Origin of the sequence: Streptomyces sp. 796.1, assembly GCF_047525675.1 — a bacterium.
Lineage (GTDB): Bacteria > Actinomycetota > Actinomycetes > Streptomycetales > Streptomycetaceae > Streptomyces.
Map to the genome: position 1 here is coordinate 1 of NZ_JBLIWA010000001.1, position 57671 is coordinate 57671.

A 57671-nucleotide genomic window follows, 5' to 3' on the forward strand; every position below is an offset into this window, starting at 1 on the left:
GTGCCGGGCGGCCCGGTGGCAGCCGCGGCCGGTCCGCGCCCGCCCGCCCGCGCGAGCTGGACGCGCAGATCGAGGAGCGCAACCGGGCCCGGCACGACAAGCCGCGGCTGAACCTCCCCAAGACCTTCGGCGACCAGGAGGGCGAGCGGCTCCAGAAGGTGCTGGCCCGGGCCGGCATGGGCTCGCGGCGCGCCTGCGAGGAGCTGATCGACCAGGCCAGGGTCGAGGTGAACGGGCAGATCGTCACCGAGCAGGGGCTGCGCGTCGACCCGGAGAAGGACGAGATCAAGGTGGACGGCCTGACCGTCGCCACCCAGTCGTACCTCTTCTTCGCGCTCAACAAGCCCGCCGGCGTCGTCTCCACCATGGAGGACCCGGACGGGCGCCAGTGCCTGGGCGACTACGTGACCAACCGCGAGACGCGGCTGTTCCACGTCGGACGCCTGGACACCGAGACCGAGGGCATCATCCTGCTCACCAACCACGGCGAGTTGGCCCACCGCCTCACCCACCCCAGGTACGGCGTCAAGAAGACCTACCTGGCCGCGATCCAGGGCCCGATCCCGCGCGACCTCGGCAAGCAGCTCAAGAACGGCATCGAGCTTGAGGACGGCTACGCCCGCGCGGACCAGTTCAAGGTCGTCGAGAACGTCGGCAAGAACTACCTGGTCGAGGTCTCGCTGCACGAGGGCCGCAAGCACATCGTGCGGCGCATGTTGGCCGAGGCGGGTTTTCCGGTCGACAAGCTGGTCCGGACGGGCTTCGGCCCCATCCCGCTCGGCGACCAGAAGTCGGGCTGGCTGCGCCGCCTGACCAACACCGAGGTCGGGATGCTGATGCGCGAGGTCGACCTCTAGGGGCAGCGGCTCTCCGGGGCACCGGCGGGCCGGTCGCCGCCGGGACGGGCCGTGTGCCCGCCCCGGCCACTGGTCGACGGGTCGCGACGCGGACCGGCCGCGGCGTCGTGATGACGTCGCGGCGGGCCACAGCGCCCACGGCGCCGGCCGGCCGGACGCCCCGCCCGGTCACGACCAGGGGCCGAGCCCGACGGCCCGGCCGTCCGCATCGCGCTCGACCTCCATCATGCCGGCCACCGCGCCCCGGTTGACGTGCCCGTACACGTGCGGGAAGCGGGTCGTCTCGGGCACGCCGGGCGGCGGCTCGGGGTCGGCGGCCTCCCAGCGGACCATCGGGTCCAGCTTCTCCTCGTCGATGAGCAGCACCATCAGCGGCCCTACGGTGTCCCGGAAGTACGCGGTGGCCACCGCCAGCGTCGTGGCCTCGTCGGGGGAACAGTGCACGAACCCGTCGTCGGCCAGCGAGCTCGGGGCGTACGGCCGGTCCGGCGCGGTCAGCCAGTCGTCCAGGGGAACCACGTGGAAGATCATGCGGAACGTTCTACCGGAATCCGGGCGCCGCGTACCCCCTGCGACCCCACGGACGTGCCCGCACACCCACCCCTCGGCCGCACCCAGCCCTGGCACCCACCCTCGGCCGCGCCCGCTTCCGGCCCGTACCCCCACGCTCCCCCGCTCGGCCCGCAAGCCCGCCGGTCGGGGCGTGCCGTGGCCGGACCCGGGCATTCCGTCTCGGCTGGTGGGCGGCGGGCCGGTCGGCGTGCCGGGGCTGGTTAGGGTGGCGGGGAAGCGGTACGTGACCATGCCCAGCCGCAGCGCGTAGAAGGACAGCACTCAGTGAGAACCGCTCTCGTCATCGGCACCGGCCTCATCGGCACCTCAGCCGCGCTCGCGCTGACCGGCCGGGGCGTCCACGTGCACCTCGCCGACCACGACCCGGGGCAGGCCCGCACCGCAGCCGCGCTGGGCGCCGGCAGCGACACCGAGCCCGAAGGCCCGGTCGACCTGGCCATCGTCGCCGTACCACCGGCGCACGTCGCCGACACCCTCGCCGACGCGATGCGCCGCGGCCTGGCCCGCGGCTACCTGGACGTCGCCAGCGTCAAGGGCGGCCCGCGCCGGGAGCTTGAGGCCAAGGACTGCGACCTGACCCACTACCTGGGCACGCACCCGATGTCCGGCCGCGAGCGGTCCGGGCCGCTGGCCGCCAGTGCCGACCTCTTCGAGGGCCGCCCCTGGGTGCTCACCCCGAGCCGGGACACCGACACCGAGGTGCTGAACCTGGCACTCGAACTGGTCGCGCTCTGCCAGGCCGTGCCCGTCGTGATGGACGCCGACGCGCACGACCGCGCGGTGGCCCTGGTCTCGCACACCCCGCAACTGATCTCCAGCATGGTCGCGGCCAGGCTCCAGCACGCCGACGAGACCGCGGTGCGCCTCTGCGGCCAGGGCATCCGCGACGTCACCCGGATCGCTGCCTCCGACCCGGGGATGTGGATCGACATCCTGTCCGCCAACCCGGGACCGGTCGCCGACGTGCTCGCCGACCTCGCCGCCGACCTGGACGAGACGGTACGGGCGCTGCGCGCGCTGGAGTCCGCACAGGAGGCCGAGCGCGACGACGGGGCGGCCGGCATCGCCGACGTGCTGCGCCGCGGCAACGCCGGCCGGGTCCGGGTGCCGGGCAAGCACGGGGCCGCGCCCGCCGCGTACGACACGGTGACGGTGCTCATCGGCGACCAGCCGGGCGAGTTGGCGAGGATCTTCGCCGACATCGACCGGGCCGGCGTCAACATCGAGGACGTCCGCATCGAGCACGCCACCGGCCAGCAGGCGGGCCGCATCCAGCTCGTCGTCGAGCCGGGCGCGGTGCAGCCGCTGACCACCACCTTGCGCGACCAGGGCTGGCCCATCCGGCACTGAGCCGCCGGGCGACCGCGGGCGACCACCGGCACGCGCGCCGGCGGTGACCGGCGGGGCGGGGCCTGGCGGCGGCGGTGAGCCGTCGGGCCGGCCGGTACGGAGCACGGGGCGTGGCCCGGTGCCCGCCGGGCCCCCCGCCCGGGGCGCTCGCCGCGGACCCCGGGCGGTTCCGGGCCGCGGCCAGGGGCCGGGGACTGCACGGGATGGTCATTCCAACAAGTAACCTTGTCGGTGACTTCTCCATTCGTGAACACTCCGTGTCCGCCCCGTAGTAACGCCCCGTGCATGAGGAAGGTGTCTGCCACCGTGGAAACCGCCGCCAGGACCGTACCGGCAGCAGTGATTGTCGGCATCGACGGCCCCTCCGGCACGGGCAAGTCCAGCACCTCCAAGGCCGTAGCGGCCAAGCTCGGCCTGCGCTACCTGGACACCGGCGCCCAGTACCGGGCGATCACCTGGTGGATGCTGAGCAACGGCATCGACGTGAACGACGCCGCGGCCGTCGCCGAGGCCGCGGCCAAGCCCGCCCTCGTCTCCGGTACGGACCCGGCGGCGCCGACCATCACCGTGGACGGCGCGGACGCCGCGGGCCCCATCCGCACCCCCGAGGTCACCGCCGCGGTCAGCGCGGTCAGCGCCGTTCCCGAGGTGCGCGCCCGGCTGACCGAACTCCAGCGCACCATCGCCGCCGAGGCGCCGCGCGGCATCGTGGTCGAGGGCCGGGACATCGGCACCACCGTGCTGCCGGATGCGCACCTCAAGATCTTCCTCACCGCATCGGAGGCCGCTCGGGCCGCCCGGCGCAGCGGTGAGCTCGGCGTCAAGAGCGCGTCGGAGGTCGCCGCGACGCAGGCGGCGCTCGCCAAGCGGGACGCGGCCGACTCCGGCCGCAAGACCTCACCGCTCGCCAAGGCCGCCGACGCGGTCGAGGTGGACACCACGGAGCTGACCTTGGACCAGGTCATCGAGTGCGTCGTCACCCTCATCGAAGACAAGCAGCAGGGCGCGTGAGCACGGCCGCGGCGGAGTGTACCCGGGAGCAGCCGGGGCCGAGCGGGCCGGGCGCCGCCGTCGGTCGCCGGATCGGCATCGGCCTGATGTACTCGCTGTGGCGCCCGCGGGTGCTGGGCGCCTGGCGGGTGCCGGCCGCCGGCCCGGTCATCCTCGCGGTCAACCACGCGCACGGGCTCGACGGGCCGATGCTGATGGGCACCGCGCCGCGGCCGGTGCACTTCCTGATCAAGAAGGAGGCGTTCGTCGGGCCGCTCGACCCGTTCCTGCGCTCCATCGGCCAGCTCAAGGTGGACCGGCAGAGCGTGGACCGGGCGGCGATCACCGACGCGCTCGGCGTACTGCGCCGCGGCGGCGTGCTCGGGATCTTCCCCGAGGGCACCCGCGGCGAGGGCGACTTCGCCTCGCTCCGTGCGGGCCTGGCCTACTTCGCGGTGCGCGGCGACGCTCCCATCGTGCCGGTGGCGGTGCTCGGCACCAGCGACCGGCGCGGCCGGGCCATAGCGGCGCTGCCGCCGCTGCGCCACCGGGTGGACGTGGTCTTCGGACCGGCGTTCTCCGCCACCGGCGACACCCCGGGGCAGGGCTCCGGCGGCCGGGCGACCCGGGCGGCCCTGGACGCGGCGACCGTACGCATCCAGGCGCGGCTGAGCGAGCACCTGGCCGACGCCAGGCGCCTCACCGGCCGCTAGACAGACGTGAGCGGCGGGCCGTCAGGGCCCGCCGCCGAGGGACGACGAGGAACAGACTTCATGAACGACCAGATCCCCGCCGGCGACGAGCACGGTGAGCTTGGCGACGCCGAGTACACGGAGTTCATGGAGCTCGCCCGGCAGGAGGGGTTCGACCTCGACGAGGTGGAGAGCGACATCGCCGCGGCCGGCCACGGCCCGCTGCCGGTGCTCGCCGTCGTCGGCCGCCCCAATGTCGGCAAGTCGACCCTGGTGAACCGCATCCTCGGGCGCCGTGAGGCCGTCGTCGAGGACCGGCCCGGTGTCACCCGCGACCGGGTGACGTACGAGGCGGAGTGGGCCGGCCGGCGCTTCAAGGTGGTGGACACCGGCGGCTGGGAGCAGGACGTGCTCGGCATCGACGCCTCCGTAGCCGCACAGGCCGAGTTCGCGATGGAGGCCGCCGACGCGGTGATCTTCGTCGTGGACGCCACCGTGGGCGCGACCGACACCGACGAGGCCGTGGTCAAGCTGCTGCGCCGGGCCGGCAAGCCGGTCGTGCTCTGCGCCAACAAGGTCGACGGCCCCTCCAGCGAGGCCGACGCCGCCGCCCTGTGGTCGCTCGGGCTCGGCGAGCCGCACCCGGTCTCCGCGCTGCACGGCCGCGGCACCGGCGACATGCTCGACGCCGCCCTGGACGCGCTGCCCGAGGCGCCCGCGCAGACCTTCGGCACCGCGCTCGGCGGCCCGCGCCGGGTGGCGCTCATCGGCCGGCCCAACGTCGGCAAGTCCTCGCTGCTCAACAAGGTCGCCGGCGAGGAGCGGGTGGTCGTCAACGAGCAGGCCGGCACCACCCGCGACCCGGTCGACGAGCTGATCGAACTCGGCGGCAAGACCTGGAAGTTCGTGGACACCGCCGGCATCCGGCGCCGGGTCCACCTCCAGGAGGGCGCCGACTACTACGCCTCGCTGCGCACCGCAGCCGCCCTGGAGAAGGCGGAGGTCGCGGTGGTGCTGATCGACGCCAGCGAGTCGATCAGCGTGCAGGACCAGCGGATCATCACCATGGCCGTGGACGCGGGCCGTGCATTGGTCATCGCGTACAACAAGTGGGACACCCTCGACGAGGAGCGCCGCTACTACCTGGAGCGCGAGATCGAGCGGGACCTGGTGCAGATCCCGTGGGCGCAGCGGGTCAACGTCTCGGCACGCACCGGGCGGCACATGGAGAAGCTGGTCCCGGCGATCGAGACGGCCATCGTCGGCTGGGAGACCCGGGTGCCCACCGGCCGGCTGAACGCCTTCCTCGGTGAGATCGTCGCCTCCCACCCGCACCCCATCCGCGGCGGCAAGCAGCCGCGCATCCTGTTCGGCACGCAGGCGGGCACCAAGCCCCCGCGCTTCGTGCTCTTCGCCTCCGGCTTCCTGGAGGCCGGCTACCGCCGCTTCGTGGAGCGCCGGCTGCGCGAGGAGTTCGGTTTCGACGGCACGCCGATCCACCTCTCGGTGCGGGTGCGGGAGAAGCGGGGCCGCAAGAAGTAGTTTTCCGGCGCCATCTGCACGACGTTCTACACCACGCATGTGGGTGTGTGCGCGGGCGGCGGGGTGGCTGTACGGCTGCGTGACCGCGGGGCGGCACGGGCGTACGGAGCTTGGAACGCCCCTGCAGGAACCGCAAGCCGTCGTGCGGATCGCATGACGGCACGGGCGCGCCGGGCCCGCGCGCACGGGAACGCGATGCGTACGCCGGAACGGCCGAGCGGCCCCGGGGCAACTGCCCCGGGGCCGCTCGCGTGCCTACGGCCACGCCCCGCGTCGACCCGGTCGACCGACCACCACCGTGGGCGGTGCGACGTACCGCTGCCGCGCCCCGCGGCGAGCTGCCCGTGCCCGCACGGGCCCGGTACGGGCGCCGCACCGGTACGGCTGGTCAGAGGCCGTGCCGCCCGCTGTCCCGCGGTGCCGGTGGCAGGGCCGCCGGCAGTCCCGGGCGCTGGTGGCGGCCGGTGCCCCGCCAGTGGCCGCCGTCCCAGGTGCCGGTGCGCTCCCAGCCACCCTGTCGGTCCCACCCGCCGCGCTGTTCGCGCGGACCGAAGGCGGTGAACTTCAGGTCCTCCTCACCCGTACGGTCCCCCGGCAGGGCCCGGAAGGACCTGCGGTACTCCGCGTACAGGGCATCGAAGATCGGCGTGGCCGAGGCGCCGGCCGGCGGCTGCGGCCTGGGGTGCTCGGTCGCCGCCTCGTGCGAGGGGCGCATGCCGGGGATGGGGGGCGGCTGGTACGGATCGCGGGGGGCGGGCTCGTAAGTGTGCACGTAAGCGCCAACGACCCGGCCGCCCGTCGGATGCGGAAATTGCGGCGAATACGCTGCTCGTGAGGCATATGGGTGAGCGTGGGGACGGGCCTGGCCCCGCGCCGGCACCGGGAACGCCGCGCCGTGCGGGGTCGGGCCGGCCTGTGGGTGCCCCGGGCCGCGGGCCGGCCCGGTCGGTCTCACGTGCCCGCGAGCGGCATCGCGGCGCCCACCAGCGCCCCCCGCTTCGCGGCCCGCTCCAGGGCCTCGCGGAGCAGGTCCTCGCGCGGCTGCTGGCCGATCACCCCGGCCGGGGCGGCGTAGACGAAGACGGTGTTGGACCGGTTCACCGCGGCCCGCCAGCCCTCGGTCACGTGCAGCGGCTGGTGCGCCTGCCACCAGGCGGTGGAGGCGCTGCCGTCGGCACCGGGGGAGAGGATGGCGTGCAGTTGGCCCATGGCGAGCAGGACCGACCAGCCCGCGTTCGCGTCCGGCCGCTGCTCCAGGTTGGTCACCGGGCGGAAGCCCTGCTCGGTCAGGAGGGGCAGGAAGTCGTCGCCCGGGCTGTCGGAGCCGGGGCGCACGATGGGCCCGGTCGGCTCGACCACCAGCGCCGGGTGCACGTCACCGCCGAGCAGGATCAGGCCGCTGGTCACGCCGAGCACCGCTTGGCGGGGATCGCTCTTGGCGATCGTGTCGGCGTCCTGGCCTGCGGTGATCGACCGTACGGCGCCCTGGAGCTGCTCTTCGGAGACCGTGACCACCTGCGAGGGGATGCAGGAGGCGTGGGCGAAGGCGAGGACGGCGGTCTCCTCACCGACGAAGAGCACCGTGCTGGTGGGCTCCTGGGCGGCGTCGCCCGGGGTGCGGCAGGAGGTGCAGTCGTAGTTTCCCGGGGTGTTGTCGCCGACGAGTAGCCGTTCGGCCTCGTCGTCGCCGATCTCGGCGCGTACGTCGTCGCTGACGTCGAGCATGCGCGGCACGGGTGGCTCCTCGAATTTGTCTTCCCTGTGCCGGGTGGGTTCCCCGGCTCGTAAAGAACTCAACGGGAGACGGCGGCGCGGGTCACGCCCGGCGACGGGGCGGAAACGCGTCGTAGCGGGGCACGGGTGGCGGTGTGGTGAAAGCGCTTGCTGGCCCGGTGGGGCCGGTCGCGCCGCTGGCCGGGGCGACGGCGGGGCGGTCGGTGGGGGCCCGGCGGCCGGCGCGGCCCCGGCCGGAATCCGCCCTCGGGGTCGGGCGCGGGCCGTCAGGGAGCCCCGCTCGGCGATCGGTGGCGCGCACCGCCGGGGCCACCGCACGGGGCGCGGACGGGCCGGGCCCGTCGAGCGAGAGGGAGGTGCGCGGGGGTGCGGAGGGCCCGCGGGGCCCGGGCGGCCAGGGGCCGGGCAGGACGCGACCGGACGGCGGCGCCGGTGGGCCGGGGCCGGGATCAGGCCAGGGGCGGCGGGTCGGCGCGGGGTGTCGGGGTTGGCGCCGGCAGGCCCGTACGGGGGCGGAAAACCATCCGGTACGGCCGCCGGGCGGGCCCCGGTGGGGCGCGGCGGATGTCCGGCGGGCGGCGCTCACCAGCCATGATGGTGTCCGACGGGCGAAAGTTCCCCGGGCCGGCTACCGATTTCACATCGCTTGGAGAACAAGATGGTGTGGGCGGCCAACCCGGCAACCGTTTTCCCCGTCTTACCCTGAGCTAGGCGGACGAGGGACCGTCCGTGGGGAACCGTCAGATGTCGGAATTACGGGGCCGGATGCATATCTCATTCCTGATTCACAACGCGTACGGGATCGGCGGGACGATCCGCACCACGTACAACACCGCCCGCACGCTGGCGGAACACCACGACGTGGAGATCGTCTCCGTCTTCCGCCACCGCGACGAGCCGGTCTTCGACCCGGGCTCCAAGGTGACGTTGCGGCATCTGGTCGACATCCGCAAGAGCAGCCCGCACTACGAGGGCGACGACCCGCGGTACACCAAGCCCGCGCGCGTGTTCCCCCGGTCCGAAGGCCGCTACAAGCAGTACAGCGAGCTGACCGACCTGCGCATCGCCGACCACCTGGCCGCCCTGGAGACCGACGTGGTGGTCGGCACCCGGCCCGGCCTCAACTGCCACATCGCGCGCGAGGCGCGGCGCGGCGTGGTGCGGGTCGGTCAGGAGCACCTCACGCTCAGCACGCACTCCCGGTCGCTGAAGGCGACGCTGCGCGGCCTCTACCCGCGGCTGGACGCGGTGACCACGGTGACCGAGGCCGACGCCCGGACCTACCGCCGCCAGATGCGACTGCCCGGCGTCCGCGTGGAAGCCGTGCCCAACAGCGTGCCCGAGCCGCAACTCGCCCCGGCCGACGGCACCGGCAAGTGGGTGGTGGCGGCCGGCCGGCTGGCCCCGGTCAAGCGGTACGACCTGCTGATCAAGGCGTTCGCGAAGGTGACCGAGCAGCGGCCGGACTGGCGGTTGCGGATCTACGGCGGCGGCGCCGAACGCGACAAGCTGCGCGCTCTGATCGACCGCCTCGGCCTCTACAACCACGTCTACCTGATGGGCCCGGCCAACCCGCTCGACCCCGAGTGGGCCAAGGGCTCCATCGCCGCCGTCACCTCAAGCCTCGAATCCTTCGGCATGACCATCGTGGAGGCCATGCGCTGCGGTCTGCCGGTGGTCTCCACCGACTGCCCGCACGGTCCCGGCGAGATCATCGACGACGGTGTGGACGGCCGGCTGGTGCCGCCCGGTGACGTCAACGCCATCGCCGCTGCCCTGCTCGACCTGATCAACGACGACGAACTGCGGCAGCGCATGGGCCGCGCCGCACTGGCCGACTCCGCCCGCTTCGACCCCTCCCAGGTCGCCGGGCGGTACGAGGCGCTCTTCAGTGATCTGCTGTCGCGCGGGGGACTGCGCGGCTCGCTCCACCGCACGCGAGGCGCCCTGCTCAGTGGCGTGTACGCGACCAAGGACGCCGGGCGGCTGGCGTTCAGAAAGGCACGTGCCGCATGACGACCACCTCAGCAGAACTGCCCACGCCCGCCCCCGAGCCGAAGGCCGAGACGAGCGTGCCGCTGCGCGCGGACAGTGTCGCCGACTCCGCCGGCGGCCTCACCTTCGACATCGTCGACCCGCCGGCACCGGACGCCGGCGGGGAGGCCGCCCTGGTGCTGCGGCTGCGCGGGGACGAGCACGGGGCCGAGGAGGTGCGCCTTCCGCTGTCGCCGGCCGGCGAGCGGCGGCTGCGCGCGGTGCTGCCCAGCACCGTCGCCCTGCCCGAGGGCCGGTGGGACGTGTACGTGGCGTGCGGTGAGGCCCCGGCCCGCCGACTGGCGCCCGGGCTGCACGACCTGCGTTCGCTGGTGGACCGCCGCCCGGGCCCCAGCCTGTCGCCGCTGGCCGTCCGCATTCCGTACACCACCAAGCACGGCAACCTCTCGCTGCGCAGTTGGCTGCGGGCGCCGCACGCGGAGGCCGGGGACCTGCGCGTCGCGGACGGCACGCTGAGCGCCCAGGCCCGGCTCTACCGGCTGGAGCGACCGGCGCAGTGGCTGGCCGGCGCGGTGGTGCGGGCCCGGCTGCGCCGCGACCCGTCGGTGGTGCACACCGTGCCGGTCACGGTGGACGACGCGGACTTCGGCTTCACGCTCGGGTACGCCGACCTGGCCGCGCACTGGGAGGGCGGGCAGGACATCTGGGACCTGTGGCTGTCCCGTACGGCCGACGCGCAGGCACCCGGCGACGGCGCGGCGGAGGCGGACGGGGCAGCGGTCGAGGCAGAGCCTGAGACGGAGTCCGGGGCGGCGGCCACCGCGCAGCACGCGGTGCGCATCGCGCGCATCCTGGATGACGTGGTGGACAAGAAGCCCGTCTTCGCCTACCCGGCGCTGACCCTCACCACGGACCGCGGATCGGTGCGCGCCGCCCCTTACTACACGGCCGACAACGACCTGTCGGTGCGCATCGAGGGGGCGTAGCACCGCCGACCGGGACCGGGTTGTGGCATGAACTGCGCCCACCGGGGCACCTGATGGCCCTGGAGGTGTGAAGCATGGTTCCTGTCCTACTCGTTCTGTTGCTGGCGCTGCTGCTTTTCGGCGCCGGCTTCGCGATCAAGGTCCTGTGGTGGATCGCCATCGCCGTGCTGGTCATCTGGCTGCTCGGCTTCCTGCTGCGCTCCACGACGGCCAGTGGGCACCGCTCACGCTGGTACCGGTGGTGAGCGCGGCGGCCCGGGCGTCCGACGGCGCCCGGCAGGCCGGTGCACGCCGCGCCGGCCCCCGCCCCCTACCGGCGCCGCGCGGTCTGGACACCTAGCGGCCCTGCCGCGTGCGGGCGGTCAGCCGTCCCCGTAGCGGCGGTGACCGCGACCGGTGACGGCCCCCGCGGCGGCCTCCGGCGACGCCGGTTCCCCCGGCAGCGCAGACCGCGCCGGCCCGGTGCCCCCGGGACCGTCCCGAACGGGGCCGGACCACCGACCGTTCATCCCACGCCAGCCCTCGCGGACCGAAGCCGTCCGCGAGGGCTGGCACACTGCTGCGCATGCTGGAGACCTCCGCCCGACTGCTGCGCCTGCTCTCCCTGCTCCAGACCCACGGCGGCCTGGCGCCACCGGGGCGCTCCGGTGCCGGTGGTGGGCGGCGCAGTTGGTCGGGCGCGGAGTTGGCCGAGCGGCTGGGCGTGACGCCGCGCACGGTCCGCCGCGACGTGGACCGGCTGCGCGAACTCGGCTACCCGGTGCACTCGGTGTCGGGCACCGCCGGCGGCTACCAACTCGGTGCGGGCGCCGAACTGCCGCCGCTGCTGCTCGACGACGAGGAGGCGGTGGCGGTCGCCCTCGGCCTGCGGATGGCGCCGGTCGGCATCGAGGGCGTCGAGGAGAGTTCGGTACGCGCGCTGGCCAAGCTGGAGCAGGTGCTGCCGGACCGGCTGCGCCGCCGGGTCTCGACCCTGAACGCCTACACGGTGCCGATGACCGGCAACCACGCAGGTCCGGCCATCGATCCGCACGTGCTGACGGAGTTGGCGCACGCCTGCCGGGACCGGCAGCGGGTGCGCTTCGCGTACCGCGCCCACGACGGCGAGGTCAGCCGGCGCAGCGTCGAACCGCTCCGGCTGGTCTGCTCGCGGGCCCGCTGGTACCTGGTCGCCTGGGACCTCGACCGCACGGACTGGCGCACCTTCCGCGCCGACCGGATCACCCCCAAGCCGCCGCACGGCCCGCGCTTCGACCCCCGCGAGCCACCCGCCGACGACCTGGGCGGCTACGTATCCGAGCGGGTGTCGATCGCCGCGTACGCGCAGCGCGCCACGGTGCTCCTCAAGGTGTCGGCCGAGCGCGCGGCCGAGCACATCTCGCCGACGGCCGGGGTGCTTGAGGCGGTGGACGAGGAGTCCTGCCTGCTGCACACCGGCGCGCACACGCTCGACGTGCTGGCCGTGCACGTGCTGCTCGCGGGCTTCGACTTCGAGGTGCGCGAGCCGCCCGAACTGCGCGGGCACCTCAAGACGATGCGTGACCGACTCGATCGGGCGCTGGGCTGAGAACGCCCTCGTCAAGCTGCGCGACCTGCGGGTGGTGCAGGTCGAAGGCGGGTGACTCGGAGCGGATGCGGGGCAGCGCGGTGAAGTTGTGCCGCGGCGGCGGGCAGGAGGTGGCCCACTCCAGGGAGCGGCCGTAGCCCCACGGGTCGTCCAGTGCCACCTGCTCGCCGTACCTGGCGGTCTTCCAGACGTTGTAGAGGAAGGGCAGCGTGGAGCTGCCGAGCAGGAAGGCGCCGATGGTGGAGAGGGTGTTGAGTGCGGTGAACCCGTCGGCGGCCAGGTAGTCCGCGTACCGCCGTGGCATGCCCTCCACGCCCAGCCAGTGATGGACCAGGAACGTGGTGTGGAAGCCCACGAACAGGGTCCAGAAGTGGATGCGGCCCAGCCGCTCGTCGAGCATCTTGCCGGTGAACTTCGGCCACCAGAAGTAGAAGCCGGCGAACATGGCGAAGACGACCGTGCCGAACACCACGTAGTGGAAGTGGCCGACCACGAAGTAGCTGTCGGTGACGTGGAAGTCCAGCGGGGGTGAGGCCAGGATGACCCCAGTCAGGCCGCCGAACAGGAAGCTCACCAGGAAGCCGATCGACCACAGCATGGGCGTCTCGAAGGAGATGGAGCCGTGCCACATGGTCCCGATCCAGTTGAAGAACTTCACCCCGGTGGGCACCGCGATCAGGAAGGACAACAGGGAGAAGAAGGGCAGCAGCACCGCGCCGGTGGCGAACATGTGGTGCGCCCAGACCACCACGGACAGCCCGGTGATGGCCATCGTCGCGCCGACCAGCATCACGTAGCCGAAGACCGGCTTGCGGGCGAAGACCGGGATGATCTCCGTGATGATGCCGAAGAACGGCAGCGCGATGATGTAGACCTCCGGGTGCCCGAAGAACCAGAACAGGTGCTGCCAGAGCACCGCCCCGCCGAACTCCGGCTCGAAGACCAGCGCCCCGAACCGCCGGTCGGCCTCCAGGCACAGCAGGGCGGCGGCCAGCACGGGGAAGGCGATGAGCACCAGGATCGAGGTGAACAGCACGTTCCAGGTGAAGACCGGCATCCGGAACATGGTCATGCCCGGGGCCCGCATCGCGATGATCGTGGTGAGGAAGTTGACCGAGCCCAGGATGGTGCCGAAGCCGGACAGCGCGAGCCCCATGATCCACAGGTCGGCCCCGATGCCGGGGGAGTGGGTGGCGCTGTTCAGCGGCGCGTAGGCGAACCAGCCGAAGTCGGCCGCGCCGTCCGGTACCAGCAAACCGCTCAGTACGAGGAGTCCGCCGAACAGAAACAGCCAGTACGAGAGCATGTTCAGACGCGGGAAGGCGACGTCGGGCGAGCCGATCTGGAGCGGCATGATCTCGTTGGCGAAGCCCGCGAAGGTCGGGGTGGCGAAGAGCAGCAGCATGATCGTGCCGTGCAGCGTGAACGCCTGGTTGAACTGTTCGTTGGAGACCAGTTGCAGCCCCGGCCTGGCCAGCTCGGCCCGCATCACCAGCGCCAGTACCCCGCCGACCAGGAAGAAGGCGAACGAGGTGAGCAGGTACAGATGGCCGATCTTCTTGTGGTCGGTCGTGGTGAGCCAGTCCACGAGCACCCGCCCGTGCCGCCGCTCCGGTACCGCTCCCGCCCCCGCCTGAGCGGTCTCCGTCCCCATGCGTGGCTCCCTCTGGGCGTCGACTGTGCCGGGCTGCGGGCACCCGCCATGATGCGGGGCGCGCACGGCCAGGACTGTGGTGCGACACGCAGGACGCATACCGTTTCGCCCCCTTCTGTCCTGCCTGCGGTTCGCTATCCGGGCACCTTCGCGCGCTCGTTGTCGGTCTTGTCTGGTGTGTCTGTCATGTGGGTGTCAGATAGGAAGTCAAGATGCGCAGCTATGGCCAAACCTGTGTACGGACGGCCAGATCAATGTGGTGGAATTGTGTGCTCCCCGTGTGATGCGGTATGCGTTTTTGGCGACTACCGAATTCCCGCCGCCGAAGATGCGGCGTGATGTGCGGGGAAGCCCTTTCCCGGCGTCATAGCGCGTTATTGCAGAGAACTCCGCAGGGCCTTCCGGCCGAGAACGGAAGGTCCTTACGGGTGACATAGATGACGACAAACCGGGCCCTGTTTTCTGTGACACAAGTGTGACCAGTGACGGTCGGCCGGACGGGGGTTCCGCGCGTAGAGCGGGCCTTCCGTCCCCGGGGAGTGGCGCCTACGGTGGCTGGCATGGCACCTCTACCGATTCCTTCGCCCGAGCCGGCCGATGACCTTGACTCCTATGTCGGCCTCGACGGCGAGACTGCCGAACGACGGGCCAGGGCGCGTGGCTGGACCACCGTCAGGACGCTGCCGCCGGGGGCCGTCATCACTCTGGAGTACCTGGGCGGCCGACTGAATTTCACCGTTGACGACGGCGTCGTCGAGCGCTGCTGGCAGGGCTGAACCGGCCCGCCGCTGTCGTGTGCGACCGCGCCGGGCAAACGGCGAAGGCCCCGAGCTCCAGGGGAGTCTCGGGGCCTTCGGAAGCCGTCTGTGGCCGGCTGGCGGCCCGAGGTGCGCTACGGGGAGGCGGCGGCCCGTACGAGGTCCGGTCAGCCGCCGCTACGGCCGCGCGGGGCGCCGGCCGAGCCCAGCGGGGCGGTGCGCGCCCGGTCCGCGTGCGGCGGGCGGCGGCTGCCGGTCGGGGTGACCGGGGTGCGCTCGGAGCGCGCCGTGTGCGGCCTCGCGGGGTGGTGCGGCCAGCTCTCCGACGGTCGTGCGGCCCCACCGGCCCGGCCGGCCAACGGCAGCCGCTCCCGGGTGTGGTGCTCCTCGTCCGGCGCGCTCCGCAGCGTGCTCACAGCGGGGTTGGCCAGCGCGGACACCGGTTGCGGAGTGAACAGCGAGCCGGCCCGCAGCCGCTTCCAGGCGATGCACAGGACCATCTCGGCCCAGGCCATCGGGGCCTCGAACAGCGGCAGCGCCAGCAGGATCAGCAGCCCGGCCGCCCAGCCGAGCAGAACGTCGCTGACCCAGTGCGTCCCGAGGTAGACGGTCGTCATGCCCACGCCGAAAGTGACGACCGAAGCGGCCACGGAGGCGATCCTGCGCGCCTGTGGAGTGGTCGCCAGATAGGCCAGCACACCCCAGGTGACCACGGCGTTCGCGGTGTGACCCGAGGGAAATATATCGCCGTTCTCCCACATCTCGTTCGAGCCGACCACGGTGGCGTAGTGCGGACCGAGCCGACCCATCCCCAACTTCGCGGCGCCCACGGTGGCGTTCAGCAGCAACAGCGAGGTGCCGAGCAGCAGCAGCGGCCGGGGGGTGCGCTGTCGCCAGCAGCACCAGCCGAGCCAGGCGGTCACCAGGACGGCGGTCGGACCGCGCTGACCGAGCACGACGAAGTAGTCCAGGAAGGTGTGGAATTCCGGCCACTGCTTGTACGGCCGGAACAACATGACTTGCCAGTCGAGCTTCACCAGCCAGGAGGTGGTGAGCACGCCGACCACCGTGGCCACGTAGACCGCGAGAGTGGTCCCCAGCAACCAGCCGCGGGTCCGCGTCATGCGCGGTCGCGCGACTTTGGTCGGGCGCTCCTCCGCCTGAGGAAGCTTGTCATCGGTACGCACTCAATCGAGATTACATTGCGTGACAGGTGACATCGGTCGATCACGTCTCTTTGTGATGACGATGTGATGTGGAGAGGGTCTCGTTCTCGACATTGCCGTTCACGATTTCACGGAATGCCGGGAGTCCTTGTCTATTCCGTTGGTGCTTCTCAAGAGGATCAGCTAGAACCCGTTTATTCTATTAGCGCTCCGCTGTTTATCGCTGATTCGCCCCGGCGTTCCCTGTTGTTTCCCCTGTGGTTGCCGTGGCTCGGGTGTCCGGGCGGCGGCGTGCTGATCATCGCCGCAGGGCGGTTCCGCGCAGGTCACACGCCCGGTGGCGGTCCGGCGCCCGATCGCATCCGGCCATGGTGGGCCCGCCTGGTCCGGCGGCGCCCCGGCGCCTCGCCGGCGGCGTACCCGCCCGCCGTCGGGTTCCCCCCGGCGACCGGCCGGGAACGGCCCGGCCCACCGGCCGCAGGGCGCAGTTCGATCACGGCTGCGCCGCTCGAAGGCCCGTACCCGCTTGCCCCGTGCCCGGTGACGCTGCCGCGCCCGGCCGCCGCCCCATCCGGCGTACGGCTCCGTCAATGCAGGTCAGAGCCTTGCGGGCGGAGACCGGCCGGTCTCCGGCGGCGTGCCGGACGGCAAGTGGAGCACGGTCTTCCGCCCGAGGTGAGGTACGTGGCCCCTGCCGCGATTCGCGTACGCTGACGTCTCACTCGCCCAAGTCGCCGGGTCACCGGGCTGCCTCCTCGACGTCATGTCGACGTCATGCCCCGTGCAGGCCCCACGCCGCGAGCGCACCACAGGGAGGTACCTCTATGACCGGGACGACCACGACCGGCAAGCGGCGGTCAGCGGGCGTTCCCCGGTCCGGGCACGGTGCCCGGGGGCGGCACGCGGCCGAAGGCGGCGACCGCTGGCTGGTGCTCGTGGTGCTCTGCGTCAGCCTGCTCCTGGTCGCCGTGGACGCGACCGTGCTGCACGTCGCGGTGCCTGCGGTCAGTGAGGACCTTCGCCCGGGCGCGATGGAACTGCTGTGGATCGTCGACGTCTACCCCCTGGTGTGCGCCTCGCTGCTGATCCTCTTCGGCACCCTGGGCGACCGGGTCGGCCGCCGTCGCGTCCTGCTCCTCGGCTACGGGATATTCGGCCTCGCCTCCGCGCTCGCCGCCCTGGCCAGCACCCCCCAGGTGCTCATCGTGGCGCGCGCCCTGCTCGGCGTCGGCGGCGCGATGATCATGCCAGCCACGCTCTCGATCCTCCGCCAGGTCTTCCCCGACCGTCGCGAGCGGGCCGTCGCGATCGGCGTCTGGAGCGCGGTCGCGGCCGTCGGCGCGGCGGCCGGCCCGCTGCTCGGCGGCTTCCTGCTGGAGCACTTCTGGTGGGGCTCGGTCTTCCTGATCAACATCCCGCTGATGGTCGTCGCCCTGCCGGTCGGCCGCTGGCTGCTGCCCGAGTCGACCGGCGACCACGAAGGTCCCTGGGACGTACTGGGTGCCCTGCTGGCGGCCTTCGGCCTGTTCGGACTCGTGCTCGGCGTCAAGCGGCTGGGCAACGGGCAGGACCTGATCGACCCGGGCACGCTCGGCGCCCTGCTGCTCGGCGGCGCGCTGCTCACCGTCTTCGTACGCCGGCAGCGCCGCAGGACCCAGCCGCTGGTGGACCTGACGATGTTCGCCAGGCCCGCCTTCGGCACCGCCGTCGGCTGCATCGTGCTCGCGATGCTGGCCCTGGTCGGCCTCGAACTGGTCGCCGCCCAGTACCTGCAACTCGTCCTCGACCTCACCCCGCTCCAGACCGGCCTGCGACTGCTGCCGCTGACCTTCGCGGCCATGGCCGCCGGGCTCGTCGGCTCCCGAATGCTGCACCGGCTCGGCCCCAGGACCATGGTGGCCGCCGGCTTCGTCCTCACCGCGCTCGCCGTCCTGCTGCTGACCGCGATGGGCCAGCAGGACCGCCCCGCCCTGCTGATCCTCGGCTTCGTCCTGCTCGGCTTCGGCCTGGAGACCACCTTGTTCGGTGCGTACGAGTCGATGCTCAGCGAGGCGCCGGCGCGCTGTGCCGGCGGGGCCGCCGCCATCGGCGAGACCTCCTACCAACTCGGCGCCGGCCTCGGCATAGCCCTGCTCGGCAGCGTCATGAACGCCGCCTACGCACCGCGCGTCGCCGAAACCCCCGGCATACCCGAGCCCTCCGCGTCCGCCGCGAGCCACTCGCTCGGCGAGGCGTACCAGGTCTCCGAAGGACTCGGCGGCGCCGCCGGCGAGACGCTGCGGACCTCGGCCCGCGAAGCGTTCGTCATCGGCCTCCACCTGACGCTCGTGGTCAGCGCCGGCCTCCTGCTGCTCGGCGCGCTCGCCGCGCTGCGCCTGCCGCGGACCGCTGAGACCACCGAAGGCGCCGACGGCAGCGAGCACGAGGCACTGCGCGCCCAGGTCCCGCCGCCGGCGACCCCGCCGCACCCGGCCGGGCCCGTCCCGATGCCCGCCGCAGGCCCCGTCGAACTGCCGCGACCGGGCCCGGGTGAGACGCCGCCGCACGGCCAGACCCGCACCGGATCGCCCGCCCACCACTGAGCGGGCCGGCCCCGCGCCGTCCCACGGGCCGCGGCCGGGCCGGCGGAAACGGGGGCTGGACGCCGTCTCCTACCCGGAAGTAGCGTCGGGTGCGACGGGATGATCTCCCCGGTCGTCGAGGCGGTACGGGACCCCGGCCGCCGGGTCCCGGACCCTGACCCGCACCCGAGCCGGAGGCCGTAGCCATGTCCGTGCGCACCTTGCCGCCGTTCGACCCGACCGACCCGTTGGGCATCGACGACCTGCTGTCCCCCGAGGACCTGGCCGTCCGGGACACCGTCCGCCGGTGGGCCGCCGACCGCGTGCTGCCGTACGTCGCCGACTGGTACGAGCGCGGTGAACTGCCCGGCATCCGCGACCTGGCCCGTGAACTCGGCTCCATCGGCGCCCTCGGCATGTCCTTGGAGGGCTACGGCTGCGCGGGCGCCAGCGCGGTCCAGTACGGCCTGGCCTGTCTGGAACTTGAGGCGGCCGACTCCGGCATCCGCTCCCTGGTCTCGGTGCAGGGCTCGCTGGCCATGTACGCGATCCACCGGTACGGCTCCGAGGAGCAGAAGCAGCAGTGGCTGCCGGCGATGGCGGCGGGCGAGGCGATCGGCTGCTTCGGGCTGACCGAACCCGACCACGGCTCGGACCCGGCGGGCATGCGCACCACGGCCAAGCGCGAGGGCTCGGACTGGGTGCTCACCGGCCGCAAGATGTGGATCACCAACGGCTCGGTGGCGGCCGTCGCCGTCGTGTGGGCCCAGACCGACGAGGGCATCCGCGGTTTCGTCGTCCCCACTGACACGCCCGGCTTCGCCGCCCCCGAGATCCACCACAAGTGGTCCCTGCGCGCCTCGGTGACCAGCGAACTCGTCATGGACCAGGTACGACTGCCGGCTACCGCGGCGCTCCCCGAAGTCATCGGCCTGCGTGGCCCGCTGAGCTGCCTCAGCCATGCGCGGTACGGGATCGTCTGGGGCTCGATGGGCGCGGCGCGCTCCTCGTTCGAGACGGCCCTGGAGTACGCGAAGACGCGCGAGCAGTTCGGCAAGCCCATCGGCGGCTTCCAACTCACCCAGGCCAAGCTCGCCGACATGGCGGTCGAACTCCACAAGGGCGTACTGCTCGCGCACCACCTCGGTCGTCGGATGGACGTGGGGCGGCTACGACCGGAGCAGGTGAGCTTCGGCAAGTTGAACAACGTACGGGAAGCGATCGAGATCTGCCGTACGGCCCGGACGATCCTCGGGGCGAACGGCATCTCGCTGGAGTACCCGGTGATGCGGCACGCCACCAACCTGGAGTCCGTGCTCACCTATGAGGGCACCGTGGAGATGCACCAACTGGTCCTGGGCAAGGCCCTGACCGGGCTCGACGCCTTTCGGTGAGGCTCGTTGAAGCCCGCTGAAGCTGGATGAGGTTCGATGAGACCCCGTTGAGGTCTCGGTGCGGAGACGTGGGACCGGGCGGGGGATGCGGGGGCGAGCCGCGGGACTGCCGGGTCCGACCCGGCGGCGTGCGCTGTGTGGCGCACGCCGCCGAGGTCAGCTCTGGTTGAAGAAGCCGGTGTGGCGCCTGCGGGCCTCGCCACTGACGATCTGGTAGTCGGGCGGTGTGAGCAGGAACACCCGGGTGGCGACCCGCTCGATGGAGCCGCGGAGACCGAAGGTGAGCCCGGCCGCGAAGTCGACCACGCGCTTGGCGTCGGCTGATTCCATCGCGGTGAGGTTCACGATCACCGGGATGCCCTCACGGAACAGTTCGCCGATCGCGCGTGCGTCCCGGAACCCGTCGGGGGAGACCGTCGCAATGCGTGATCCCTGATCCTGGGCGGCCTGGTCGGCGACCCGCACCCGCGGGTCGGTCACCCAGGCGTCGCCGGGCTCGGGTCCCTCGGAGTAGTCATCGTCGTAGTAGCGCTCATCATCGCTGTCGTCGACGAGGCCAAGCCAAGCACTCGCCTTGCGCACCGATCCCATGGACGCCTCCTCTCACACGCGGTGGGTACTGTCCGCCCCTCTATGGTCGGCCATGATGTAGATGATGTGCCAAGCGGATTGCCGCCGCACAGGGGATTCGTGACGGTACTGGTGCACAACGCGTGCCCAGAAACCAGAGTTCCTCCCCTGCAAGGGGCCTGACGGCATGGTAGTTAGACTCGCCGGCTAAATGAGTGACGCCACGCGGCGTATGGGGGAACGGGGAAGCTTTGTTTGGGATTGTCCGACCATGTCGGCACCGCTTGTCGGATCGTCTGCGGACCGACTGGATGGCTCATCTGTGCGGGCTGTGCCTGGCGCTGCGCGCCGATCACGGGCAGTTTGCCCGGATAGCGACCAATTACGACGGGCTGATCATCTCGGTCCTGGTGGAGGCCCAGTCGCCGGTCGAGCGCCGGGCCGCCGGCCGCCGCACCGCCGGACCCTGCCCGCTGCGCGGCATGCGCACCGCGCCCGTGGCCCGCGGCGAAGGCGCCAAACTGGCCGCCGCCGTCTCCCTCGTACTCGCCTCGGCCAAGGTCAGGGACCACATCGCGGACGGCGATGGTGCGCTGGCCCGCCGTCCGGTGGCCGCCGCCGCCCGCAAGGTGGCCTCCCGCTGGGACCTGGCCGGCGCGCGCACCGGATCCCACCTGGGGTTCGACACGGCCGTCCTGGTGGACGCGGTGGACCGGCAGTCGGGCATCGAGGCGCTGGCCGGGCGCGGCACCCCGCTGCTGACCATCACCGAGCCGACCGAGACCGCGACCGCCGCGGCCTTCGCGCACACCGCGGTGTTGGCCGACCGGCCGCAGAACCGGGCGCCGCTCGCGGAGGCCGGGCGGCTCTTCGGCCGCCTGGCGCACCTGCTGGACGCGGTCGAGGACCTGGACGAGGACGCGCGGACCGGCGCCTGGAACCCGCTGCTGGCCACCGGCGCCACGCTCGCCGAAGCCCGGCGGCTGTGCGACGACGCGGTGCACGGCGTACGGCTGGCGCTGCGGGACGCGGAGTTCACCGACGGCAAGCTCGCCCACGTACTCCTCGTGCACGAGTTGGGGTACGCCGTGGAGCGGGCGTTCGGCCCCCGCTGTGCGCGCCCGACGGGGCAGTCGACCGGCGCGTTCGGGCCGCCGCCCGGCCAGTCCCCGTACGGCGGTCCGGCGGCGCCGCACCACGGTGGCGCGCCGACGGCTGACGGCGGGTACGCCCCGTACGGCAACGGCCAACTCAACGTGCCGCACGGGGCCGGTGGCGCGCCGCAGCCCTTGCATCCGGGGCCCGGGCACGGCGGTTCGGACGGGGACTGGTTCGGCGGAGGCGGGGGCGGCGGGGACGGGCAGGGTTCGCCGGGGCGCCCGCCGCGCCGGCGCGGGCTGGTGCCCGGCTGTGCGGTCTGGCTCGGCCTGTGCTGCACCTGTCAGATCTGCTGTCGCGAGGAGTACCACGACCCGTGGTCCGGCGAGCAGCGCGGCGGCTGGTGCCACAAGTGCGACTGCGGCGACTGTGGCGATTGCTGTGACTGCTGTGATTGCTGCGATGGTTGCGGCTGCGACTGTAGTTGCTGAGGTGGGCTGAGCCGGGCCGATGTCGGTGGGGTTGCCCCCGGTGGGGTGGGGCTGTGGGTGCGGTGGGTGTGGGTGCTGTGCGTTGCCGGGGCGTCCCGGGGCGGGAAGGGGCTGTTGCGCACGGAAGGGCTGCCGCGTGCGGGGGAGTAGGGCGTCCCGCTCGCGGCAGTTCTATGTGGTGTCCCAACTGCGGCCTTGGGGCGGGGAGTTGGGGGTGCGGTGTGGCGGTGGGGTGCGTTTGGGTGGGAGTGGGAGGTGGCGCGGTGGGTGGGGCTGGGAGGTGAAGCCCCGGGCGTTAGGTGCGTGGGTGGGAGCGCGGCCGGTCGGGTGTCCGGTGGTTGAGACGGGCTGAGACGAGTTGGGGCGGGCCGAGGCGGTCGGTCGGTGGATGGGTGGATGAGGTGTGGTGGGTGTGAAGGGTGGTGGCGAGTGGGGTGGAAGGTTTCTCCGGGCGGAGCTGGAACGACAGCGAGGCGAGGGGAGGCCGAGCGCTAACGGTGTGCGGACGCGTGCTGAAACGCGGATGCGAGAGATGAAACCCGCAGGTGGTGGGGGCCGTGACGGTGGAGTTCACGGGGGCGCGAGCGCGGCCGGCCCGGACGGGGCGGGCGCTCAGCGCGATGGGGCAGCGGTCAGCCCGAACAGGAACACGACCACACCCGACCGAAGTCGATGTGGCCGCGGGTGACCAGACGCTGCCCTGAATGCATGGGCCAAGTGGAGCAGTCTTCCGTTTGCGCGTCAACTGAGATGAGATGCGCTGTTCACAGTATGGACAGCCGCATGGACAGCCTTGACAGCAGGCCGTGGCCACCGCATAGCCTCGAACTCCGGCTGTGCTGAGGGGCGCAGCCGGTGTGCGGCAGGGACGCGTGCTCGAACCGAGCACCCACGGAGTCTTCGCATGTCCGTGTCACCGGCCAGCTCCCCGCTTCCCCGCCGTCCCCGTCCACCGGCCATCGCGATCGTCGGCGCAGGTCCGCGCGGCATCGGCCTGATCGCCCGGATCGCCGCCCGCGCCACCGCGCCGGCGGCCGACGCTCCCGACGTCCCCCGTGCTCCCAGCGGCCCCGACGTCCCCGCCGCGCCGTCCGTACCGCCCGCGCCGTCCATACCGTCCGTACCGCAGCCCGGTGGGCCGCTCCCGCACCGCGTCGGGTCCGCCCCCGCAGGCCGGTTCGCCCCGGCGGCCGGCGGGCGGTCCTTCGTCGCCTCGTCGCGAGCCACCGGCCCGGTGCCGGCCGGGGGCCGTCTCGTCATCCACCTCATCGACCCGCACCCGCCGGGCGGCGGCCGGGTCTGGCGACCGCAGCAGTCGCCGCTGCTCTGGATGAACTCCATGGCCGCCGACGTGTCCGTCTTCGACGACGGCAGCCGCGGCTGGAACGCGGCCGAAGACGGGCCGCCGTACGCCGGGCCCTCGCTCGCCGAGTGGGCGCAGGCCATCCGCGACGGCGACCTCACAGTGCCGCTCGCCCCCGAACTCGCCGCGGAAGTAGCCGCGTTGACCGGCCGCACCTTCGCCACCCGGCGGCTCCAGAGCGCGTATCTGAACTGGGTGTACGAGCGGGTGGTGGCCGCGCTGCCGGCCGGCGTCGAGCTGCGGGTGCACCGCCGGCGCGCGGTGCGGCTCGGCGGCCCCCGCGAGGGCGCGCAGCGGGTGTGGCTCGAAGGGCAGGAGCTGCCCGTGGTCGCCGACGCCGTGGTGCTCGCACTGGGCCACCTCGATGCCGAACCAGGCCAGCAGGAAAGCGAGTTGGAGAGATTCGCGGCCGAACACCGGCTGACCTACCTGCCGCCCGAGTACACCGCCGACAGCGATCTGTCGGCGCTGCGGCCCGGGGAGCCGGTGCTGGTCCGCGGCTTCGGGCTGGCCTTCATCGACCTGATGGTGCTGCTCACCGAGGGGCGCGGCGGCAGCTACGTACCGGCGCCGGGTTCCGACGCGGCGGAGCCGGTCGGGGACGGGCCCGAGCTGGTCTACCGGCCGTCGGGGCGGGAGCCCGTGCTGTACGTGGGATCGCGGCGCGGCGTTCCGTACCACGCCAAGCTCGGCTACGACTGGCACGGCGAACTGCCCCCGCTGCCCCGCTTCTTCGGGCCGGCGCAGGTGGCCGACGTGCTCACCCGGCAGCGGCCGGCGGAGTACGCGCGCGACGTGTGGCCGCTGGTGTGCAGGGAGCTCGGCTACGTGCACTACCACCGGCTGTTCACCGCGCACCCGGAGCGCACGGTCGGGAGCTGGGCCGACTTCGAAGCGGGCTACGCCGCCCACGAACCAGGCAGCGACCAGCTCGCGGCGCTGGTCGCCGCCGCCGTACCGGACCCCGCCGACCGGCTCGACCTGGTCCGGCTCGACCGGCCGCTGGCCGGTGTGACCTTCGCATCGGACGCCGACCTCCAACAGGGCCTGCGGGACTACATCACCGCCGACCTGATACGCCGCCACGACCCCGCACACAGCGCTGACCTGGCCGTCTTCCTCGGACTCCTGGCGCTGTACGGGCAGGTGGCCGCGCTCGGCGACACCGGCCCGAACTGGCACGGCTTCTTCAGCTACCTGGCGTCGGGCCCGCCCGGGCCGCGGCTGCGGCAACTCCTCGCGCTCTCCAGGGCCGGCATCGTGCGCTTCGTCGGGGCCGACATGACCGTCACGGCGGACGCCGACCGCGGCGCCTTCGTCGCCTCCAGCGCGTCCGCGCCGGGGGCCGTCGCCGCCGGCGCACTGGTCGAGGCCAGGCTGCCGGACCCGTCGGTGGCCCGCTCCCGCGACCCGCTGCTGCGCGCCCTGTACGACCACGACCCGGACGGGGTGCGGGAGACCCAGGGCGGGCTGCTCGCGGTCCGCCCGGACGACGGCCGGGTGCTGGACCGGGCCGGCCGGCCCCACCCGCGCCGGTTCGCGATCGGCGCGCCGACCGACGCCCGGGTGGTGGGCGCCTTCGCCAGGCCCGGCACCGGCGCCCCGGCCGTACGGCAGAACGACGCGATCGCCCGCGCCCTGCTCGCCCTGTTGGCCGAGGCCGCCCCCGTGGTGCGGCTGAGCGCCTGACCCGCGGCGGGCGCCGCCCCGTCAGCGCCGCCGCGCCGCCCGCCGCGCTACCGCACCGCACCGCCCGAGCCGACCCGGGCCCACCCGGCCGATGACCCCACGAACCCGAGGAACCCCATGCCCCCCTTGACCCGTCCACTCCGCTTCGCCGTCGACCTCGGCGGCACCGCGCTCTACTCGGCGGCCACCTTCGTCGACCGGGCCAGGCTCGCCGAACGCGGCGCCTTCGACTTCGTCACCCTGGACGACTCGCTCGGCCAACCGGCGCCGGGCGTCGGCCGCCTCGACGCCCTCGCCGTACTGGCCAGGGTGGCGCCGGCCACCGATCGCATCGGCTTACTGCCGACGGTGACCACCACCCACACCGAGCCGTTCCACCTCTCCGCCGCCGTCGCCACCCTGGACTGGGTCAGCCGCGGGCGGGCCGGTTGGATCGCGGACGTCTCCACCACCGAGGCCGACGCCCGACTCATCGGCCGCCGCCCCGCGGCGCCGCTGGCGGAGGTGTGGCGCGAGGCTGGCGAGGTGGTGGACGTCGTCACCCGGCTCTTCGACAGTTGGGAGGACGACGCGGAGATCCGCGACGTGGCCACGGGCCGCTTCATCGACCGGGACAAGCTGCACTACGTCGACTTCGAGGGCGCCACCTTCTCGGTGCGCGGCCCCTCCATCGTGCCGCGGCCCCCGCAGGGCCACCCGGTCACCGCCGTCGACGCCACCGCGCCGGCCGCCCGCGAGACCGCGGCCCGCTCGGCCGACGTCGCCCTGGTACGCACCGACGACCCCGACACGGCCCGTACCGTCCGCGCCGAACTGCGCGAACGCGCCCGCGGCCACGGCCGGGAACCCGACCGGCTGATCGTGCTGGCCTCGCTCACGGTGGACCTGGACGCATCGGCCGACGCGGTCGCGCTGGCCGAACTCGCCGCCGGCTGGCACACCGACGGCGCCGCCGACGGCTTCCACTTCCGACTCACGGACCCCGACCGCGATCTGCGCCTGCTCGTGGACGGCACCGTGCCCGTACTCCAACACCGGGGTCTGGTACGGCACTTCTATCCGGGTGCCACGCTCCGCGAACACCTGGGCCTGCCGCGCCCGGCCAACCGCTACGCCCTCGCCAGGGAGGCGACCGCACGATGACCGCAAGTGCAGGCACCTCAGGTGCTCCCCGCAAGACCATCCACCTCGCCGCCCACTTCCCGGGCGTCAACAACACCACCGTGTGGAGCGAACCGGAGCCGGCCCCCGGCGCCGGCCAGCCGGGCGGGCGGGAAGCCGCCCAGCGGCTGCCGTTCGGCAGCCAGATCGACTTCGCCTCCTTCGAACACCTGGCGCGCACCGCCGAGCGCGGCCTCTTCGACTTCTTCTTCCTCGCCGAGGGGCTGCGGCTGCGCGAGCACAAGGGCCGCATCCACGACCTCGACGTCGTCGGCAGGCCCGAGGCGATCACCGTGCTCAGCGCGCTCGCCGCGGTGACCGAACATCTCGGGCTCGCCGCCACCGTCAACGCCACCTTCAACGAGCCCTACGAACTGGCCCGCCGGCTGGCCACCCTGGACCACCTCAGCGGCGGACGCGCCGCCTGGAACGTGGTCACCTCCTCCGACGCGTTCACCGGCGAGAACTTCCGCCGCGGCGGCTTCCTGGACCGGGCCGACCGGTACACCAGGGCGGCCGAGTTCGTCGCCACCGCGCGCGAGCTGTGGGACTCCTGGCCGGTCGGGGCCGGCCGCGGCCGGGGCGCGGCGCCAGCCGGCGGCTTCGCCCACCGCGGCCAGCACTTCGACGTCGAGGGCCACTTCAGCGTGCCCCGCCCGCCACAGGGCCACCCGGTCGTCATCCAGGCCGGCGACTCCAGCGAGGGTCGCGAGTTCGCCGCATCGACCGCCGACGTGATCTTCACCCGGCACGGCACGCTGGAGGCCGGCCGGACGTTCTACGCCGACGTCAAGGCCCGGCTGGCCGCGTACGGGCGGCGCCCACAGGACCTGAAGATCATGCCGGGCGTCACCTTCGTCCTCGGGGACACCGCGGCCGAGGCACAGGAGCGGGCCGCCGAGATCCGGCGCCAGCAGATCTCCCCGCAGACCGCGCTGCTCACCCTGGAGCAGGTCTGGGGCGTGGACCTATCGCGATATGACCCGGATGGCCCATTGCCCGACATCGAACCCGATTACGACGCGGGGCTCAGCCAGGGCCGAGTGCAGCACGGTGACCCGCGCGCGGTGGTGGCCCGCTGGCGGGCGCTGGCCGAGGAGAAGGGGCTGTCCATCCGGCAGACCGTGATCGAGGCCACCGGCCGGCAGTCCTTCATCGGCACGCCCGCGGCGGTCGCCGACGAGATGGACGCCTTCGTCCAGACGGATGCCGCCGACGGCTTCATCCTGGTACCGCACCTGACCCCGGGAGGGCTCGACGAATTCGTCGAGCGCGTGGTGCCGCTGCTCCAGGAGCGCGGTTCGTTCCGCACCCGGTACACCGGCAGCACCCTGCGCACGCACCTCGGGCTCGCCCAGCCCACACGAAAGGACACAGCAGCATGACGGAGACAGCGGCACAGCGCGACGCGGCGACCGGCGCGGCCCGGCGCCCGGCGACCACCCGGCCGGGGAACGCGGCCGGGCCCAGCGCCGCGCCCAGGACCGCGGCCGTCCGGGCCGACCACGCCCCGCGCACCGAACCCGAGATACCGGCGACCATCGAGGAGGCCGTCACCTCGGCCCTGCCGGCCGGGGCCACCGCCATCTCACAACCCCCGGGCGAATCCGACGAGCTGCACCGATGGCGTAGCTGGCGGCGGGAGCGCACCGATGCGGTCTCCGCACCGTACGGGCCGCTGGCGGTGACCGGCACCCACTGGCTGGCGGATGCGCCCGACGGACGGCTGCCCGGGGTGCCCGGGCGGTGGACCGAGGACGGCGAGGAACTGGTGGTCAGCGCCGTACCCGCGGACCTGATCGCGGTGGACGGCCAGCCGCTGGACGGCGAGGCCAGGCTCGGCCCCGAGCACGGCCCGCTGGACGCCCGGGTCACCAGCGGCGACCGGCACCTGGTGGTGCTGCGCCGGGAGGGACTGTGGGCGGTGCGCGTCTTCGACCCGGACGCGGCGGCGCGGCGCACGTTCGCCGGGATCGACGTGTACGAGCACGCCGAGCGCTGGGTGGTGCCGGCGACCTTCCGCGCCTACCCGGCGGACCGCACCGTGCAGGTGGCCAACGCCGACGGGGTGACCCGGGGCCTGGGCCTCACCGGTGAGGTGGTCTTCACGGTCGACGGCGTCGAGTACGCGCTCGCGGCCGGCGACGAGGGTGACGGCGCGCTGTGGATCGTGCTGGCCGACGCCACCAGCACCCGGCCGGTGGAGGCGGGCGGCAGCTACCCGTTCCGCTTCCTGCGGCCCGGGGCGCCGGCCGCCGACGCCTCGCTGACCTTGGACTTCAACCGCACCCTGCTGCCGCCGTGCGCCTTCACCGACCACTCCCTGTGCCCCTTCCCGCCGCCGGGCAACACCCTGCCGTTCGCGCTCACGGCCGGCGAGCGCACCACGCTCACCACGGACTGACGAACCGGACGCCCGCCGTCCCACCCTGCGCCCCCACCCCGGCCCACCGGCCGCGGTGGGGGCGCGGGTGTGTTGCGGAGCGGGTGTGCGCCGTTGTGTGGGTGTGTGTGGGTTGGGTGGCCCGCGGGTGTGGGGGCGCGGGGGCGCGGGTCGGGCGGGTGTCGGTGGGTGTTCACCCGGGCCGGCGGGGTTGGGCGGGCGGCCGGTGGGTGTTGGCCCTGGCTGACGGGGCGCGGCCGGTGCGGGTGGGTGTCGCTGGGCGGCGGGTGGGTGGCGACGCGGACGGCGGCTGTCGGTGAGGTGGCCTGCCGCTGCCGGTGAGTCGGCCAACTGATAGCCACTTGTGCTCAGTTGACTCCACCGCGAATACTCCTGATTGCACGTGTCAGGGGGGACATCGTGGCGATCACGCACGTCTGCGCCCCCGTGGCCGCGCCACCGGGGCCCGGCCGAACAGCGGGCCCACGATCTCCACGGAGGAAGAGTTGAGAAACCCCCGCACCACACTCCTGCCCCGTCGCCGTAGCCGGAGCCGGCTCGTCGGCGTGGCCGGCGCCCTGACTGCCGTGTCGACGCTGGCCGTGCCGGTCGCCGACGCGGCCGACCAGGCGCCTGCCGGGCAGTCCACCACCCGGGCCGCGGCCCAGGCCACCGAGCGGGCCGTCGCCGCGGGCGATGCGGTGCGCGCGGCCGACGTCGCCGGCACCGCCTGGTACGTCGACCGGGCCACCCACACCCTCGTGGTGACCGCCGACCGCACCGTCAGCGCGGCCGAGCTGGCCCGCGTCAAGCGGGCCGCGGGTTCCCAAGAGGCAACCCTGCGCATCGACCGCGCACCCGGCGCCTTCCGCAAGCTCGCCATAGGTGGCGACGGCATCTACACGAGCGACTGGCGCTGCTCCGCCGGGTTCAACGTACGCAACTCCAAGAACCAGTACTTCATCCTCACCGCAGGTCACTGCACCGACGGCAAGCCGACCTGGTACACCAGCAGCAGCCGCCGCACCAAGATCGGCAAGACCTCGGGCTCCAGCTTCCCCGGCAACGACTTCGGGCTGATCAACTACGACAACCGGAGCCTGAAGCACACCGGGGTGGTCAGCTACGGCAAGGGCGCGACGCGCGACATCAAGAAGGCGGCCAACCCCACCGTCGGGCAGAAGGTGCAGCGCACCGGCGTCACCACCGGGTTGCACAGCGGCAAGGTCACCGCCCTGAACGTCACCGTCAACTACGGCGGCGGTGAGGTGGTCTCCGGCCTCATCAAGACCACCGTCTGCGCCGAACCGGGCGACAGCGGCGGCCCGCTGTTCGCCGGCAACACCGCGCTCGGCCTCACCTCGGGCGGCAACGGCGACTGCTCCGACGGCGGGACGACGTTCTTCCAGCCCGTCAAGGAGGCGCTGCGCCACTACCGGGTCGACGTGTACTGAGCGTAGGAGCGCCGCGCGGGGCTGCGACGTGCCGACCCCCCGCACGGTAGTCGTAACCCATCTGGCAGCCGCCCGTCCTGCTCGGGTCGGCTGCCCACCGCGACCGCTCCCGCGGGCCCCGGCCCAGGTTGCTCCCGCCCGCCCCAGCGCAGATCGCTCCCGCCCGCCCCAGCGCAGATCGCTCCCGCCCGGCCCCAGCGCAGATCGCTCCCGCCCGCCCCAGCCCAGATTGCTCCCGCTGGCTCCCCAGCCGCCCCCGCCGCCCCCGGCCGCAACGCCGCGCCCGGCCGCTCCCGGCGCTCCCCGCCCGCCGATGCCGCCCGGGCCGCCATCCGCCGACCTCCGCCCCGGCCCGCAGCCGGATTATCGTGGACATAAGCCCCCGAACGGGGCAGTGTCCTGCGTGGAGACGGCAGGTGGCCGTGATGATCGAGACCTTGCTGACGGTGGGCGTGGTGTTGCTCTGCTGCGCCATCGGGTACGCCGCGCTGGCGGCCCGGGTGATCAAGCAGTACGAGCGTGGCGTGGTCTTCCGGCTCGGCCGGCTCCAACCGGGGGTGCGGCCACCCGGGCTGACCCTGGTGGTGCCGCTGGTCGACCGGCTGCGCAAGGTGAACATGCAGATCGTCACCCTGCCGGTGCCGGCGCAGGAGGGCATCACGCGGGACAACGTGACCGTACGGGTGGACGCGGTCGTCTACTTCAAGGTGGTGGCCGCCCCGGAGGCGGTGGTCGCGGTGGAGGACTACCGGTTCGCGGTCTCCCAGATGGCGCAGACCTCACTGCGCTCGATCATCGGCAAGAGCGACCTCGACGACCTGCTCTCCAACCGGGAGAAGCTCAACCAGGGCCTTGAACTGATGATCGACAGCCCGGCCGTGGGATGGGGCGTCCACATCGACCGGGTGGAGATCAAGGACGTGTCGCTGCCGGAGACGATGAAGCGCTCGATGGCCCGCCAGGCCGAGGCCGACCGTGAGCGGCGGGCGCGCGTGATCAACGCGGACGCCGAGCTCCAGGCGTCCAAGAAGCTCGCCGAGGCGGCCGGGCAGATGTCCCGGCAGCCGGCCGCGCTCCAGTTGCGGCTGTTGCAGACGGTGGTGGCGGTGGCCGCGGAGAAGAACTCCACCCTGGTGCTGCCGTTCCCGGTGGAGCTGCTGCGCTTCCTGGAACGGGCCCAGCAGCCGGCCCAGGACACCCCAGCGGCGGACACGCCGGAGCCGACGGGCGCTCCCCGAACCCCGACCGCTCCCTGAGCCCCGACCGGCGCTCCCCGAACCCCGACCGCTCCCCGAACCCCGACCGCTCCCTGAGCCCCGATCGGCCCCGCCCGAACCCCGGAGGGCCTTCCGCCGCGCCCACCCCCGGTTCACCTGACTGACCCTCCGGCGCGCGGGCGCGGCGTACCCGCGTTCGCCGTTTCGACGCCCGGCAATACCGGCCAGTCACATCCATCACCGCAGGTGTACGGCCCCACACCGGGGGTGTCCGGGTGCGCCCGTGACGTGGCCGGGGTAGGTGTGGTCTGTGACCGGGACCGCGCGCGGGGCGCACGATGGTGGCGACTTGAACGCGACCTTGTGTGCCGCACGAGCGCCTGGGAATACTCAGCGAAGCAACTTGGCATGGACGCGCCCCGACGGGGCGCGGACGTGCCTCCTCCGGGCCCGAACCCCCACAACGCCGGGCCCATCCCCCCACTGGAGGTTTTGAGTTGAAGCGCGCAAGCGTACGCCGTACGGTCGTCGCCGGTGCCGGCGTGGCGGCCCTGATCAGCACCTTCACCCTACAGAGCGCCCAGGCGGCACCCACCGCCCCGGACCCCCTGACGGCCACCGCCGCCGGCGCCCTGGCCACCGACATCACCGCCGACCTCGGAGCCGATGCGGCCGGTTCGTACTACGACGCTGACGACCGCAAGCTGGTCGTGAACGTCGTGGACGCCGCCGCCGCGGATCGCGTCCGGGCCGCCGGTGCCGAACCCAGGCTCGTCGAGCACTCGCTGGCCGCGCTGAACGAGGCGCGGGCCACCCTCAAGGCCGAGGCCACCATCCCGGGCACGTCCTGGGCGATCAACCCGAAGACCAACAAGGTCGTCGTCACCGCCGACCGCACGGTGCGCGGCGACAAGCTGGCCCGGCTGGGCAAGGTCACCAAGTCGCTCGGTGACCGGGTGGCCGTCAAGCGCACGGCCGGTGAGCTCAAGCCGCTGCTCGCGGGCGGCGACGCGATCTGGGGCAGCGGCTCCCGCTGCTCCCTGGGCTTCAACGTCACCAAGGGCGGTGAGCCGTACTTCCTGACCGCGGGTCACTGCACCAACGCCGTCGCCAGTTGGTCCGACCGGCAGGGCGGGCAGCAGGTCGCCGCGACCCAGGGCGGCAGCTTCCCGGGTGACGACTACGGCATCGCCAAGTACACGGCGGACGTGCCGCACCCGAGCGAGGTCAACCTGTACGGCGGTACGCAGTCGATCTCGCAGGCGGGTGACGCCACCGTCGGCCAGCAGGTCACGCGCAGCGGCAGCACCACCCAGGTGCACGACGGCTCGGTGACCGCGGTCAACGCCACCGTCAACTACCAGGAGGGCACCGTCGAGGGCCTGATCCAGACCACCGTCTGCGCCGAGCCGGGCGACAGCGGCGGTTCGCTCTTCGACGGCTCCACCGCGCTGGGCCTGACCTCGGGCGGCAGCGGCAATTGCAGCTCCGGCGGGGAGACCTTCTTCCAGCCGGTCACCGAGGCGCTCCAGGCCACCGGCACGGAGATCGGCTGACCCCCGACCGCCACCGAGATCGGCTGACCCCGGTCAGCACCGAGATCTGCTGACCCGCGGCCGGCAGGGAGGTCGGCCGGCCTCCGGCGCACCCGCACCGACCTGACCACCTACCGCCCGCACCGCCGGCTGCCGGCAGCGAGCAGCAGGTGGTACGCGGCCCCGCCCCACCGGGGCCGCCCGGTCGGCGCCCCGCATACCGAATGGCTCCCGGACACCCACCGCGTCCGGGAGCCATTCGCCTGCCGGGCCGTCGGGGCTGACGGTCGGAGGCGGATCAGAAGTGGAAGAGCGTGCCCCGCGCCGACTGCTGGAGGCAGGAGTTGGCGAAGGTGTGCGAGAAGGAGACGTTCCGGCCCTCCCACACGCCCTGGGCGACCACCGTGACCGGTGCGTATTCGCGGGTGCAGACCGAGCCGGTGGTCAGGTCGGTCAGCTCGGCGAACGTGCCGCGGGCGGCCTGGAGTTCGGCGCAGGCGGCGCGCGGTGCCGGGTGGTCGCCGCCGGCCGTGGGCCGGCAGGTCAGGGTCACCGCGCGGGTGACGGTGGCCTGCGCGCTGTCCCCGTCGGCGACGGAGAGCACCAGCGATGACGGCGCGTAGAGCGAGGTGGCCTCCGTGGGCGTCGCGTGGGCGGTACCGGCGACGGTGGCCAGCGCACCGAGGCCCGCGACGGCGGCCAGCGCCCATCCCCCCAGGGTCTTCCGCATGTCGAACACTCCCTTGTTCGAGGTGGCAGATACGGTCCGGAGTCTTGCCGATGCGTGGGGTGAGTGCATGCACGGCTAACCACTTCAAGTCACCATCGGTAATCGAACGGTGGCCGACGGTTTCCCTGCGATGGAGTGACGGGTCGTCGCGTCCGGGGCGGGGACCTGGGGCGGCGGGAGGGTGGCGGAGTGTGGTGGTGTTCGGATGGCGTGGCGGCGCCCCGCGGGGTGGTGGGCGGGGTTCGGCCGGATCGCGACGTCGTCACCCGAGGCATCCACTGATGGACAGGCGTGTGCCGCTCGGCATCTACTCAACCAAGGTCGTTTGTTCGTTGAACCTTGGAAGTGAAGGCTCTGTGAGCGGTATCTCAGCATGTCCTTCGCGTGTGACGTACGGGGGGTCTTATGTCCCTTTTGTGGGGAGTTTTGTTTCGTGCATATTGCGGACGTGTGAAATGAAGCGGCCTTCCTGAAATGTTTTCTTCGTCGTTTATTGACTTCTGAAAACGATGATTTGCCTGTGCATCGAGCCATCGCTCTAATGGTCGCGAACCGGCTGCGGGAGACGCCCGCCAAGATTCAGGAGAACGGCAGCGATGGCCGAAGTGATGGCCGAAGTGAAGTCCAGTGCGCCCGCGGGCCCACTCGTCACCGCCGCCCGCGCGCTGCGCCGCGACCGGGTGGGCATGGTCGCCCTGGGCATCGTCGTGCTGTGTGCCGTCCTCGCCGCGTGTGCCCCGCTGATCGCCGCGCTCTACGGCAAGAACCCCACCGAGCACTACGGCCAGAACGCGCCTGACCTGCTCAGTCCCGAGGGACTTCCGGTGCAGCCGAACGGTGGCATCTCCGCCGACTTCTGGTTCGGGCTCGAACCGGGACTCGGTCGGGACGTGTTCACCCAACTCCTGTACGGCATGCGCACCTCGCTGCTCGTCGCCCTCGCCTCGGTCGCCGTCATCGCCGTCATCGGCATCGTCCTCGGGGTGACCGCCGGTTATCTCAGCGGAATGGCCGACCGGGTATTCAGCTTTATCTGCAATGTCCTCCTCGCATTCCCCACGCTGCTCCTCCTGTTGGCCCTCAGCCCCATCATCCAGACCCGGTTCGTCTCGCCCGGAGAAAACGAACCCGCCTGGATGCAGTTCGCCGTACTCATCGCGGTGTTCTCCGCCTTCGGCTGGGTGCCGCTGGCCATGGTGCTGCGGACGACCGTACGGTCGCTGCGCGAGCGGGAGTTCGTGGAGGCGGCCCGCGCGGTGGGCGCCGGGCGCCGGCACATCATCTTCCGGGAGCTGCTGCCCAACGTCTGGGCGCCGGTCCTGGTGCACATCACGCTCGCCGTGCCGGGCATCGTCACCGCCGAGGCCGCGCTGTCCTTCCTCGGCGTCGGCATCAACGAGCCGATCCCCGACTGGGGCCGCATGATCGCCCGCGGCTCCGAGGTCTTCTACGACGACCCCACCTACATGGTCTTCCCCGGCGTCACCATCCTCGTCTTCGTCCTCGCCTTCAACCTGCTCGGGGACGCCGTACGCGACGCCATCGACCCGCGTACGGCTCGCTGAGCCACCCCCAAGAACGCGCGCCGGGTGCGCCCCCACGCCCCGGCGCGTCCAACCCCCCCAGGCCCCACGGGCCCCGCATTCCCCCCACGGTCACCCCCACAACCCAACACCCCTGATATCCGCACCTTCCGCATCGGAGTTCCGCATGCCCAGCAAGCTCAGCCACCGTCCGCGCCTCGTGGCCGTGCCGGCCATCGCCGTCGTTGCCGCCACGCTGCTGTGCTCCTGCTCCGCCGGTGCGGGCAAGGGCGGCAGCAGCGACCCGGCGCCCAAGGAGACCGCCCCGCTGACGGCCTCGCTCGGCACCGCGAAGGACAGCGCGGGACCCGCCCCCAAGGTCGAAGGGGCCCGCGACGGTGGCACCATCCACGTCTCCAACCCCACCGGCTACGCCCACCTGGACCCGCAGAAGATCTACGCCGGCGAGGCGTACAACACCTCGCTGCTGTGGGGTCGTCAGCTCACCCAGTACCAGGTGGTGGACGGCAAGGCCACCCTCGTCGGTGACCTGGCCACCGACACCGGCACCTCAAGCGACGGCGGCAAGACCTGGACGTACCGCCTCAAGGACGGCATCGCCTGGGAAGACGGCAAGCCGATCACCGCGCAGCACGTCAAGTACGGCATCGAGCGCACCTTCGCACCCGGCTTCGAACTCGGCCCGACCTACTGGCCGGAGTGGCTGACCGGCTCGGCCGACCGCACCGCCGCGGTCAAGAAGTACGGCGGCCCGAAGGACGGCGAGCTCGACGCGATCGAGACGCCCGATGACAAGACCATCGTCTTCCACTTCCCGCAGCCGCAGGCCGACGTGCCCTACATGGCCGCCCAGTCCTCCTCCTCCCCGGTCCGCAAGGACAAGGACACCGGCACCGGCTACGACATCAAGCCGCTGGCCAGCGGCCCGTACCGGATCGTCGAGCACAAGCAGAACCAGCACCTCACGCTGGAGCGCAACCCGCACTGGAAGCCGGCGACCGACCCGATCCGGCACCAGTTCGCCGACCGCTTCGAGTTCACCTTCGGCAAGATCGCGCTCAACATCAGCCAGGAGATCCTGGCCGGTCGCGGGAACGGCGCCGCCAGCGTCACCACCAAGGCCGACCTGCCGCCCGAGCTGTTCCGCGAGACCGAGCGCGACAAGGCCAAGGGCAAGCTCGTGGTCAACGGCCGCCAGGGCGCGTACGTCAACGACCTGTACATCAAGAACAGCCGCGTCACCGACCCCGAGGTGCGCAAGGCCATCGCCTACCTGTTCCCGCGCCAGCAGGCCCGCCAGGTGATGGGCGGCCCGCGCACCGGCGAACTCGCCACCACCCTCTCCTCGCCGGCCGTGGTCGGCTGGAAGAAGTACGACCACTTCCCCGCGGCCCCCACCGGCGACATCGCCAAGGCCAAGGAGCACCTGGCCAAGGCCAAGAAGCCGGTGACCAAGCTGACGTACGCGTACGAGAGCGACGCGGTGCAGGACCGGCTCGCGCAGGTGCTCGTGGACGCCTTCGACAAGGTGGGCATCACCCTGGTCACCAAGCCGCTGGACCCGGCCTCCTTCACCAACCAGGTCTTCCGCGGCCCCGCCCCGTACGACCTGTGGCTCTCCACCAACTCGGTGGACTGGCCGACCCCCTCCACGCTGCTGCCCGACGGCTTCCACAGCAAGCTGGACGCGCTGTCCAACGGCATCCGGTACAACAATCCGGCCGTGGACAAGGAGTTGGAGCGCATCGAGAAGATCGGTGACGCCAAGGAGAAGGCCGCGGCCCTCATCGACCTGGAGCAGGTCGTCATGAAGGACGCCCCCGTCGTGCCGTTCATGTACCCGCACGTCTCCCAGGTGCGCGGCAAGGACATCGGCGGCGCGTTCATCCACCCCATCTACGGCGGCATCAGCGCGGCCTGGCTCTACCGCGCCGACTCCTGATCCCGAAAGCCCACACCCCATGCTCAGCTACGTCTTCCGACGGGCCCTCCAAGCGGCGGCGGTACTCCTGGCGATCACCGCCGCCGCCTTCGGGCTCTTCTACGCCGCACCGTCCGACCCGGCCCTGATCGCCTGCGGACCCAAGTGCGACACCGCGCAGGTCGAGGCCGTGCGCCACAGCATGGGCCTGGACCAGCCCATCGCCGCGCAGTACGTCGACTACCTGGGCGGGCTGGTCAGCGGGCGCACCATCAACGACGTCGACGGCACGCCCATCGACTGCGGCGCGCCCTGCCTCGGCTACTCGTACACGCTGCACCAGCCGGTCACCGAGGCCATCGCCGACCACCTGCCGGTCACCCTCTCGCTCGCCGTCGGCGCGCTCGTGGTGATCGTGGTGCTCGGCATCGGCACCGGAATGGTCTCCGCGCTGCGCCGCGGCAGCCGCACCGACCGACTGCTCTCCGGCTTCACGCTGATCGGCGCCAGCGTGCAGATCTACTTCCTCGGCTACGTGCTCCAGTACCTGCTGGTGTACAGCACCGACCTGTTCCCGCTGCCCGGCTACGTGCCGTTCGCCGACGACCCGGGCGGCTGGGCCGCCGGCCTGCTGCTGCCGTGGCTGGTCCTCGGCTTCGTCAACGCCGCGGTCTTCGCCCGGCTCTCGCGCGCCCAACTCCTGGAAGTCATGCACGAGGGGTACGTGCGCACCGCCCGCGGCAAGGGGCTCAGCGCCCGCCGCGCCCACCTGAAGTACACGGCGCGCGGCGCGGCGCCGCCGCTGGTGCAGTTGCTCGGCCTGGAGGCGGGCGCCCTGTTCGGCGGCGCCTTCATCACCGAGACGGTCTTCGGACTCGGCGGCGTCGGCAAGCTCGCGGTGGACGCCGTGGTCGGCAACGACCTGCCGACCGTCGTCGGCACCGTGCTGCTGGCCGCGCTGTGCGTGGTCGTCTTCGTCGCCATCGCCGACCTGGTCGTCGCCTGGCTCGACCCGCGGGTGCGGCTCGCATGACCGCCGTGACCCGGCGCCCCGGCCGCCCGCCCCGAGAGGAAGCCCCCATGGCCGACGCAGGCCACCCCGCGCTGCGGGTCCGCGATCTGTCCGTCTCCTTCACCCGGGCGCACGGCGGCGGCCACGGCGGCACCGAGCAGGTGCCCGCGGTGCGCGACATCTCCTTCGAGGTCGCGCGGGGCGAGGTGCTCGGGCTGATCGGCGAGTCGGGCTCGGGCAAGTCCACCGTCGGCCTGGCCGCGCTCGGGCTGCACGACCCGGCCCGTACGACCATCACCGGCAGCATCGAGATCGGCGGCACCGAGGTCGTGGGCGCTGGCGAGAAGCAGTTGCGCGCGGTGCGCGGGGCCCGGGTGGCGATGGTCTTCCAGGACGCGCTCGCCGCCCTGTCCCCGTTCCACACCGTCGGTGCCCAACTCGCCGAGGCGTACCGGCTGCACCACCCGAAGGCCGGCCGGGCCGCCGCGCGCGAGCGGGCCGCGGAGATGCTGGAGCGGGTGGCCATCCCGGCCGCCAGGGCCCGCGACTACCCGCACCAGTTCTCCGGCGGCATGCGGCAGCGCGTGATGATCGCCATGGCCCTGATCAACTCGCCCGACCTGCTGATCGCCGACGAGCCGACCACCGCGCTCGACGCCCGCGTCCAGCGCCAGGTGCTGCACCTGCTGGACGAGCTGCGCCGCGAGCACGGCACCGCGGTGCTGCTGGTCACCCATGACGTCGGCGTGGTCGCCGAGATGGCCGACCGGATGCTGGTGCTGCGCGGTGGCCGCGAGGTCGAGCAGGGCCCGGCGGCCAAGCTGCTGACCGCGGCGGGCGAGCCGTACACCCGCGCCCTGATCGGCGCCGCGCCCACGCTCAAGACCGTGCCCGGCACCCGGCTGCCCACGGTCGACGACCCGACCCCGGACCCGGGCGCAGCCGCCGCGACCGGGTCCGCCCGCGCCACCGGCCGCGGCGCTTCGGCCGGCCCGGCAGACGCCGCCGGGATGCCGCTGCCGCCGATCGCCGAGGTGCGCAACCTGTCCGTGGAGTTCGCGGCGCGCGGCCCGCGGCTGCCCGGGCTGCGGCGCCCGCCGATCAGGGCGGTGCGCGAGGTGAGCCTGGGCATCGGGCCCGGTGAGACGCTGGGCCTGGTGGGGGAGTCCGGCTCGGGCAAGTCCACCACGGCCCGGGTGCTGGCCGGGCTCCAGCGGCCGACGGCCGGCAGCGTCCGCTTCGACGGGCGCGACATCTCCGACGCGGCCCGGAACACCAAGCTGCGCCGCGAGCTGAGCCGCGAGGTGCAACTCGTCTTCCAGGACCCGTACGCCTCGCTCAACCCGCGGCACACCGTGGAGCAGATCGTCACCATGCCGCTGGTGGTGCACACGCAGCAGCGTGCGGACGAGCGGCGGGAGCGAGCGGTGTGGCTGCTGGAGCGGGTGGGGCTCGGCGCCGAGCACCTCGCGCGCTATCCGCACGAGTTCTCCGGCGGTCAGCGCCAGCGCATCGGCATCGCCCGGGCGCTCGCGCCCCAGCCGCGGCTGCTCATCGCCGACGAGCCGGTCTCCGCGCTGGACGTGTCGGTGCAGGCGCAGGTCCTCAACCTGCTGATGGACCTGCGGGACGAGTTCGGGCTCTCGCTGCTCTTCGTCTCGCACGACCTCGCGGTGGTGCGGCACTTCTGCGACCGGATCGCGGTGCTGCGCGGCGGCGAACTCCTGGAGACCGGAACCCGCGACGAGGTCTTCGACCACCCGACGCACGACTACACCAAGGAGCTGCTGGCCGCGATGTTGTGACGGGTCGGGCCGGCGCGCGTGTCGCCGTCGGCCCGGGCCGCACCGGGGCCGCAGGCCCCAGGAGGGTGTGCCCGCCGCCTCGGGGGTGCGGCGGGCACACTCCGTACCGCGGGTGCGCCGCGCCCGGCGCGCACCCCTATCGCGGACGCGCTCCGTACCGCGGACGCGATTCCCCGCGCGGGCGCACCGCGCCGTCGGCGTGGAGGTCGCGCCGGGATGCGATCAGCCGTTGACGACGGCGAACGCCTCGACCTCAAGCAGCAGGTCGGGCCGGAACAGGGCTGCGACCTGCACGGCGGAGCTCGCCGGCGGGTGCTCGACGTCGATGTACGCGTCCCGGGCGATCCGCACCGCCGGCAGGTGGGCCACGTCCGTCACGTAGAACGTCAGCTTCACCACGTCGGAGAAGGTCGCCCCGGCCACCGCCAGACAGCGGTTGAGGTTCTCGAAGACCTGCTTGGCCTGCGCCTCGGCGTCGCCGGGGCCGACCAACTGGCCGTCCTCGTCCAGGGGGATCTGCCCGGATATCGCCACGAAGGTGCCGGTACCGAGGACGACGTGGCTGTAGCCGTTGCCGGGCGCGACGCCCTGTGGTGCGAGGTGCTTGACGTGCTCTGCCATGGGGTTCCTTACGCGGTGGGCGGCTCGGCCGTGGGGGCCCCGGCCGGTCCCGTTGTTCTACAGCAGGGCCAACTGCGTGCCCGTGGCCGGGTCGGGTGCCCGGGCGTCCGGCGGCGGCAGCGCCCGGGCCGCACCGGGCCCTGCGGGACCGATGCCGTACTCGGCGGCCAACTCGTGCACCTGCCGGGTGATGCGCCGCTGGTACCAGGTGGGCGCGTACGCACCCGCTGCGTACAGCGCGTCGTAGCGCCGCCGCAGCCGCGGGTGGTGGCGGTCGAGCCAGGCGGTGAACCACTCCCGGGCGCCGGGCCGCAGATGGAGCACCAGCGGGGTGACGGAGGTGGCCCCGGCCTCCGCTATCGCCCGCACCGTACTGCGCAACTGCGCGGGGGAGTCGCCCAGATAGGGGATGACCGGCGCCATCAGCACGCCGCAGTCGATGCCGTGCTCGGTCAGCGTCCGCACCGCGGCGAGCCGCCGCTCGGGCGAGGGCGTGCCCGGCTCGACGGTGCGCCACAGCGCCGGGTCGACGAAGCCGACCGACATCGAGACGCCCACCTCCGCCCGCGCCGTAGCCGCCCGCAGCAGCTCAAGATCGCGCAGGATCAGTGTGCCCTTGGTGAGGATGGAGAACGGGTTGGACCGCTCGACCAGCGCGGACAGGATGCCGGGCATGAGCCGATACCGGCCCTCCGCGCGCTGGTAGCAGTCCACGTTGGTGCCCATGGCGATGTGCTCGCCGGTCCAGCTCCGGGCGGCCAGCTCGCGGCGGAGCACGTCGGGCGCGTTGACCTTCACGATGATCTGCGAGTCGAAGCCGATGCCGGTGTCCAGGTCGAGATAGCCGTGCGTCTTGCGCGCGAAGCAGTACACGCAGGCGTGTGAGCAGCCGCGGTACGGGTTGACGGTCCATTCGAACGGCATCCGCGACGCCCCCGGCACCCGGTTGACCAGCGAGCGGGCCCGCACCTCGTGGAAGGTGATGCCGCGGAACTCGGGGGTGTCGAAGGTGCGGGTGACGCTGTCCACGCCGAACAGTGCGGGTGCGGACGGCTCGGCGGCCAGGTTCTCCCAGCGCATGTCCACCTCCTCAGCCGGACCTCTGCGATCCGATCCTCAAGAATAGAACATACGTGCTACTCGATGGGCGTCAACCCCCGATTTGGGCCGATGCGCGGAAGGTGGTTGGCTTTCCGATCAAGCACCACAGCACCCGCGGAAGACCGGAGGAACAGCGATGGCGCAGGTAGAGGCCACGACGGAGCGGATCATCACGGCGAAGGCCGAGGACGTATTCGACACGCTCGCCGACTACAGCGGCGCGCGGCAACGTCTGCTGCCGGAGCACTTCAGCGAGTACGAGGTCCGCGAGGGCGGCGACGGCGAGGGCACCCTGGTGCACTGGAAGCTCCAGGCCACCAGCAAGCGGGTGCGCGACTGTCTCCTTGAGGTGACCGAGCCGACGGACGGGCAGCTCGTCGAGAAGGACCGCAACTCCTCGATGGTGACCACCTGGATCGTCACGCCGGCCGGCGAGGGCAAGTCGCGGGTCCAGGTCACCAGCGTCTGGACCGGCGCCGGCGGCATCGGCGGCTTCTTCGAGCGCACCTTCGCCCCCAAGGGCCTCGGCCGCATCTACGACGCGGTCCTGGAGCGGCTCGCCGCCGAGACGGAGAAGTAGCCTCCGGGGCGTGCGCGGGGCCCGGGCTCCGTGCAGGCCCCGGGCTCCGCGCGGCTGGCGGAGCGCGACTGCGACCCGGCCGCGCGGAGCCTGCGGGCATGGCCCCTCCGCCGCTCTGCCCCTCCGTCTCCACCGCCCCTGAGCCCCCGCGGTTGTGGTCATCCGCTCCTGCTTCCCTCCGCCCGGAGCGGGGCAGGGGCGGGGCGGCGCCGCGGGGTGGCCCCGTTGTCCTGGCGCCGCTGCGCGTCCGCACGTACGGGCATGCGTCCATGCCCCGATCGGGTCGACGGGGGGCGCCGCCGCGCGTCCGCGCACATGCGTGCGCATCGGGCCGTGGTTTCCCCCGTGGTGGGCCGTCGCCGGGGGCCTACCAAGGAGCCGCCCCGCACTCCGCGGCCGGGCCTCTCGTACGGTGCCGACGGCCCCACCGCACCTCGCACCTCGCATCTCGCACCCGCGCCCCGTGTCCCGCGGCCCCACCCGACCCCGCGCCGCCGCCAGGCCGCCCGGCTGCCTGCTGACCGCCTGCCCGTCGGGCCTGCCCAGTCCCGCTGGCCGTCCCCGTCCCACCCCCCGGTGGCCCCGTCGTATCCCCCACCAGCCAGGCAGTCACACTCACCGGATCGAGTGGACTTCCCGGCCGCGCCCGGGACGGCCCACGGTCCCCTGCGGGCGGGGAAAGCCCTGATGGGCGCGGGATCGGCGGGCGGGACACGGGAGTTGACGCGGGCTGGTGCGTTGTTTCGGAGAATGGTCTCGGTTGCTCGCGGTTGTCGCGTAATGCGAGAAATGGTCGCTGATGCAGACGTGACGACGGGAGCGGTACGTGGGCGGGACCACCCTGGCGGACCGGGACGAGCCGAGCGGGGCGCTCGGCTCGGACTCCGGGACGCAAGACCACACGAGGGCGCACCGGGCGGGGGCCGGCGGCGGAGCGCCGGGCACGGTGGTGCGGCCCCACCCCGATCCGACGCCGGGCGCCGGCGACGCGCGGGGGCCGGCGGGCGCACCGCCCGCCGGAACCACGACGGACACGCCACCTGACCGGGCCGGTGGCGACCGCTCCGAAGGGGCCGATCCGTACGACGAGTTCGGCCCGTACGAAGCGTTCGCGCCCCGCGAGGCGGCGTCCGGCTCACGCGAGGAGCCCGGCGCGCTCGACGGCTTCGGCCCGTACGACGTGTTCGGCACGCACGACGCGTCCGCCCCGTACGACCAGTTGGGACCGTACGACGCGTTCGCGCAGGACGGGCGGCTCACGCCCGGGCGCGCCCGCGAGGAGCGCGGGGCGGACCTCCCGCTCGGCCCGGGTCGGGTGCGGCTGGCCGGTGCCGGGCTGCTGCTGGCGCTGGTGGTGGTGGCCTTCGCGCTGACCGGCCCGATCGCCGCGCTGCCCGCCATCGCCGCCGACCTGCACGGCGCGGACCGCACGACCTGGCCCGTCATCTCGGCCCTGTTGGCCGCCGCGGTGGCGCTGCCGGTCTGCGACAAGCTCGGCGAACTCCTCGGCCGCAGGGGAGTGTTCTGCTTCGCCGCCCTCGTCTTCGCCGGCGGCTCCGCGCTGGCGGGCTGGTCCCGCACGATGGGGGAGCTGATCGTCTTCCGCGCCGTGCAGGGCGTGGGCGCCGGCGGCGTGCTGATCGGCGCGCTGGCGATCACGGCTGCGGTGCTGCCGCGCCGCCGCCGTGCCACCGCCCTGCTCGGCGCCGCCTGCGGCCTCGCCGCCGCCGCGGGCCCGCTGCTCGGCGGCTACCTCGCCGACCACACCTCCTGGCGCTGGTGCTGCTACCTGACCGTGCCGCTCGGTCTGCTGGCCCTCGCCCTCGTCCTGCCCGCGCTGCGGCTGCCGCGGCCGACGCGCCGCGGTCGGTTCGAGGTCTTCGGTGCGCTGTTCACCGCCGCCGCAGCGCTCGCCCTGGTGCTGTTGACCAGTTGGGGCGGTACGGAGCGGACCTGGGAGGGGCGGATCGCGCTCGGCCTCGGCCTCGGCGCGCTGGGCACCGTCATCGTGGGCGTGGCGGTGGCGTACTTCGCCCGCGAGCCGGTCACACCGCTGCGGCTGGCCCGTGAGTCGCTGTGCACCGTCGACACCCTGGTCGGCGCCGTCCTGGGCGTCGCGCTGTTCGGCGCGGCCAGTTGTCTGCCGGCCCACCTGCACCGCTTGGACGGCGCGTCCGCCGCCTCGGTCGGGCTGTGGCTGCTGCCGCTGCTGGGCGGCCTGTTCGTCGCCGCGACCGGCGCCGGACGGCTGGTAGGCCGCACCGGCCGCTCCCGCGGCCTGCGGGCCTGCCCGGTTCTCGGCTGCGCGCTCGCCGCGGTCGGCATCGGGCTGCTGTGCCGCCCCGCGGCGGCCGACTCCCGACCCCTGTACGGCCTGTGCACGGGCCTGCTCGGCCTCGGCCTCGGCCTGGTACTGCCGGCACTGGTGCTCGCCGTCCGGCAGGCCGCGCGCCCGACCGCGGCCGGCGGCGCCACCGGCCGCGCCCGGCGGATCGGCGGCGGCGCCGCAGCCGCGGTCTTCCTGACCCTGTTCGCCGACCGGACCGCCGCCCACCTGCGCCGGAAACTGCCGGACGGTACCGACGACCTCTTCCCCGAGACGGTCCGCGCGCTCCCGGACGCGCTGCGCGACGGCTATCTCGCCGCCTACCTCGAACCGGTCCCGCGCGCCTTCCTCTACCTCCTGCCGGTGCTCGTCCTCGGCTTCCTGCTGGCCCTGCTGCTCAAGGAGATTCCCGTGGCCCCCCAGACCGATCAGCACGACGCGACCGTCCCCGCCGCCCGCGGCCTGCCGGACGCCCTCACCAACGGCGCCCCGGCCCTCCCCGCCGAGCAGCGCACCACCGACCCGTACGACATCGGCTACGGCACCGACGCGTACCGGACGGACGGCCACGCGGGCCGCTACGCCGCCGAGTTGACCCGCGCCGACGCGCCCTCGCGCACGGAAGGACCGCCGGTCGCCGGGGCGCCGGTGTGCGGGACCGTCGCGCACCACGACGGCAGCACCGTGCCGCGGGCCGCGCTCACCCTCATCGACGTCGGCGGCCGGCAGGTCGGGCGGGGCGCGACGGGCGAGGACGGGCGGTACGCGCTGAGCACGCCGGGCGCCGGCGCGTACGTGCTGATCGCCGCGGCCGGCGGGCACCAGCCGCAGGCGGTCAGCGTCACCGTCGGCGAACGGCCCGTCGAACTCGACGTGGTGCTCGGCGGCGCCGGCCGGCTGGCCGGCACGGTGCACACCGCCGACGGCACCCCGGTGCGCGACGCGATGGTCACCCTCACCGACGTGCGCGGCGAGGTCGTCGCCTCCACCCGCAGCGGGCGCGAAGGCGGCTACCTGATCACCGAGTTGGTGGCCGGCGAATACACCCTGGCCTCCAGCGCCCCCGCCTACCGCCCGGCCGCGCTGCCGGTGTCCGTGCAGTCCGCCCGCGAGACGCGGCAGGACATCGAGTTGGCGGGCGGCGCGGTGCTGCGCGGCACCGTGCGGGCCGGCGGCGGGCGGGTCGTGGAAGACGCCAGGGTGACGCTGCTGGACGCGGCGGGCAACGTCGTGGACACGGCGACCACCGGTGCCGACGGCGGATTCCGCTTCATCGACCTGTCCGCGGGCGAGTACACCGTGATCGCCGCGGGATACCCGCCGGTGGCCACCGTACTGCGGGTCGCCGGCGGCGGGCGCACCGAGCGTGACCTGCACCTGGGGTACGAAGACGAGCGGTGAACCGGCCGCGTTGACCCCGCGCGGCGCCCCGGGCCGACCGGCCCTCCTGCGGCAGCCGCACCGACCGCGCCCCGCCCCCGGACCTCCCCTCCGGGCGCGGGGCGCGGTCGGTGCGCCCTCGCGCACTCCTCTTCCGGCATTGGCCCGCGCCGTCGAGCACGCAGGCCGTACCGTAGCCGTGGGGGCGCAGATCTTGCGTACGCGTACGAAGGAGACTCCGCCAATGAACCACGGCGCGTCGCCGGACGAAGGCGACGACAGGGTGGCCCAGGTGCCACGGGCCCGGGCGGCGCAGTCGCCTGCCCTGGGCCGGATACCGCTCGCGGTGGTCGTCGTGGACGGCGCCGGACTGGTCACGCACTGGAGCGTGGGGGCGCGGAAGCTGTTCGGCCATTCGCGCGAAGCAGCGGTCGGCGCCCTGGCCAGCGATCTGATGCCGGTCTCCGGCGCCCTTCGCCACCAGCACGAACGTCCCCGCGAGAGTGCGGAACCCGGCCGCGCCGGCGCCTCGCGAGACGGCTCGGACCTGATCGACCACCCGGACCCCGAGGGCGGCCCGGCGACCGGAACGCACCCCGGACAGCCCGCCGACCTCGGCCACCTCGGCCCGCAACTCGACGCCTCGCTGGGCGGCGAATCCTGCTACACCACCGCGGGCCGGGCTCATCTGGCCGACGGCGAGCCCGGCCCGGGAGCCGTGCTCTGGTGGGCCTACCCGCTGGTCGGCCCGGGCCCCGAGCGACTGCTGTTGCTCGCCGCCGACGCCACCCAACTGACCGACGAGCAGGGCTGGTACGAGCGGGTGGCGCCCGGCTTCGCGCTGCACACCGAGTTCGCCGAGGCGGCCGAGTTGGCCCGGCGGCTGCCCGAGATCCTGCCCAGCATGAGCCCGCAGGAGAGCGCCAGGATCGTGGCGCAGGTGCTCGAACTCGGCTACCCGGTCCTGGAGATCAGCCAGCACGAGCGGGTGCCGGTCACCCCCGACTGGGGCGTGCCCAAGCGGGTGGAGCGGCGCACCAGGCTGCTGCGCACCGCCACCGACCAGGCGGTGGACCCGAAGGTCGCCGCCGCGGCAGCCGCCGAGCTGGACTCGGACCTGGAATACGCGGCGGTGCGCGAGCGCCTGGAGTTCCTGAACGAGGTCAGCGGCGCCATCGGCACCTCGCTCGACCTGGCCCGCACCATCGAGGAGGTCAGCGCGGCGGTGGTGCCGCGCTTCACCGATGTGGCCGGCACGTACCTGCGCGAACAGGTGGTGGCCGGTGAGGGATTCCCGGACGGCCCGCCGGACGCCACCACGCTCTGGCACCGGGTGGCGGTGGAGCACAACGACGAGCCGGGCCGCTGGGACGATGTGATTCCGGTCGGCGAATCCATGCCGTTCCCCGTCCACACGCCCTTCTTCCAGTGCATGACCAGCGGCGAACCGGTCCTGGTGCCCCGCATCTCGGAGGAGATGGGGCGGGCGATCGCCGCGCAGTTCGAGAAGCGCGACATCAGCCCGCTGATCAACAACCGCTCGATGCTGGTCGTGCCGCTCAAGGCGCGGCAGGTGGTCCTGGGCTTCATGATCTTGCTGAGGCACCGGGAGCGGGCCGAGTTCAACGACATGGACCGGGTCACCGGCGCCGAACTCGCCGCCCGCGCCGGGCTCGTACTCGACAACGCCCGCATGTACACCCACCAGGAGAACGTCGCCGAGACGCTCCAGGACAGCATGCTGCCGCACATCGCGCCGCGGATGGCCGGCTGTGACACCGCGACCCGCTATCTGCCGGGCACCCGGCTCGGCCGGGTCGGCGGCGACTGGTTCGACAGCATCAAACTGCCCGGCTCGCGCACCGCCCTGGTGGTCGGCGACGTCATGGGCCACGGCCTGAACTCGGCCGCGATGATGGGCCAGTTGCGCACCGCGGTGCAGACCATGGCGGGGCTGGACACCTCACCCACCCAACTCCTGCGCCACCTGGACGACCTGGCCAGGCGGCTGGGCGAGCACTACCTGGCCACCTGTCTGTACGCGGTCTACGACCCGATCGGCGGCGAGTTGACGATCGCCAACGCCGGCCACATCCCGCCCGTTCTGGTCCGCGCCAGGGACGGCCGCAGCGAACTGCTCGACCTGCCGACGGGCGCGCCGATCGGCGTGGGCGGCGTGCCGTTCGAGACGGTGCGGGTGCCGGTCGAGCCCGGCGACCGGCTGGTGCTGTGCACGGACGGCCTGGTGGAGGTGCGGGGCGAGGACATCGCCGTGGGCCTGGCCGCGCTGTGCGAGTCGGCGGCCCATCCGGCGGCCTCCATGGACGACGCCTGCGACACCATCATCCGCGCGCTGGCCGGGACGCTGAACCGGGGCCGTGGCGGGCGCAAGGACGACGTGGCGCTCCTGATGGCCCGGTTGAACGGCATCGCCGCCGAGGACGTGGCCGACTGGGAGGTGGCGCCCCGCCCGCAGAGCGTGCGCACCATTCGCCGCAAGGTCCGCGAACAACTCTGCCACTGGGGCCTGGACGAGGCCGTGCCCACCGCTGAACTGCTGGTCAGCGAGGTGGTGACGAACGCGGTCCGGCATGCGCGGGAGCACCTGCGGGTGCGGCTCGTGCGCACCGATGCGCTGCTGTGCGAGGTGCGCGACGACGACCACCGGCTGCCGACCCTGCTGGAGACCGCGCCGACGGACGAGTACGGCCGCGGGTTGCAGGTGGTCAGCCGGCTGGCCAGGGAGTGGGGCACGGCCCGTACGGCCGACGGCAAGACGGTCTGGTTCGAGCAGCCGCTGCGGTAGCCCCGCCGGGGCCGCGGCCGGCCGCCGCGGTGCCCGTCGGCCGCGCCCCTCGCCCCGGCCTTTCACCCGATCGCCGTAGGGCCGGCAGCCCGTTGCCCGCATCCGATCGGCCCGGCCGGCCGGCGGTGGCCCATGCCGGTCGACTGCCGTGCGGTGGGCGGCCGGCGCCCCGCGTCGACCGGGTGGCCGCCGGTACGGGGCGGGGTGGCGGTACGCACCGGATCGGGCGGCTACGTGGCGGCGGGCCGGTGGCGGAATGGGGAAACTTTTGATCGTCCGCTTGTGCACATCGACCCGTGCCGCTAGCAATTTGGCATGACTGAGTCGACCGGCTACGCACGGGCTTGGGAAGAGTACTGGCGGGACGCGCCCATCGAGCCGGGCGGTGTCTTCTGGGACGCTCCGGCGCAGGAGACCGTGGTGCGTCAGTTACCCCTCTTCGAGAACGAGTTCGACCCCGAGTTGCCGGTGCTCGACGTGGGATGCGGCAACGGCACCCAGAGCCGGCGGCTGGCCGAGCAGTTCGGCCAGGTGATCGGCGTGGACCTGGCGCACGCCGCGGTGGCCAGGGCGCGCGCCGACGACAGCGCCGGGGTCGCCAGCTACCGCCAGTTGGACGCGGCCGACCTGCCCGCCGTACGGGCGCTGCACGCGGAACTCGGCGACGTCAACATCTATCTGCGCGGCGTCCTGCACCAGTGCGACAGCCGCGATCTGCCGCGGGTCGCCGAGGCCATCGCGGTCCTCGTCGGCGACCGGGGCCGGGCCTTCGTCGTGGAACTGGCCGAGGCGGCCGGGCAGATGCTGCGCGGCCTCGCCGGTGGCCCCGCCGGCCCGCCGCCCAAGCTCGCGGCCGTCTTCCAGCACGGCATCGCCCCCGGCGAGGTCTCCGACCAGGCGGTCCCGGCGCTGCTGCGGGCCGCGCGGCTGAACACCCTGGCGACCGGCGAACTCCCGCTGAACACCACGGAGTACGGCCCGGACGGCAGGCCGCTGACCCTGCCGTCGGCCTGGTGGCTGGTGGCCCGCGGCGCCTGAGGGGCGCCGCCGGGCGGGGTCCGCTCACGTGCGGGCCGCGTAGCGGAGCCTGACGGCCGGTCGGCTGCCCGAACGGCCCGGGCGCCGGGCCCTGGCCGCCGCGGCACGTACGCACCCGGTGCCCGCCCGGTCGGCCGCCCTCCCCGCCCCGCTGCCCTGACGGGCCCTGCCCTGCCCGAGAAACGGCTGGTCAGCCGGGTGGCGGTGGGCCGACAACGACCGTTGCAGGGCGGGGCCGGAGGCTGATCACAGCACAGCGTCGTAACGATTGAGGTGTCCACGTTCACGGTCTAAAGCTGTGCCGTCGCCCACACCCCTGTTCGGGGTGACGGACGGTCATATCCGTATTCCCGCTGCTATGTCCGACCAGTGGGAGGGGTGGGCGGTGTCGGGTGCGCGCCCTCCGGCGGCTCCGGAACGGGGGGCGCGCGAGGTGAACAGGGGGGCCCTGTAGCGAGGCCCCACCCTGTGGGGCAGACTGTTCCACAGGGGCAGCTTGTTCCACAGTCCGTGGGCGGGCGGCTCTGACACGTACCCCCGTCCTCGCCGCCACCAGCAACCCCGGTTGATCGTCCGAGTTGAAGGAAATTGTCAGATGTTCGCTTCCCTGGCCCGGTTCACCTCCGGTCGCAGCAGACTCGTCCTCTACCTGTCAGGAATCCTCTTCCTCGTCGCGGGAGCGCTGGGCGGTGGAGTCATCTCCAAGCTGTCCACCGGCGGTTTCGTCGACACCTCCACCGAGTCGGCCAAGACCGCCGAGGTCATGGAGGACCGGTTCCACGCGGGCGCGCCCAACGTCATCCTGCTGATCAGTGACAAGCGCGGCGTGGACGCCCCCGAGGTGGCCAAGGCCGGGCAGGACATCACCGCACGGCTCGGCAAGGAACCCCACGTCGAACAGGCCGTCTCGTACTGGTCGCTGGGCAAGGCCGAGTCGCTGCGCGGCAAGGACGGCAACAGCGCCCTGGTGATGGCGCGCGTCCTCGGTGACGAGGACCAGATCCAGGACCGCTTCGAGGCGTTCGAGTCCCGCTACGAGGGCAAGGTCGACGGGGTCGAGGTCAAGATCGGCGGGTCCGCACTCGCCAACAAGGAGATCTTCGACATCACCGAGAAGGATCTCATCAAGATCGAGATGATCACCTTCCCGGTCCTGCTGATCGTGATGCTCTTCGTCTTCCGCAGCCTGGTGGCGGCCACCGTGCCGCTCATGGTCGGCGGTCTGACGATCGTCGCCGTGCTGCTGACGATGCGTATCCTCACGCTCTTCACCGACGTCTCGGTGATGGCCACCAACGTCGCCACCGGCCTCGGACTCGGCCTGGCCATCGACTACAGCCTCATCCTGATCAAGCGCTACCGGGAAGAGCTGGGCAAGGGCGTCGACATCGACGGCGCCATCTCCATCGCGCTGCGCACCGCGGGTCGTACGGTCGTCTTCTCGGCCATCACCGTCGCGCTGGCGATGGGCGCCCTCCTCGTCTTCCCGTTCTACTTCCTGCGTTCCTTCGCGTACGCGGGCATCCCGACCGCGCTGATCGCCGCCGCGGTGTCGGTGACATTCCTGCCCGCGCTGCTCAAGGCGCTCGGCCCGCGCATCGACAAGGGCCGCATCCTCGGCAAGAAGAGGTCCACCGCGCCCAACCCGGAAGAGGGCTTCTGGCACCGCACCGCGATCACCGTGATGCGCTTCCCGCTGCCGGTCGCCGCGGTCGTCATCGGGCTGCTGCTCTTCCTCGGCGCGCCCTTCCTCGACCTGAAGATGAGCCTGGCCGACGAGCGGGTGCTGCCGACCAGCACCCAGTCGCGCGAGGTGGGCGAGACGATCCGCAAGGACTTCAACGCCCAGGAGACGCAGGCGCTCAACGTCGTCCTCAACGACACGCCCGGCAAGGGCGAGCGCGGCAACATCGCCGGCTACGCCGAGCAGCTCTCCCGGCTGGACAACGTCGCCCGCGTCGACACCGAGATCGGCACCTTCGCCGGCGGCAAGCTGGTCGCCCCGCCGACCCCGGCCGCCGACCGGTTCGGCACCACGGACAGCACCTACCTGTCGGTGGTGCCCAAGAGCCAGTCGCTGTCCGAGAAGGGCCGCGAGCTGGTCAAGGACATCCGCGCCGTCGACGCCCCGTACGACGTGCAGGTCGGCGGTCCCGCCGCGGAACTGCACGACGCCATCGGCTCGATGAGCGACAAGCTGCCGCTCGGCCTCGGTGTCATCGCGATCAGCTCGTTCATCGTGCTCTTCCTCTTCACCGGCAGCATCGTGCTGCCGCTCAAGGCCCTGGTGCTCAACTGCCTGAGCCTGAGCGCCACCCTCGGCGTGCTGGTCTGGGGCTTCCAGAACGGTCACCTGGAGGGCTGGGTGGGTGACTTCGCGGTCACCGGGACGATCACCTGGACGGTGCCGATCCTGCTCTTCTGCGTCGCCTTCGGCCTGTCCATGGACTACGAGGTCTTCCTGCTCTCCCGCATCAAGGAAGAGCACGACCTCACCAAGGACAACACCAAGGCGGTGGCGCGCGGTCTGGAGCACACCGGGTCGACCGTCACCGCCGCGGCCGTGTTGATCGCCATCGTCTTCCTCGGCTTCATCATGAGCTCCATCAGCTACATGAAGGCCATCGGTGTCGGTCTCTCGCTCGCGGTCCTGATGGACGCCACGCTGGTGCGTGGCGCCCTGGTGCCCGCGTTCATGCGGCTGGCCGGCCGGGCCAACTGGTGGGCGCCGGGGCCGCTGCGCGCCCTGCACGCCAAGATCGGTCTGCGCGAGGGCGACGCCCAGCCGCTGCCCAGCGCGGCCCCGCGGCCGGACGCCGGCACCGCTGAGCGCGACCTGGAACCCGCCAACCGCGACTGATCCGGTAGCCGCGGCTGATCCGGTGGCCGTGCCCCGAACCTGGGGTACGGCTCCCGCCGGGGCGCGGCCCGGGGCGGGGCACGGTCCCCACCGGGGGCCGCGGCCCCGGAGCACGGCTCCAGAACGGGGGCGTGGGCGAGGCGAGCTGCCTCCCCGCGCCCCCGTTCGCGCACCCGCCCGCCCCCGTTCGCGCACCCGCCCGCCGGCGCCGCGGGCTGCCGCCGGTCTGCGCCAGGTGGGGGAGGCGTGCGGCGATTCCGTGGTGCGGGCCAAATACTGCCGTCAGGGTCAGTGCGCGGACCTTTGGCCTGCGGTAGAACGGGTGAATGGTGAAGATCCTCATCTCCGCAGACATGGAGGGCGCCACCGGTGTGACCTGGCCGGCCGACGTCCTGCCGGGAACACCACAGTGGGAGCGCTGCCGCACGCTGTTCACCTCCGACGTGAACGCGGCCGTGCTCGGGTTCCTCGACGGTGGCGCCGACGAGGTGCTCATCAACGAGGCCCACTCGACCATGCGCAACCTGCTCCTGGAACGGCTGGACGAACGGGCCCAGCTCCTCACCGGCCGGCACAAGAGCCTGAGCATGGTGGAGGGGGTGCAGCGGGGCGACGTGGACGGCATCGCCTTCGTCGGCTACCACACCGGCGCCGGCACCGAGGGCGTCCTCGCCCACACCTACCTCGCCAACTCCATCACCGGCGTCTGGGTGGACGGCGTGCCGGCCAGCGAGGGCCACCTCAACGCGCTGGTGGTCGCCGAGTACGGGGTCCCCGTCGTGCTGGTCACCGGCGACGACCTGACCTGCGAGGACGCCAAGGGGTACGCGCCGCGGGCGCAGGCGGTCGCGGTCAAGGACTACGTGTCGCGGTACGCGGCGGTGTGCCGGCCGCCGGCCCGTACCGCGGCCGACATCAGAGCCGCCGCCCGGGAGGCCACCGCACTCGCCGTCCGGGAGGCGCCCCGCAACGGCGGCCCGTACCAGGTGGAGCTGGAGTTCGACGCCGAACACCTGGTCGGCGCCGCGACGGTGGTGCCGGGCGTGGAGCGGCACGGCGAGCGGCGGGTGGTCTACACCTCGCCGTCGATGTACGAGGGCATCCGCTGCTTCAAGGCGGTGACCACCGTCGTGGCGGCGGCGGTCGAGGAACAGTACGGCTGATCGGGGGGAGCCATGGAAGCGACTGAGGAAACCGGAGCCGCCGGTGGGCCCGCGCTCGACCAGCAGGCGCTCGACGAGGCGGTGCGCTTCACCTCGGAACTGATCCGGATCGACACCACCAACCGCGGCGGCGGCTCCTGCTGGGAGCGGCCGGCCGCCGAGTACGTGGCCGAGCGGCTGGACGCCGCGGGCGTGGACGCCACCCTGCTCGAAGGGGAGCCGGGGCGCACCAACGTCGTCGCCCGGATCGCAGGGCGCGACCCGGCGGCCCCCGGACTGCTCGTCCACGGGCACCTGGACGTGGTGCCGGCCGAGGCCGCCGACTGGAGCGTGCACCCCTTCTCCGGCGAGATCCGCGACGGCGTGGTCTGGGGCCGCGGCGCCATCGACATGAAGAACATGGACGCGATGATGCTCGCCGTCGTCCGCGCCTGGCAGCGGCTCGGCGTACGGCCCCGGCGCGATGTCGTGCTCGCCTTCACCGCGGACGAGGAGGACAGCGCCGACGCCGGCTCCAGCTTCCTCGCCGACCGGCACCCGGGACTGTTCGAGGGCTGCACCGAGGGCATCAGCGAGTCCGGCGCCTTCACCTTCCACGGCACCGTGCCGGGCTCCGACCGGACGCACCGCATCTACCCCGTCGCGGCGGGCGAGCGGGGCACCGCCTGGCTCCAACTGACCGCACGTGGCCGGGCCGGCCACGGCTCCAAGACCAACCGGGAGAACGCGGTCACCCACCTGGCCGCCGCCGTGGCCCGGATCGGCGAACACCGCTGGCCGGTGCGGCTCACCCCGACCGTGCGCAGCGCACTGACCGAACTCGCCGCGCTGTACGGGGTGGCTGGGCCCAACACCGGGCCCGACGCCGGGCCCGACCCCGGCTTCGACGTGGACGCGCTGCTCGCCGGGCTCGGCAGCGCCGCCACCCTGGTCGAGCCGACCGTGCGCAACAGCGCCAACCCGACCATGCTGGACGCCGGCTACAAGGTGAACGTGATCCCCGGCAGCGCCACCGCCTTCGTCGACGGGCGGGTGGTACCCGGCGGCGAAGAGGAGTTCACGGCCACGCTCGACGCGCTGACCGGGCCGCACGTCGACTGGGAGTACCACCACCGCGAGGTGCCGCTGACCGCGCCGGTCGACTCGCCCACCTTCGCCGCGATGCGCGCGGCCGTCGAACGCTTCGACCCCGGCGCGCACGTCGTGCCGTACTGCATGGCCGGCGGGACCGACGCGAAGCAGTTCTCGCGCCTGGGCATCGTCGGCTACGGCTTCTCGCCGCTGAAGCTCCCGGTGGGCTTCGACTACGCGGCGCTCTTCCACGGCGTGGACGAGCGGGTGCCCGTCGAGGCCCTGCACTTCGGCGTCCGCGTCCTCGACCACTTTCTGCGGGAGGCATAGAAGATGGTGACCACGGCCCCGTACGGAGCCTGGCGGTCCCCGATCGGGGCGCGGCACATCGCCGCGCACGACGGGAACCCGGAGCATGTGGGCGTGGTCGGCGACGAGGTGTGGTGGACCTCGCCGCGCCCGGCCGAAAGCGGCCGGCGGACGCTGGTCCGCCGCCGCCCCGGGGGCACCGAGGAGTCGCTGCTGCCCGACCCGTGGAACGTGCGCAGCCGCGTCATGGAGTACGGCGGCGCGTCCTGGGCCGCCACCGCCCGCCCCGCCGGCGGCCCGCTGCTGGTCTTCAGCCACTTCGACGACCAGCGGCTGTACGCGTACGAGCCGGACCGCGCCGGCGCCGAGCCCACGCCGCTGACGCCGGTGTCGGACCTCGGCGGCGGGCTGCGGTGGATCGACCCGGTGCTGGTGCCCGAACGGGGCGAGGTGTGGTGCGTCCTGGAGGAGTTCACCGGGCCCGCGCCCACCGATGTGCGTCGGCTGCTGGCCGCCGTGCCGCTGGACGGCTCGGCCGCCGAAGACCGCGCCGCGGTGCGCGAACTCACCGACGACACGCACCGCTTCGTCACCGGCGTGCGCCGCTCGCCCGACGGCCGGCGCGCCGTGTGGATCGCCTGGGACCACCCGCGCATGCCGTGGGACGGCACCGAGTTGAAGACCGCCGAGATCACCGCCGACGGCACCCTCAGCGGCGTACGCACCCTGATCGGCGGGCCCGGCGAGTCGATCCCGCAGGCCGAGTGGGCGGCCGACGGGACGCTGCTGGCCGCCAGCGACCGCACCGGCTGGTGGAACCTGTACCGGGTCGACCCGGACAGCGGCGCGGCGGTCAACCTGTGCCCGCGCGACGAGGAGTTCGCAGGGCCGCTGTGGAAGGTCGGCTTCCGCTGGTTCGCGCCGCTGCCCGGCGGGCTCGTCGCCACCCTGCACGGCCGGGGAGCGCTCACCCTCGGCATACTCGACCTGCACGCCACTCCGGCGCCGGGCGCCGCGGCCGGCGGCGGGGCAGCCGACAGCGGGGCAGGCGGCGGTGCCGAGCTGCGGCCGGCGGACGCGGTCGGCCCGTGGACCGAGTGGCTGCCGACCCTCGCGGTCGACGGAACCCGGGTGGTGGGCGTGGCGGCCAGCCCGCACACCGGCTACGAGGTCGTCGAGTTGGACACCTGTACCGGCCACGCCCGGGTGATCGGCGAACCGCACCGGGACGTGGTGGACCCGGCCTACTACCCGCAGCCCGTCGCCCGCACCTTCACCGGCCCCGACGGCCGGGAGGTGCACGCCCACCTCTACCCCCCGCGCAACCCCGACCACCGGGCGCCCGAAGGGGAACTCCCGCCCTACGTGGTATGGGCGCACGGCGGCCCCACCAGCCGCTCCCCGCTGGTGCTCAGCCTCCAGGCCGCGTACTTCACCTCGCGCGGCATCGGCGTGGTGGACGTCAACTACGGCGGCTCGACCGGCTACGGGCGTCCCTACCGGGAGCGGCTGCGCGAGCAGTGGGGCGTGGTCGACGTGGCGGACTGCGCGGCCGTGGCCGAGGCGCTGGCCGCCGAGGGCGGCGCCGACCGGGAGCGGCTGGCCATCCGCGGCGGCAGCGCCGGCGGCTGGACCACCGCGGCCTCGCTCACCAGCACCTCGCTGTACGCGTGCGGCACCATCCTCTTCCCGGTGCTCGACCTGGTGAACTGGGCGACGGACGGCACGCACGACTTCGAGTCGCAGTACCTGGAGGGCCTGGTCGGCCCGCTGGCCGAGGTGCCGGACCGCTACCGCGAACGCTCCCCGCTGCACCGGGCCGACCATCTCAGGGCGCCGTTCCTGCTGCTCCAGGGCCTGGACGACGCGGTGTGCCCGCCGGCGCAGTGCGAGCGCTTCCTCGCCGCCCTGGCCGGCCGCGGCGTCCCGCACGCGTACCTCGCCTTCGCCGGCGAGGGCCACGGCTTCCGCCGCGCGGAGACGATGGTGCGCTCCCTGGAGGCCGAAATCTCGCTGTACGGGCAGGTCTTCGGCTTCCCCACGGAGGAGGTACCGGGGGTGACGCTGGCGCCGTAGGGCTGGGCTTGGGGGTGGGTTTCTTGTGGGGCCGGGGGTGTGTTCGGCGTCGGGCCGGGGCGGTTGGGGCTCGGGTTGGCCGGGTTGGGTGATCCGTACGGGGTCGGGTCGGGCCGGGGCGCCTCCGGGAGTTGACGGAGTGCTTCCCGGCCCGGCCGGCCCGTCTGGCCGGTGCGGAGGGCCCGTGGCTGCGCTCCTGGAGCCAGAACCCGCCTGCGATAGGGGGCGTTACCGAAAAGCGGCCGTGCTCCGTGCCCCGCCCGGCGCCGCGACCTATGCTGTCTGGCGCCGATCCGGAGCGGTTCGTCGGCCTGCTGCGTCGGCGGACCGACGATGTGTGGAGGGCCATGACCAACCCGTACCTGCCGCCGCAGCCCCCACCTCAGTCCCCCAACCCGCCGCCCCCGGTGGTCGCCCCGCACGCGAGCGAAGCCACCCGGCTGCTGTGTACGGGGACCTACCTGGACGCGGCGTACCGGGACCGAGTCATCGAAGAGCTCTACCGCGCCGAGCACCGGACCGTCGCGCCCTCCCTCGGCTTCGACGCC

The 57671-nt window shown here is 73.1% G+C and carries 42 protein-coding genes (1 of these 42 running past the window's edge); 33 read left to right on the top strand and 9 right to left on the bottom strand.

From position 1 onward, the window contains the following. Window positions 1–857 (top strand): pseudouridine synthase (locus ACMA1D_RS00005; protein WP_414721723.1); only part of this gene is annotated, 857 nt, incomplete at its 5' end. A 168-nt stretch (window positions 858–1025) separates the two neighbouring features. Here the strand turns inward: ACMA1D_RS00005 and ACMA1D_RS00010 are convergent. Then, window positions 1026–1388 carry a DUF952 domain-containing protein gene (locus tag ACMA1D_RS00010; RefSeq protein ID WP_414721724.1) on the bottom strand — a complete coding sequence of 121 codons (363 nt, stop codon included), beginning with the start codon at window positions 1386–1388 and terminating at the stop codon, window positions 1026–1028. A 306-nt stretch (window positions 1389–1694) separates the two neighbouring features. Here ACMA1D_RS00010 and ACMA1D_RS00015 point away from each other — a divergent pair, with 306 nt between their 5' ends. The 4 genes from ACMA1D_RS00015 to der all read left to right on the top strand — a co-directional run bounded on the left by ACMA1D_RS00015 (window position 1695) and on the right by der (window position 6004). After that, window positions 1695–2780 (top strand): prephenate dehydrogenase, encoded by a 1086-nt coding sequence (locus ACMA1D_RS00015; RefSeq protein ID WP_414721725.1) that lies wholly within the window; start codon window positions 1695–1697, stop codon window positions 2778–2780. Window positions 2781–3065: 285 nt separating this feature from the next. Then, complete coding sequence (gene cmk / locus ACMA1D_RS00020) at window positions 3066–3791, top strand: (d)CMP kinase (protein ID WP_414721726.1); 726 nt, start codon at window positions 3066–3068, stop codon at window positions 3789–3791. Between the two features lie 86 nt (window positions 3792–3877). Next, window positions 3878–4483, top strand: coding sequence for a lysophospholipid acyltransferase family protein (locus ACMA1D_RS00025; RefSeq protein ID WP_414721965.1), 606 nt, complete (start codon window positions 3878–3880; stop codon window positions 4481–4483). Between the two features lie 60 nt (window positions 4484–4543). Continuing rightward, complete coding sequence (der, locus tag ACMA1D_RS00030) at window positions 4544–6004, top strand: ribosome biogenesis GTPase Der (protein ID WP_414721727.1); 1461 nt, start codon at window positions 4544–4546, stop codon at window positions 6002–6004. A 388-nt stretch (window positions 6005–6392) separates the two neighbouring features. Here der and ACMA1D_RS00035 read toward each other — a convergent pair whose 3' ends face one another. Together ACMA1D_RS00035 and ACMA1D_RS00040 are read right to left on the bottom strand one after the other, a co-directional pair. Further along, window positions 6393–6719: a hypothetical protein gene (locus ACMA1D_RS00035; protein ID WP_414721728.1), complete on the bottom strand. Its 327-nt coding sequence runs from the start codon at window positions 6717–6719 to the stop codon at window positions 6393–6395. 236 nt (window positions 6720–6955) lie between these two features. Next, a complete protein-coding gene (locus tag ACMA1D_RS00040; RefSeq protein WP_349996688.1) occupies window positions 6956–7738 on the bottom strand; it encodes a hypothetical protein in 783 nt (260 codons plus the stop codon). A 765-nt stretch (window positions 7739–8503) separates the two neighbouring features. Here ACMA1D_RS00040 and ACMA1D_RS00045 point away from each other — a divergent pair. The 4 genes from ACMA1D_RS00045 (at window position 8504) to ACMA1D_RS00060 (ending at window position 12286) form a co-directional block, all read left to right on the top strand. Beyond that, window positions 8504–9754, top strand: a complete 1251-nt coding sequence (locus ACMA1D_RS00045; RefSeq protein ID WP_414721729.1) for a glycosyltransferase family 4 protein — start codon at window positions 8504–8506, stop codon at window positions 9752–9754. After that, window positions 9751–10719 carry a hypothetical protein gene (locus ACMA1D_RS00050; RefSeq protein WP_414721730.1) on the top strand — a complete coding sequence of 323 codons (969 nt, stop codon included), beginning with the start codon at window positions 9751–9753 and terminating at the stop codon, window positions 10717–10719. Before ACMA1D_RS00045 ends, ACMA1D_RS00050 begins: the two co-directional genes overlap by 4 nt. A gap of 74 nt (window positions 10720–10793) precedes the next feature. Further along, window positions 10794–10964 (top strand): hydrophobic protein, encoded by a 171-nt coding sequence (locus ACMA1D_RS00055; RefSeq protein ID WP_414721731.1) that lies wholly within the window; start codon window positions 10794–10796, stop codon window positions 10962–10964. Between the two features lie 320 nt (window positions 10965–11284). Beyond that, window positions 11285–12286, top strand: a complete 1002-nt coding sequence (locus ACMA1D_RS00060; RefSeq protein ID WP_414721732.1) for a helix-turn-helix transcriptional regulator — start codon at window positions 11285–11287, stop codon at window positions 12284–12286. Here ACMA1D_RS00060 and ctaD read toward each other — a convergent pair. Continuing rightward, window positions 12246–13940, bottom strand: a complete 1695-nt coding sequence (gene ctaD, locus ACMA1D_RS00065; protein WP_414721733.1) for a cytochrome c oxidase subunit I — start codon at window positions 13938–13940, stop codon at window positions 12246–12248. The two genes, ACMA1D_RS00060 and ctaD, sit on opposite strands and share 41 nt — an antisense overlap. Window positions 13941–14500: 560 nt before the next feature. Here ctaD and ACMA1D_RS00070 point away from each other — a divergent pair. Continuing rightward, complete coding sequence (locus tag ACMA1D_RS00070) at window positions 14501–14716, top strand: I78 family peptidase inhibitor (protein ID WP_414721734.1); 216 nt, start codon at window positions 14501–14503, stop codon at window positions 14714–14716. 149 nt (window positions 14717–14865) lie between these two features. On the opposite strand, the gene ACMA1D_RS00075 is transcribed toward ACMA1D_RS00070, so the two are convergent. Then, window positions 14866–15885 carry a phosphatase PAP2 family protein gene (locus tag ACMA1D_RS00075; protein WP_414721735.1) on the bottom strand — a complete coding sequence of 340 codons (1020 nt, stop codon included), beginning with the start codon at window positions 15883–15885 and terminating at the stop codon, window positions 14866–14868. Between the two features lie 803 nt (window positions 15886–16688). On the opposite strand from ACMA1D_RS00075, the gene ACMA1D_RS00080 reads away from it, so the two are divergent. Together ACMA1D_RS00080 and ACMA1D_RS00085 are read left to right on the top strand one after the other, a co-directional pair. Then, window positions 16689–18446 carry an MFS transporter gene (locus ACMA1D_RS00080; protein ID WP_414721736.1) on the top strand — a complete coding sequence of 586 codons (1758 nt, stop codon included), beginning with the start codon at window positions 16689–16691 and terminating at the stop codon, window positions 18444–18446. 185 nt (window positions 18447–18631) lie between these two features. Then, window positions 18632–19819, top strand: a complete 1188-nt coding sequence (locus ACMA1D_RS00085; protein ID WP_414721737.1) for an acyl-CoA dehydrogenase family protein — start codon at window positions 18632–18634, stop codon at window positions 19817–19819. A 156-nt stretch (window positions 19820–19975) separates the two neighbouring features. Here the strand turns inward: ACMA1D_RS00085 and ACMA1D_RS00090 are convergent, their stop codons facing one another. Beyond that, entirely contained in the window at window positions 19976–20410 is a 435-nt protein-coding gene (locus tag ACMA1D_RS00090) for a cell division protein SepF (RefSeq protein ID WP_414721738.1), read from the bottom strand. Window positions 20411–20640: 230 nt separating this feature from the next. Here ACMA1D_RS00090 and ACMA1D_RS00095 point away from each other — a divergent pair, with 230 nt between their 5' ends. The 8 genes from ACMA1D_RS00095 (at window position 20641) to ACMA1D_RS00130 (ending at window position 32801) form a co-directional block, all read left to right on the top strand. Then, window positions 20641–21978: a DUF5685 family protein gene (locus ACMA1D_RS00095; RefSeq protein ID WP_414721739.1), complete on the top strand. Its 1338-nt coding sequence runs from the start codon at window positions 20641–20643 to the stop codon at window positions 21976–21978. 904 nt (window positions 21979–22882) lie between these two features. Continuing rightward, window positions 22883–25030, top strand: a complete 2148-nt coding sequence (locus tag ACMA1D_RS00100; RefSeq protein WP_414721740.1) for an FAD/NAD(P)-binding protein — start codon at window positions 22883–22885, stop codon at window positions 25028–25030. Between the two features lie 117 nt (window positions 25031–25147). Further along, complete coding sequence (locus tag ACMA1D_RS00105; protein ID WP_414721741.1) at window positions 25148–26173, top strand: LLM class flavin-dependent oxidoreductase; 1026 nt, start codon at window positions 25148–25150, stop codon at window positions 26171–26173. Next, window positions 26170–27576 (top strand): NtaA/DmoA family FMN-dependent monooxygenase, encoded by a 1407-nt coding sequence (locus tag ACMA1D_RS00110; protein WP_414721742.1) that lies wholly within the window; start codon window positions 26170–26172, stop codon window positions 27574–27576. The genes ACMA1D_RS00105 and ACMA1D_RS00110 overlap by 4 nt, the downstream gene beginning before the upstream one ends. Window positions 27577–27755: 179 nt before the next feature. Beyond that, window positions 27756–28595 carry a DUF1684 domain-containing protein gene (locus ACMA1D_RS00115; RefSeq protein WP_414721966.1) on the top strand — a complete coding sequence of 280 codons (840 nt, stop codon included), beginning with the start codon at window positions 27756–27758 and terminating at the stop codon, window positions 28593–28595. Between the two features lie 485 nt (window positions 28596–29080). Beyond that, the gene (locus tag ACMA1D_RS00120; RefSeq protein ID WP_414721743.1) at window positions 29081–30028 is read left to right on the top strand and encodes a S1 family peptidase; all 948 of its coding nucleotides are present in this window, start codon (window positions 29081–29083) and stop codon (window positions 30026–30028) included. Window positions 30029–30453: 425 nt separating this feature from the next. Continuing rightward, a complete protein-coding gene (locus tag ACMA1D_RS00125) occupies window positions 30454–31284 on the top strand; it encodes a slipin family protein (RefSeq protein ID WP_414721744.1) in 831 nt (276 codons plus the stop codon). Window positions 31285–31742: 458 nt separating this feature from the next. Beyond that, a complete protein-coding gene (locus ACMA1D_RS00130) occupies window positions 31743–32801 on the top strand; it encodes a S1 family peptidase (RefSeq protein WP_414721745.1) in 1059 nt (352 codons plus the stop codon). 277 nt (window positions 32802–33078) lie between these two features. Here ACMA1D_RS00130 and ACMA1D_RS00135 read toward each other — a convergent pair whose 3' ends face one another. After that, entirely contained in the window at window positions 33079–33510 is a 432-nt protein-coding gene (locus ACMA1D_RS00135; RefSeq protein ID WP_414721746.1) for a subtilase-type protease inhibitor, read from the bottom strand. 596 nt (window positions 33511–34106) lie between these two features. On the opposite strand from ACMA1D_RS00135, the gene ACMA1D_RS00140 reads away from it, so the two are divergent. The 4 genes from ACMA1D_RS00140 to ACMA1D_RS00155 all read left to right on the top strand — a co-directional run bounded on the left by ACMA1D_RS00140 (window position 34107) and on the right by ACMA1D_RS00155 (window position 39792). After that, window positions 34107–35075, top strand: coding sequence for an ABC transporter permease (locus ACMA1D_RS00140; protein ID WP_414721747.1), 969 nt, complete (start codon window positions 34107–34109; stop codon window positions 35073–35075). A 145-nt stretch (window positions 35076–35220) separates the two neighbouring features. Continuing rightward, complete coding sequence (locus ACMA1D_RS00145; RefSeq protein WP_414721748.1) at window positions 35221–36996, top strand: ABC transporter substrate-binding protein; 1776 nt, start codon at window positions 35221–35223, stop codon at window positions 36994–36996. A 19-nt stretch (window positions 36997–37015) separates the two neighbouring features. Further along, window positions 37016–38008 carry an ABC transporter permease gene (locus ACMA1D_RS00150; RefSeq protein ID WP_414721749.1) on the top strand — a complete coding sequence of 331 codons (993 nt, stop codon included), beginning with the start codon at window positions 37016–37018 and terminating at the stop codon, window positions 38006–38008. A 47-nt stretch (window positions 38009–38055) separates the two neighbouring features. Then, complete coding sequence (locus tag ACMA1D_RS00155) at window positions 38056–39792, top strand: dipeptide ABC transporter ATP-binding protein (RefSeq protein ID WP_414721750.1); 1737 nt, start codon at window positions 38056–38058, stop codon at window positions 39790–39792. A 222-nt stretch (window positions 39793–40014) separates the two neighbouring features. Here ACMA1D_RS00155 and ACMA1D_RS00160 read toward each other — a convergent pair whose 3' ends face one another. Further along, window positions 40015–40413 (bottom strand): RidA family protein, encoded by a 399-nt coding sequence (locus tag ACMA1D_RS00160; protein ID WP_414721751.1) that lies wholly within the window; start codon window positions 40411–40413, stop codon window positions 40015–40017. Window positions 40414–40470: 57 nt separating this feature from the next. Beyond that, window positions 40471–41493 carry an Rv2578c family radical SAM protein gene (locus ACMA1D_RS00165; protein WP_414721752.1) on the bottom strand — a complete coding sequence of 341 codons (1023 nt, stop codon included), beginning with the start codon at window positions 41491–41493 and terminating at the stop codon, window positions 40471–40473. 157 nt (window positions 41494–41650) lie between these two features. On the opposite strand from ACMA1D_RS00165, the gene ACMA1D_RS00170 reads away from it, so the two are divergent. The 9 genes from ACMA1D_RS00170 to ACMA1D_RS00210 all read left to right on the top strand — a co-directional run. After that, window positions 41651–42094, top strand: coding sequence for an SRPBCC family protein (locus ACMA1D_RS00170; RefSeq protein WP_414721753.1), 444 nt, complete (start codon window positions 41651–41653; stop codon window positions 42092–42094). Window positions 42095–43409: 1315 nt separating this feature from the next. Beyond that, complete coding sequence (locus tag ACMA1D_RS00175; protein ID WP_414721967.1) at window positions 43410–45821, top strand: MFS transporter; 2412 nt, start codon at window positions 43410–43412, stop codon at window positions 45819–45821. 223 nt (window positions 45822–46044) lie between these two features. Next, complete coding sequence (locus ACMA1D_RS00180; RefSeq protein ID WP_414721754.1) at window positions 46045–48606, top strand: SpoIIE family protein phosphatase; 2562 nt, start codon at window positions 46045–46047, stop codon at window positions 48604–48606. Between the two features lie 315 nt (window positions 48607–48921). Then, the gene (locus ACMA1D_RS00185) at window positions 48922–49644 is read left to right on the top strand and encodes a class I SAM-dependent methyltransferase (RefSeq protein ID WP_414721755.1); all 723 of its coding nucleotides are present in this window, start codon (window positions 48922–48924) and stop codon (window positions 49642–49644) included. Between the two features lie 595 nt (window positions 49645–50239). Further along, window positions 50240–52504, top strand: coding sequence for an MMPL family transporter (locus tag ACMA1D_RS00190; protein ID WP_414721756.1), 2265 nt, complete (start codon window positions 50240–50242; stop codon window positions 52502–52504). A gap of 329 nt (window positions 52505–52833) precedes the next feature. After that, window positions 52834–53667 carry a M55 family metallopeptidase gene (locus tag ACMA1D_RS00195; RefSeq protein ID WP_414721968.1) on the top strand — a complete coding sequence of 278 codons (834 nt, stop codon included), beginning with the start codon at window positions 52834–52836 and terminating at the stop codon, window positions 53665–53667. A gap of 12 nt (window positions 53668–53679) precedes the next feature. Further along, window positions 53680–55068: a M20/M25/M40 family metallo-hydrolase gene (locus ACMA1D_RS00200; protein ID WP_414721757.1), complete on the top strand. Its 1389-nt coding sequence runs from the start codon at window positions 53680–53682 to the stop codon at window positions 55066–55068. A gap of 3 nt (window positions 55069–55071) precedes the next feature. After that, window positions 55072–57123 (top strand): prolyl oligopeptidase family serine peptidase, encoded by a 2052-nt coding sequence (locus tag ACMA1D_RS00205; RefSeq protein ID WP_414721758.1) that lies wholly within the window; start codon window positions 55072–55074, stop codon window positions 57121–57123. Between the two features lie 347 nt (window positions 57124–57470). Beyond that, window positions 57471–57671, top strand: partial view of a hypothetical protein gene (locus ACMA1D_RS00210; protein ID WP_414721759.1) — the 5' portion only. Its footprint extends 1650 nt past the window's final position; 201 of the gene's 1851 nt are visible here — the first part of the coding sequence; the start codon lies at window positions 57471–57473; the stop codon falls past the right edge of the window.

What these genes read in the sequence shown, in the direction of transcription:
- ACMA1D_RS00180 (WP_414721754.1), top strand. Translation starts at nt 46,045, where the DNA reads ATGAACCACGGCGCGTCGCCGGACGAAGGCGACGACAGGGTGGCCCAG.
- ACMA1D_RS00170 (WP_414721753.1), top strand. Translation starts at nt 41,651, where the DNA reads ATGGCGCAGGTAGAGGCCACGACGGAGCGGATCATCACGGCGAAGGCC.
- ACMA1D_RS00045 (WP_414721729.1), top strand. Translation starts at nt 8,504, where the DNA reads ATGCATATCTCATTCCTGATTCACAACGCGTACGGGATCGGCGGGACG.
- ACMA1D_RS00140 (WP_414721747.1), top strand. Translation starts at nt 34,107, where the DNA reads ATGGCCGAAGTGATGGCCGAAGTGAAGTCCAGTGCGCCCGCGGGCCCA.
- ACMA1D_RS00060 (WP_414721732.1), top strand. Translation starts at nt 11,285, where the DNA reads ATGCTGGAGACCTCCGCCCGACTGCTGCGCCTGCTCTCCCTGCTCCAG.
- ctaD (WP_414721733.1), bottom strand. Translation starts at nt 13,940, where the DNA reads ATGGGGACGGAGACCGCTCAGGCGGGGGCGGGAGCGGTACCGGAGCGG.
- ACMA1D_RS00055 (WP_414721731.1), top strand. Translation starts at nt 10,794, where the DNA reads ATGGTTCCTGTCCTACTCGTTCTGTTGCTGGCGCTGCTGCTTTTCGGC.
- ACMA1D_RS00010 (WP_414721724.1), bottom strand. Translation starts at nt 1,388, where the DNA reads ATGATCTTCCACGTGGTTCCCCTGGACGACTGGCTGACCGCGCCGGAC.
- ACMA1D_RS00085 (WP_414721737.1), top strand. Translation starts at nt 18,632, where the DNA reads ATGTCCGTGCGCACCTTGCCGCCGTTCGACCCGACCGACCCGTTGGGC.
- ACMA1D_RS00025 (WP_414721965.1), top strand. Translation starts at nt 3,878, where the DNA reads ATGTACTCGCTGTGGCGCCCGCGGGTGCTGGGCGCCTGGCGGGTGCCG.
- cmk (WP_414721726.1), top strand. Translation starts at nt 3,066, where the DNA reads ATGAGGAAGGTGTCTGCCACCGTGGAAACCGCCGCCAGGACCGTACCG.
- ACMA1D_RS00090 (WP_414721738.1), bottom strand. Translation starts at nt 20,410, where the DNA reads ATGGGATCGGTGCGCAAGGCGAGTGCTTGGCTTGGCCTCGTCGACGAC.
- ACMA1D_RS00160 (WP_414721751.1), bottom strand. Translation starts at nt 40,413, where the DNA reads ATGGCAGAGCACGTCAAGCACCTCGCACCACAGGGCGTCGCGCCCGGC.
- ACMA1D_RS00135 (WP_414721746.1), bottom strand. Translation starts at nt 33,510, where the DNA reads ATGCGGAAGACCCTGGGGGGATGGGCGCTGGCCGCCGTCGCGGGCCTC.
- ACMA1D_RS00165 (WP_414721752.1), bottom strand. Translation starts at nt 41,493, where the DNA reads ATGCGCTGGGAGAACCTGGCCGCCGAGCCGTCCGCACCCGCACTGTTC.
- ACMA1D_RS00185 (WP_414721755.1), top strand. Translation starts at nt 48,922, where the DNA reads ATGACTGAGTCGACCGGCTACGCACGGGCTTGGGAAGAGTACTGGCGG.
- ACMA1D_RS00190 (WP_414721756.1), top strand. Translation starts at nt 50,240, where the DNA reads ATGTTCGCTTCCCTGGCCCGGTTCACCTCCGGTCGCAGCAGACTCGTC.
- der (WP_414721727.1), top strand. Translation starts at nt 4,544, where the DNA reads ATGAACGACCAGATCCCCGCCGGCGACGAGCACGGTGAGCTTGGCGAC.
- ACMA1D_RS00145 (WP_414721748.1), top strand. Translation starts at nt 35,221, where the DNA reads ATGCCCAGCAAGCTCAGCCACCGTCCGCGCCTCGTGGCCGTGCCGGCC.
- ACMA1D_RS00080 (WP_414721736.1), top strand. Translation starts at nt 16,689, where the DNA reads ATGACCGGGACGACCACGACCGGCAAGCGGCGGTCAGCGGGCGTTCCC.
- ACMA1D_RS00035 (WP_414721728.1), bottom strand. Translation starts at nt 6,719, where the DNA reads ATGCGCCCCTCGCACGAGGCGGCGACCGAGCACCCCAGGCCGCAGCCG.
- ACMA1D_RS00070 (WP_414721734.1), top strand. Translation starts at nt 14,501, where the DNA reads ATGGCACCTCTACCGATTCCTTCGCCCGAGCCGGCCGATGACCTTGAC.
- ACMA1D_RS00110 (WP_414721742.1), top strand. Translation starts at nt 26,170, where the DNA reads ATGACCGCAAGTGCAGGCACCTCAGGTGCTCCCCGCAAGACCATCCAC.
- ACMA1D_RS00150 (WP_414721749.1), top strand. Translation starts at nt 37,016, where the DNA reads ATGCTCAGCTACGTCTTCCGACGGGCCCTCCAAGCGGCGGCGGTACTC.
- ACMA1D_RS00105 (WP_414721741.1), top strand. Translation starts at nt 25,148, where the DNA reads ATGCCCCCCTTGACCCGTCCACTCCGCTTCGCCGTCGACCTCGGCGGC.
- ACMA1D_RS00050 (WP_414721730.1), top strand. Translation starts at nt 9,751, where the DNA reads ATGACGACCACCTCAGCAGAACTGCCCACGCCCGCCCCCGAGCCGAAG.
- ACMA1D_RS00100 (WP_414721740.1), top strand. Translation starts at nt 22,883, where the DNA reads ATGTCCGTGTCACCGGCCAGCTCCCCGCTTCCCCGCCGTCCCCGTCCA.
- ACMA1D_RS00155 (WP_414721750.1), top strand. Translation starts at nt 38,056, where the DNA reads ATGGCCGACGCAGGCCACCCCGCGCTGCGGGTCCGCGATCTGTCCGTC.
- ACMA1D_RS00200 (WP_414721757.1), top strand. Translation starts at nt 53,680, where the DNA reads ATGGAAGCGACTGAGGAAACCGGAGCCGCCGGTGGGCCCGCGCTCGAC.
- ACMA1D_RS00205 (WP_414721758.1), top strand. Translation starts at nt 55,072, where the DNA reads ATGGTGACCACGGCCCCGTACGGAGCCTGGCGGTCCCCGATCGGGGCG.
- ACMA1D_RS00125 (WP_414721744.1), top strand. Translation starts at nt 30,454, where the DNA reads ATGATCGAGACCTTGCTGACGGTGGGCGTGGTGTTGCTCTGCTGCGCC.